Source organism: Streptomyces noursei, from assembly GCF_016917755.1.
Lineage (GTDB): Bacteria > Actinomycetota > Actinomycetes > Streptomycetales > Streptomycetaceae > Streptomyces > Streptomyces yunnanensis.
In genome coordinates this window covers 5,415,434-5,473,104 of sequence record NZ_CP070326.1, presented here as the reverse complement: position 1 = coordinate 5,473,104, position 57,671 = coordinate 5,415,434, and the positions used below count along the sequence as shown (strand labels likewise).

Here is a 57,671-nt window from a genome sequence, read left to right as displayed (position 1 = left end):
TGTCGTACCAGTGCCAGAAGCGCGACCCCTTGGCGAGGAAGCCGTGCAGCAGATAGCCGTAGAGGGTGCCCGCGCCCAGCGCCGTGAACCACATCCGGCGGCTCGGCACCCAGGCGAAGAAGCAGGCCACCAGCACCAGGGAGCAGCCGAACATCGCCAGCGTCATCACCGGCCCGCTCCACCAGGGGGCGCCCAGCTCCTGGGCGCTGTCGCGGTGGTAGAACCACGCGGCGTTCATCCGCGGCGCGGCCCAGTAGGCGAAGACCAGCGCGCCGGCGACGACCGGCAGCGCGGCGAGCCGCACCGACCGGCTGCGCAGGAGCGGGAAGTGCTCGGGCCGCAGGGCGAGCCCCAGCACGAAGAACGGCAGGAACTGCAGCACGCGTTGGAGGTTGAGATCGTCGCCGATCTCCGGCGAGCAGGAGGCCAGGACCGCGATCGTCAGCGCGAGCGGCAGCGGCCAGCGCACGATCTTCCACAGCGGGGTGGTCAGCCGCCAGATGAAGAGGGCGACCAGGAACCACGTCAGGTACCAGGGCTGCAGGAGGGTGATCGGGTAGCCCGGATCGTCGTCCGCCCAGCGCTTGAAGAAGGTGTAGGCGACCTCGAAGAGGACGTAGGGGACGGCGACCCCGGTGATCAGCCGCTGCAGCCGGTCCTTGCGCATGTCGAAACTGCGCGAGAAATAGCCGGAGATGATGATGAAGGCCGGCATGTGGAAGGCGTAGACGGTGAGGTAGAGCGCCGCCGCCGACCGGCTGCCGGAGCGCAGCGGCTCCCAGGAGTGGCCCATCGCCACCAACACGATCGCCAGGTACTTGGCGTTGTCGAAGAACGCGTCGCGGGCCGCGCTCCGCGCACCGCCGCGCGCCGCCCGGCCGGTGCTGGCGTGCGCCCGGCCGGCGCGCCCCTTGGCGTGCCGTCTGCTCCCACTTCCGCCCTCGCCCGCCACCGGCCCGGGGGGCGGGACCGGGGGGATCGTGGCCGTCGACACACGTGCCCCGTCCACCCGCCCGGCCGCACCCGCCGTGTGCAGCGGGTCCTGCGGCATCTGCCGCGGCGCGGGCAGTGGCACCCGCCGCTGGCCGTACGCCGGAAACTCGTTCGTCAACGGCCCTCCCGGAACGCGCCTGCGGGAGGATCCGGACGCACCGAATCAACCGGCTCCACAACGGAACCCACAGGCCGGATCCAGCGTCTTAGTTGGTTTACGGGGAGTGTGGCGTCGAACATCCCTGGCACCTTAGCCGCGCCGATGGAATCCCGTAAATCCCGCCCGGGCGGGATCGCCCACCGGGTTCACACCCTCACCGCAGCCGGGCGAATCGCCGCAAAACGTGGGCGGGAGACTACACCCGTAGAGGGCGGACGAGCGGTCGCAACTCCGGCAGACACGAAAAACCCACCCGCTCCAGAACAACTCAGCACGTTCGGGAACGTCCCGCGGCCCCTTCCGCACGTCGCGGGTCCGCGCCGGGCCCGCCGCGCATCCCGCACGGAACGGGTGATCAGTCGATAACGCCTTCTACGCCCTGTGCCCGTACGGCCCGCACGCTCGCCTCCGCGCCGACGCCCCACGCGTAGATCTCCAGCGGCCGGCCGTGCGGCCCGCTCAGCCGGTGCACGGCCCGGGTCCACCGCGAACCGACCTCGGACATCCGCGGATTGATCTGATCGGCGAAGCGCGCATAGCGCCGCAGTTTGCTGATCGGGGGCCGCCCCAGAATCCCCGTCCGCACCTGCGGCATCAGCTTGTGCACCCGCTTCACACAGCGCACGCAGAAGCTTTGGATCACCAGCCGGTTACGGAGGTGCGCACGATCCAGCCAGCCCAGCTCCCGCAGTTCGCGGAGGGCCTGCGCCTCGACTCCCGGATACAGCTCGGGCTGCTTCAGCTCCAGCAGCAGCCCCTGCTGATTGCGGTCCAGCCTGTGCAGATAGTCGGCGAGCGTGGGCACCCGCTCACCGGCGAACCGTTTCCCGAACCAGCTCCCGGCATCCAGCCGCGCGATCTCCGCCGCGGTGAAGTCCCGCACCCGCCACGGCGCCCGGTGCGGGAACACCCGCGCGGCGTCGGTGGTCCGGTTGAGCGTGTCGTCGTGCATCACGATCAGCCGGCCGTCCTTGGTGCGCTGCACATCGTTCTCGACCCACACCAGCCCCCGGCTGTGCGCCGCGTCGATCGCCGCGAGGGTGTTCTCCGGTGCGTACCGGGACGCGCCCCGGTGCGCGATCACGAACGGTTCGCGCTGCCCCACCCGGAGGCTCACCAGCGTCCCGCCCCGGGTGGCCAGCTGCTGCCGCTCGTCCGGGCCGGAGGCCAGCGCGGACGACGCCATGGTCGCCGTGATGACGAACGCGAGGGCACCGGACGCGCCCCGCAACGGCTGCCGGATCCGCACCGTTCTCCGAAGCATGCGGAGCCTCCAGGTCACTCGCGCAGACCGTGCCGTCTGCGTCAGGTACGCCCCCTAGGGCTCCGGATCCGCCCTGCCTACCGACCCTGCCCCCATCCCGGCACCGCCGCCACGCGGGGGCTCCCGCCGGCGCTCCCCCGCGACTCCTCTCCCCCATCCTTTTCGCAGGTCAGCGACGTCCCGCGGCGGCTGCGCCCGGAGGCCCCCATCCGTGCGGGGCCCGCCGGGCGCAGCCCCGCACGAAGGGCGGGCCTACCGGGGAGTCACCGGGTCAGGGCGGCGCAGAGGGCCGCGGCGCAGGCGGCGTACTGGGTGACCATGAAGGCCCGGTAGGGCAGGCGGCTGCGGCCGCGGGGCTCGCTGGAGGACGTGGTGGCGGTCAGCACCGCGATCGCCAGCGCGCCGCCCAGGAGGAGCAGCGCGGAGGGGAGCAGGACCGGGGTGGCCGTCGCGGCGACCGCGGTGTAGGCCGCGCCCAGCACGAGGGGATTGATCGCGCAGATCAGCCGGGCCCGCCGGGCGCAGCCCCGGATGAGCGCGGTGCGCCGGCCGGCCGCGGCGTCGCCGCGCAGGTCGGACAGGTCCTTCACCGGGGCGCCGACCGCGCCCATCCACAGCGTCAGCACGGTGCCGAGGACCAGCACCGGCAAGGCGTCGCGGCGGTCGGCGCCGGCACAGAGCCAGCCCGCGGCGAAGGTCAGTCCGCCCAGCGCCAGGATGCACGGCACGGCGGTGGCGGTGCGGCGCTTCAGGGCGATCGCGGCGCCGAGTAGGCGTATCCGCACAGCAGCTGGGCGGCGACGAGCGGGGTGAGCAGGGGCACCGGGCCGAGCGCCGCCAGCAGCAGGGCGAGGAGCGCCAGCACCCAGGCGATCGCCCTGGCCCGCTCCGGGGCGAGGCGACCGCCGGAGATCGGGCGGCCGTTGGCGTTCAGCCGGTCCTCGGGCGCGTCGTGCACGCCGTTGACGAGGTAGACGTAGGTCGTCGCGCAGGTCCAGGCGGCCGCGCCGCAGGCGAACGCGGCCGGGCGGACCGGGGCCACCGACCCCGCCAGCAGGAACGCCGTCGAGGAGCGCAGCAGGAAGACGATGCCGTCCGGCCAGATCGGCTCGCCGCGCGGCCCCCGCGGTATCGGTACGGCGGGAATGCCCAGCTGCGCCAGCGCGGTGCGGGCGCAGCTGCGTACGGTGCGGAATTTGGCGCGCCGGGCCGCCACCGTCGAGGCGACCGACGCGGCCTCTTCGGGGAAGAGTTCGCCGAGGGGCGCGTCGCCGAAGTGTTCGGCGGAGGCGACGGGCGGGGGCAGGAGTTCCTCGATCACGTGCCGGCCAGGGATTCGGGCGTGGAATGCGCGCGGTGGGATGTCGGCGGGAATGCGCGCGGGGCCGTCAGGCGGCCCGGCCGAGGATCTGGCACCGGATGCGGCGCACTTCCATCGAGGGTTCCAGGCCCAGTTCGCTTTCGAGCAGGGCGCACAGCTTCTGGTACGCGCCGAGCGCCTCGGCGCGCCGGCCGGAACACCGCAGCGCGTCGATCAGGCGGGTGTGCAGCCATTCGTTGAACGGGTTCGCGGCCACCAACGTGCGCAGCTCACAGATGATTTCGCGGTGCCGGCCAAGCTGGGCGTCCGCCTCCAGGCGCTTTTCCAGGGCGCGCTGACGCTGTTCTTCGAGGCGGGCCACATAGCCGTCCAGGACCGGCCCGCACGCCACGCCTTCGAGCGCCGGCCCGCGCCACAGCGCCAGGGCCGCGCGCAGCGCGTCCGCAGCCTCCGCCACCCGGCCCTGGTGCAGGAGTTCGCCCCCGAGCCGGGCCTGCTGGGCGAAGACGGCGGAATCCAGGGCACCGTCGGAAAGGCGCAGCAGATAGCCGTTCGGCCGGCTCTCGATGACCGGTTGCTGCGCCATTCCCGCGAATTCCTCGGCGGCCAGCTGTTTGCGCAGGTGGTAGACGTGGGTGCGAACGGTCATCACGGCGCTGTCGGGTCGTCGGCCCGCCCACAGTTCGTCCATCAACAGGTCGATCGGGACGAAGTGGCCGGCCCGGGACAGCAGTAGGGCGAGGACCTTCCGCAGTTTCGGCCCGCGCAGGGTCCGTACGCCGTGTGCGGTGTGCAGTTCCAGCGGTCCCAGGACGCCGAAGCCCGTCATGTGCGGCTCTCCCCCTCGGCCTCGCGGCGGCTCTTCCGTCGTGCGCGGTCATGCGCGGTGACTGGTGCATGAATGGTGCACGGAGGTCACACGCTATGCGAAGGGGTGCCGCCGGTGCCATCGCGGTGTTCCATACGGGACACGCGGCTGTGTCGAAGGGGGCAGGAAAGCGGCGGGGCCCCACCCTCCACGGACAGGACCCCTGCTCGGCTCCTTCGGGTTGCACGCCGCCGCCGTACGGAATCGCTGTACGGCGCCGTCGTGCGTCGTCGCGGTATGCGCCGTCGCGCCCGTCACGCGTCCGTGCGGGCCCGCTTGCCGATCCGGGTGAGGGCGATGCATAGCGCTCCCAGCGCGGACAGTCCGGCGCAGACCACGAGGGCGCGGTCCATCCCCGCGCCGGCGTCCACCGCGGCGTCGCCGGAGGGCATGACGGAGGTGGAGGCCACCACGGTCAGGGCGACGCCGATCGCCGCGCCCACATAGCGGGCAGTGTTGTTGGCGCCGGCGCCCATCCCCGCACGGTGGGCGGGGACGCTCTCCACCGCCATACGGGCCAGGCCCGCGTTGAGCAGTCCGCTGCCGACGCCGCTGACCACCAGGCCGGGGACGAAGCGCGCCCAGTGGGCGTCCGGGGCGATGCCGAGGATCGCCACGTCGCCGACGATGCTCAGGCCCATCCCGATCACCAGCCGGTGCCAGCCCCGCACCCGGTCGGAGAGCCGGCGGGTCAGCAGCGACACCACGAAGGAGGTGCCGGCCCAGATGCCGAGCATGGCGCCGCCGGCCAGGGCGGTCATGCCCATCGACTTCTGCATCACCGTGGGCAGATAGCTCAGCACGCCCAGGATGGACAGCCCGGTGAACAGCGAGCCCAGGGTGGCCGCGTTGAAGTCCGGGTCGCGGAACAGGCGGAGGTCGACCATCGGCGCGGCGGAGCGCAGTTCGACGATCACGAAGGCCACCGCGAGCACCACCGCCACCACGAAGAGCACCAGCGCCTCGGGGGCCAGCCAGCCGCTGCGGCCCTGGACCAGCGCGGCCAGCAGGGCGGTCACCGCGACGCCGAGCAGCACCGCACCGGCCCAGTCGGTGCGCTCGGGCCGGTCGCCGCGGTACTCGTCGACGAGGGTGCGGACCGCGATCGCCAGCAGCACCGCGCCCACCGCGAACGCCCAGTAGCCCAGCCGCCAGTCGTCCACCATCGCCAGCGCCGCGGAGATCGCCGGGCCCAGGGTGATCCCGCCGCCGACCATGGCGCCCCACATGCCGGTGGCCCGCACCCGCTTGGGCCCGGCCGGGAAGGCGTAGCCGATGATGCCGAGGCTGGCCGTCATGATGGCGGCGCTGCCGATGCCCTGGACGATACGGGCGCCGACGAACACCCCGTTGTCGCCGGCCGTGGCGCACACCACGGTGCTCGCCGCCAGCAGCAGGGCGCCGTAGAAGAAGACCCGCCGCTGGCCGTGCGCGTCGCCCAGGCCGCCGGTGATCAGCAGCAGCGCGGCGATGCCCAGCATGACGCTGCTGAGCATCCAGGTCTGGCCGGACAGGCCCGCGCCGAGGTCGGCGGCGGTGGCCGAGAGGGTGGACATGGGTGCCGTGTAGTTCATCAGCACCAGCAGGGTGCCGAAGCAGCAGACGGCGAGGGTGAGCCGGCGCGGCGGGGCGGCGGCGGTGTCGGGGCCGGTCGTCGGGGACGCCGCGGGGGCCGGTCGTTCGGCCGTGGAGATCGGACCGGCGGCGCCGGTCGCGTGATCGCGTGTCAAGGATTCGCTCCAGAGAGAGGGGCCGGGCCGGCCGTTCAGATGCCCATGCCGATGCCGCCGCCGACGGGGAGCACCGCACCGGTGATGTAGCCCGCGGACTCGCCGGCCAGGAACCGTACGGCCGCGGCGACTTCCTCGGGGGTGCCGGGGCGGTTCAGCGACGTCATCCGCATCACGTCCCGCATGCGGCGGTCGCTGAGTTCCTGGGTCATGGCGGTGTCGATGATCCCGGGGGCGACGAGGTTGATCGTGACGCCGCGGGAGCCCAACTCCCAGGCGAGGGAACGGGCGAAGCCGACCATCGCGGTCTTCGTCGCCGCGTAATTGGTCTGCCCGGGAGAACCCAGGAAGCCCAGTGCGGACGACAGCAGCACAATGCGGCCGCGGCGGGCGGCGAGCATGCCGCTCGCGGCCTTTCGCACCGTCCGGAACACCCCCTTCAGATTGGTCTCCAGTACGTCGTCGAATGCCTCGTCGCTCATGCGCAGCAGCAGTGTGTCGCGGGTTATTCCGGCGTTTGCCACCAGCACTTCGACCGGGCCCTGTTCGGCCTCGACGGTTTCGTACGCGGCGTCCACCGACGCCGGGTCGGTCACCTCGCACCGGACGCCGAACAGACCCTCCGGCGGCTCTCCGGAGCGATATCCGACGGCGACCCGGTCACCGTCGGCCGCCATGGCCCGGGCGATGGCCAGGCCGATACCGCGATTTCCCCCGGTGATGAATACCGAACGTGACATGGATTCCTCGTTGTTCCGGTTGTTTCCGTTGTTCCTGTGGCTCATTCGCTGGTTTCTCGTGGGCCGGCGCGCGCGGGGACGTCCGCATCTACGCCGCTGGAGCCTGGACGACCAGGCACGACCAGGTGAAGCCGGCCCCCGCGCTGAGCACGAGCGCCGCCTCGCCGGGCGCCAGCACCGCGCCGTCGATCAGGTCGGCCAGGCCCGCCGCGGCGCCCCCCGCGCCCAGGTGCCGGTGTCCCGGCCGTAGTCCACCGGGGGCGCGGCCACGCACGCGGCGAGTAGCAGGGCGGTGCCGCCGTCGCCGTAGGCCACGCCGTAGTCCCCGGCCCAGCGGTCGAAGCCCGACCCGGCGAACCGGTCACCGGTGGTGACGAGCCCCCAGGAGGCCCCGTCCGCCGCTCCGTCCACGGCGCCGTCCACCGCCCCCGCCCGGCGGTCGCGGAGCCAGGAGGCGGCCAGGTCCAGGGCCGTGGCCCCGCCGTTGCACACCTGCTGGACGCCGACCGGCAGGGCGCGCGCGGCACCGAGCCGCGCGGCGATGTAGTGCGGCGGCGACCACAGGTCGTGCCCCTGGTAGTACATCCACGCGTGACAGAGCACGTCGAGCCGGCCGGGGTCGGTCCCGGTGGCGTCCAGTACCGCACGCGCGGCGTGCACGGCCATGTCGGGGGCCGGGGTGTCCGCCGCGGCCGGCAGCGCCGCATGGCCCAATTCCCGTGCCGTACGGGCCTTCAGCCGCCCGCTGTCCACTGCCGAACCGACCTGGGAACTGCCGTCGGGCAGCCAGCGCGCGGCGGCCGCGATACCGACCGTCGCCCTGGGCGTCGCCGGACCGAATTCTCTCATCCGGGCATGGTGCACCACCCCGATAGACCTGAAGTGAAAGGCGCCTAGAGGGCAGTGCGAAGGAATATGGAAACGGCATGGAAGGCACATAAAAGCTGCATGGAAGGAGCGGTGGAGGAAACCCACTCGCTACCCCGACCAAGGCTCTGGAAAAGGGGAGTTGAGCGGATCCGGGGTCCTGGCTGTAGGTACCGGGACACATCCCATGTCACTTTCGGAGTGTTGCCGGGAATTGTGGCCACGGGTTTCATGATCTGCGGCAGCAACGCCTGAACCGCAAGGGGTGGAAGATGAGTGACGCCGTTCTCTCCGAGGAACTGCGCAACAAGGTGCGGGACATCGTCGCGAACGTCCGGGCCCACAGCGCCCCCCGAAGCCCTGACGCCACCCCGACACCGCGCCGCCCGAACCCAGGAATCCGCAGGTCACACCCGCTCCCCGGACAGCACGGCGGACCGCCCGACCGGGCCGCGGACCGCCCGCAGGCACCCGCCCGACGCCCCCTCGGGCGACCGCCGTTCCCCTACCATGCGACGATGATCAACTCTCTGACCACGCCGTTCGGCCGATTCGAAGCAGCCTGGCGAGCCGTCGACCATCCGGAACTGGTGGCGGACCCCACCGCCGCGGCGCTGCGCACCTGGGCCGGAGCCGAGCCGGTGGAGTCGGTGCTGGTCGTCGACACCGACCCGGAGAAGGCCGACACCTCCGTCTTCTGCGAGAGCTACGACGTCCCGCCGGAGCTCTCCGCGAACTGCGTGATCGTCAGCGCCAAGCGCGGCGAGAACGTCACCTTCGCCGCCTGCGTCGCGCTGGCGACCACCCGGGTCGACGTCAACAGGACCGTCCGCAAGCACCTCGGCGCCCGCAAGGCCAGCTTCGCCCCCATGGAGACCGCCGTCGCGGAAACCGGCATGGAATACGGCGGCATCTCCCCGCTCGGCCTGCCGGCGGACTGGCCCGTCCTGATCGACGAGGCGGTCGCCACCACCCCCCACGTCCTCATCGGCAGCGGCCGCCGCCGCGGCAAGATCATCCTTCCCGGCCGCTTCCTGACCCAACTCCCCGGCGCCGAGGTCCTCCCCCAACTGGCCACCTGAAGCCCGCCGACCCCAAAACCCCAGCCCGGACAGGGTCCGAGTCGGGGTTTCTCCTGTGGGGCGTCCTGCTCAGAACAGCAGCGGCAGTTCCCGGACCCCGGTCATGCTCAGGCTGGGAAGGAACCGCGGCGGCCGGTCCGGATCGCTCCGCAGGTTGGGGAAGCGGTCCAGCAGGATGTTCAGCGCCACCCTGCCTTCCAGCCTTGCCAGTGGCGCGCCGATGCAGAAGTGTGCCCCACGGCCGAACGCCAGATGCGGGTTCGGGTCCCGCGTCGGGTCGAAGGTGTCCGGATCGGTGAACTGCTTCGGATCCCGGTTCGCCACGCCGAGAAAAGTCACCACCAAGGAATCGGCGGGGATGCGCTCGCCGCCGAGTTCGACCTCGGTCGTGGTGGCCCGCGCCGTCCCCGCGAACGGGCTGTAATACCGCAGTGCTTCCTCGATCGCCGCGGGGATCAGGCTCCGGTCCGCGCGAACCCTGGCGAGCCACTCCGGATGGGTGTCCAGGCACAGGATCGAGTTGCCCAGCAGCATCGTGGTGGTGATGTGCCCGGCGATCAGCAGCACGTTGGAGAAGTTCACCACCTCGTTGTCGCTGAGGCGTTCACCGTCCACCTCGGCCTGGACCAGCTTGGAGATCAGGTCCTCGCGGGGATTCCTCCTGCGGTCCTCCACGTGTTCGCGCAGGTAGTCGCCGAGTTTCGCAACCTGCTGCATCGCGTCCTGAAGCCGCTTCCGCTGTGTTTCGCTCCGCTCGACGAAGGAGAACTCCTGGGTGCTCTCCATCAGCGCGGTCCCCCATTCCCGGAACTTGTCCCGGTCCGAGGCCGGCACTCCGAGCAGTTCGGCGATGACGATGACCGGAAGCGGATACGCCAGGTCGTTGACCAATTCCATCCGGTCACCGTCGGCCACAGCGTCGAGTAGCTCGTGGGTCAGCTCGGCGATGCGTGGCTCCATATCGGCCACCACCTTCGGGGTGAAGGCATGGCTGATCAGCCCGCGGAGCTTCTTGTGCTCCAACGCATCCATCTGAATGAGGTTGCCCTCGCTGAACTCGTCCATGCCGTCCAACATGTCCTGGGGTACGACGCGCTGGGTGTTCGAGGAGAACGTCGCGGGGTTGGCCAGGACATGCTGGACCTCCCGATAGCCGTAGACGCACCAGATCCCGGCCTGCGCGTCGTAGCGCACCGGGGCTTCCGGCGCCTGGCCACGTAGCCAGAACTGCGCCTTGTGAATTCCCCAGGTGTCGGCCACGGAAGTCATGTTTCGCCATCCTTTGCTAGATCATGGGTATGGATCCGCTTGTGGAAGCTCGGAAGTAAATCCGCGAATATCGCGCTGATCTCCTGCGAAGCCACCCGCGGGGCGCTGGCCGAGGGCTTCGTCTTGGCCTCAAAGGAGATTGTTTGACGAGGTGCGCCGAGGAATCGGCCTTCCGACCGCTGGCCAACTCGGCGCCCGCCGTGTCACATCGGTCGCGGATGAGGAATCCGAGCATCGACGCATTCATCGTGTACACCGGGTTCGAGATGCCGTTCCGCAGCAGGCCGCGTTTGTTCATTGCCTGGTAGAGCCGATCGCGCGCGAGCACATCCTCGCTGCTGCGCAGTTCTGCGGAAGGCTCGGTGTACGGCGCGAAGTTGCCGGTGAAATCCCCGAGCACGGCCACCCGGCCAGGGTGTCCAACCGGATCGTCGGCGGCCCGTCAGGTCGGCGGTCGAGCAGCGCGAAGACCGGAATGCGGCATGCGGCGCAGGGAGATCCTGACGCCCGTCAACCACACGGAGCGCCGCGCGGCGGCTATGCCTCGGGCTTGCGTGCGGCGACCCGCTCGACGACCCCCAACTTGCGCCGCTCCTGGTGCTCGATGATGAATCCGGCCTGCTTGACCAGTGGAAACGGCCTACGGGTCTGATGGTCCCCACACTGTCGCAGCATGGACTTCTCCAGCAGGCGTTGCCAGAGAAGGATCAACCGATGGTGGCTGCCCACATGGTCGAGCAACAGCAACCGTCCCCCGGGACGGAGCACCCGGTACATCTCGGCGATCACCGCCCGGTGATCGGGCACGCTGCACAGCCCGAGCGTGCAGACGACCGTGTCGAACGAGCCGTCCGGAAACGGCATCGCGTGGGCCTCACCTTCCCGCAACTCGACCTCCCGGCCCAATGCGGCGGCATGCTTCCGAGCCAGGTCCAGCATTTCCGGGCTCAGGTCGAGCCCGGTCACCGATATCCCGGCCGGATAGAATTCCAGATTCCGGCCGCTGCCGATGGCGACTTCGAGGACTTCCCCTTTGACCTGGCCGCAAACCCAGGCACGCCCGTCATCGAGCAGCATGCGTTCGAGACGCACCATGTCACGGTCATAGCGGGGCGCGTATTGCTTCCACAGTGTGCGGAGCCGCTCGTTCTCTACGGTCACGTCGGTCACGTAGTTCTCCCCCTGTCATTCCGCCCCACGCCCACTCGGGCTGGAACCTATCCGCCGCGGCGGGCTCCGCGCACCGGTACGCAGCATGAAGGGCATGCGAACCAGCCAGATTCGGTTCGTGCCAGCAGACTGTGCCAGAAAGTGTCGTGATCGGCTAGGTTCGCACTTCCCTATCCTCGACGACTCCGCCACGCGCGGCCCCATTCGACCGCCCTCTCACCTGTAGCGGTTCGGCCGCGGGTTCCCGATCCGCGGACCGGATATCGGGCTGCACATCGCCTTCCACGACCAGCGCAATGGCACCACCACACCCGCAGGTCACGCACTTCCGCCATGCGATGACACACCAGCTCGTCGCCCTGAGAAAAAGCGTGCTAACCAGCAAGAATGACAGTATGTAACTGAGATGATCGATCGTTAGCGGACTCCTTGACAGCCCGGGCCGCTTCGGTAACGATCAGCCCACGGCGGTCAGCCGTCGGTGTCTGGGATTCTCAACGGGGGAGAGCCTGTGGACGTCAGTAAGCATGAGTTAAAGCAAATAGCTTCTCTGGTCTCTCCGTACGGTCTCGTATCCCGCACCACGGCTCTGCCGGTGGCCGACGGCGATCCGGACTTCGCCGTCCGCGTTTCCAGCATCGGAAATCCCTCGAAGGTCCTGCACAGCATGCAGGGCTGGAGCAACGACGGTGACACGGGGAACCTCAACGGTGCCGGCAGCGCGCTGGCCGGCGAGCGGGCCAGGCTGATCTCGATCGCCGAGGCCCTCGAACGGTACTCGATCTGCTCCTGGCACGACGACGACATCACTGTCGCCGCCGAGGCCGAACTCACCGAGGACTTCGTTTCGCCCACCCGGTGGCCCCGGTGTTCCGCGCACGAGTTCGCTCGTGACGACTGCGGTCTGGTCCCGTACGACCCGGCCGTCCCGATCAGGTGGGTTCGGGCCTGGTCGCTCACCCGAGGGTGCCCCGTCCTCGTGCCGGCCATCGCGGTCTACCTGCACATGGCACCGCACTCACCGTCGGAACGCTTCACCCGGGGCATCACCACGGGAGCGGCCGTTCACTCCGACATCCGCAGCGCGGTACTCGGCGGGCTGCTCGAGGTCGTGGAGCGCGATGCGCTCTCGCTCGCGTGGCTGCACCGCCTGCGGTTGCCGCAACTGTCGGTCGATCCGGAGCTCCTGGAGCCGTCCGTGCGCGCCCACCACACGACCGGGACCGGACGTCACCTTGAGGTCCGGCTCTTCGACGCGACGACCGACTTCGGTATCCCCGTGGTGTATGCCGTGCAGCTTTCACCCCACGAGGAGCAGCTGGCGCAGATCGTCTGCGCGACGTGCGACGTCGATCCACAGCGCGCCGTGAGCAAGATCTACCGCGAGCTCGCCTCCATACGTGTGGCGCTGCGCGGCAGCATGGGTCGTCGGCCGGCGCGACGCCCCGAGGACGGGACCGTCAGCGTGGTCGGCTCGGCGGCGTACAACGCCTCGGCCGAGCGGCGGCACGTCTTTCGGCACCTGCTGGAAGGAGAGCGGGACGTACGACGTCTCGAAGAGCTCCCCGACCTGTCCGCCGCGGCAGACCCGCTGGCCACCGCGGTCTCCCAACTGGCCGCGCGGGGTGCCGAAACGCTCGTCGTCGACATCACCACCGACGAGGCGCGGCAGGTAGGCATGCACGCCGTCAAGGTGCTGGTGCCCGAGGCCGTGCCCCTGTCGTTCATCCACAGCGAGCGCTACCTCGGCACGCCCCGGCTCTACACCGCACCGACGGCGATGGGCCACCAGAGCCACGGCGAAGAGTCGCTGAATCCGGAACCGCAGCCGGCCGCGTAGCCGGTGGACAGGAGACACAGCCCGTGTTGTCCGAACAGTTGGTGGATTGCCTTTACCTGGTGCGGGACGCCTTCGGGGAGCAGTACGCCGACGCGTACCGGCCGGCAGCCTGGAGCCGGGTGTCCGGCAGTGAACTCCCCGACGACGCCCGGCTGTCGAGCGCCGCGATGGTCGTGGCCGTGTACTCCGGGCGGGACGAGGAACTGCGGGACGCGCTCGACCGGTTCGGGTTCGAGCGGGGCGTCCCGACGGTCGGGGTCGAACTGCTTCCCACCAGGATCGTGTGCGGACCGGCCGTGATCCCCGGAGCCACCGCCTGCTACTCCTGCCACCTGCGACGCGCCGAGCAGCACCAGGATCCCGCGCGGACCGATCGGGTGGCCGAGGCGACCCGGGACCTGCCCGAGGGCTTCGGCCGGATGCACCTCGCGATCACACACGGTCTGCTGGCGCTGGCCACGGCCGAGCTGCGCGGCGGCCCGGCCGGACTCGGCGCCACGGTACGGAAGTTCGACCTGGTCACGGGAGTGACGTCGACGGCGTCGACGGTGGCCGTGGACCGCTGTCCGCGGTGCAGCGCCCGATGGGCCGATCGGCGCACGGGCGTCGACGCGCTGGCGGGTCTTGTCTGAGTGGTCACGACCTCTTCGTCATGGGGAAAGGAGCGCAATCGATGGGTGTTGAGCTGAAGGCCGAGACCCTTGGACGGGCCGCCGGCCGGGACAAGCAGATCGCCGTCCCGGAACGCCCCGCCCTCCGCAGGGGCGTTCGGCTCCGCCAGGTCGACGACGCCCTGATGCTCGACGGCGCGGACAAGCGGCAGGTCTTCACCGGGAAGTTCGCGCGCGAGGACCTCGGCCGACTGGTCGCCGCCTGCGACGGCAGCACCACGCATGCCGGCATCGCCGCCGCGGTCGATCTCGACGAGGCGGTCGTCCTCAAGTCCTTGGCCCTGCTCTGGGCGTCGGGTGCCTTGGAGGAGGGCGCCCGGCCCGGCGACACTCCGGCGGTGGCGCCCGAGCTCGCCTGCCTCCTGTCCCGACTCGGCAACTCCACCGGGGTGAACCCGTCCTGGGCCGACGCCGCGGCGCGGCTCGATCGCGCCACCGTTCATCTAGCGGGGGACAGCGTCCTGGTACAGGCCACGGCACGCTCTGTGGACGGCGTGTGCGAGGTGGTCGAAGACCTCGACGAACTGCCGCTCACCGACGACGCCCTCGTCGTCTTCTTCGAGACCCGGCGGTCCCGGCCCCAGCTCGCCGAACTGCGGAACCGATGTTGGCTGGAGCGACGGTCCCTGTTGCGCGTGCGTGCCGACGGCACCTCGATGACCCTGGGCCCGTACGTGGACCCCGCGTTCACCCCGTGCCTGGAGTGCGGCGTCGCCGACGAGGGGGACGATCTGCCGGACACCCCGCCGCAGCAGGCGCACGACCTCATCGCAGGCATCGTCGCCCACCACCTCCTCGCGCTCTCCTCGCGTGCGATCCGGACCTACCTGCCGCTCGACGCCGGCGTCATCGACCTGACCACGCTGTCGACGCGCTACCGGCCGAGTGCCACCCGCCCCGGGTGTCCCACCTGCTCCTTCAGCAAGGGCACCACGGCGTCCGCACCGCCGCCCAGTGCGGTCTACGAAGCGTCGATCGCCCTGCCGGTACGCAAGTTCCTGGACACCAACGGGCATCTGGCCCACTTCCAGTCGAAGAACATGAACCTGCAGTGGCAGTTCCGCGACTGGCCCAGTTGCCCGCGGGTGACGCTGCCCGGAGCGGACGTGTCGAGGCTGGCAGGAGCGCCGTCGCCCACGGCGGATCGCGCCGACGTCGGCCGACCCGAGGTCGCCCTGATGCTCGCGGTCGCCTTCGGCATCCGCAAGCGGGCCGACGGCTGGGTGCAGCGGTGGACCGCGGCCGGCGGCAACATCGGCTCCGCGACGGCCTACCTGGTCAGTCGCGACGAGTCCGTACTGCCCGTGGGCGGGTACGCGTACCGCGAACGGGACCACGACCTCGCCCAGCTCACCGGCAAGGCACTACCGGGCGAACGGCCACTGCTGCTGGTCGTCACCGCCAACCTCAAGAAGATGGGTGCCAAGTACGGCACGTTCGGACTTCGGATTTCCTTCTGTGACGGCGGCGTCGCCCTGTCCGCCGCCCGGAAGGTCGCCGACCGGCTGAACCTGGCCTACTCACTGGTCACGGACTGGGACGACCACGCCCTGAGCGCGTACCTGGGCCTCTCCACTGCCGAAGAACCCATCACAGCCGTCATGGAGGTGGGCTGAACCATGCGAACCGACTCCTCCATGATGGAGCCGCTGCTCGACGCCTTCGCCGAGCGGACCCCCACGAGCGACGGCCTCGCGGCAAACCGGTCGCCGATGCCGTTCGCGGAGGCCATGCCCGTCGACATCGACGAGCGGGCAACCGGTTCCGGTCACCCCCTCGATCTGCACGACACCCTGCAGGCGCGCCGGTCCTCCCTGCAGTACGGGGACGCACCCGTGCGCACGGACCTGATCCTGAGGTGGGTGCGCGAGGCGTTGTCACGCGATGCCGGCGACTGGGCGCTCGACGACGACATGGGCCCGCTGGAGGCATTCGTCTTCGCGCTGCGCAGCGCGGGCAAGCCGGCCGGGGTGTACCGGGTCACCGCGCAGGAGGCGTCGTTCATCGCCCCGGCCTCGGCCATCGGAGATCCCGAACTGCTCGGTGTGCAGCGTGAGTTCGCCGAAGCGGCCGGGATCGTCACCGTCTGCGGGAATCTCGACGCCGCGGACTCGTGGGCGGGAGCGCACGGATTCCGCCTGTGCGCGGTACGCGCCTCCATGGCTCTCTACGACTTCCATCTCCGCTGCCAGTCCCACCGGCTCGCCGGCACCGTCTTCGGTGGCTTCATCGGCGCCGCCGTCCGGAACCTGATCCAGAGCGACGGTGTGACAAGGCACCCGCTGCTTGCCGCCACCTATGCCCACCCGGCGTCTTGATCGCTGCGCCACGAAAGTGAGTGATTCGATGTCCTCTGGGGGTCCGGCATCGGCTACGGGCGTCTTTCTCGCCCGGCCCGATGTCTCGACGCTGCGGACGAAGCAGGGTGCATGGATCGGAGTCGGCGCCTCTTCGTTCACCGTGCGGGGTGCGTCCGCCTTCCAGGTCGTCTCGACGCTGCTCGGCCGGTCGGACGGCAGTCGTACCGGGCGTGAACTGGTGGACGAGTTCCCGGCGGGGTCGCGCCCAGCGGTGTCGCGTGTGCTCGACGCGTTGGTGGCGCGTCGGTGCGTGACCGTCCTGGACGCGCCGATGTCGCAACAGGCCGCGGCCAAAGGGCCGGCCTCGGAGTGGCTGATCCCGTACCTCTCGCAGCTGACGGACGAACCGGTGCGCGCACTGGATCGCCTCCTCGCCACCACCCTCCACCTCTACGGTCGCCCCGACTGGCTCGACCGGCTGCGCCAACTCCTGGACGCAGCACCCCTGTTCGGCCTGCGCACCGAGTTCCACGCGGTCGCGGCGGAGGAGCCGGTGCCACAGCGGGAGAACGCCGGACTGGTCGTCGTCGACGCGGACGGTCTCTCGTACGAGCGCACCGTGCGGCTGCAGGACGCATTGCTCGAACGCGGCGTTCCGCACGGCGTCGTGGGCGAGGTCCGCGGGCGCCGTTGGATCCTGTGGTCCGACGACACGGCGACCGGCTGCTGGGAGTGCCTGTGCCGATACGGCCGCACGGCACCGCCGGCCGCTCCGGACGCCACCGCGTCCACGGCATCGGACGACGCCATCGCGGCGGCACTGGTCCACGCGATCTACCTGCGCAGCGCCGGACTCGGCGCGCACGCGGCAGCGGCGGCGTCCATGCCTCTCGACATGAAACCGCCGACGGTGCAGACCCATCCGGCGTGGTCGGCGGCGGGTTGCCGGTGCCACCGGGCGGTGGTGCCTTCGGTCACCGGTGGTGCACGCGACGACGCGGCCGAGGTGCTGATCCGCAGAAACCTCGTCAGCCCCGAGGACGACAGCCGGCTGGACGACGTCCACGAGCGGATCGTCGACACCCTGCGCAGCTGGACCGACGAACTCGTCGGCCCCTTCCGCTACGTGGACGGCGGCGAGCTGTCGCAGGTCCCCTTCGGACAGGCCAGGGCCACGGCACTCGTCGGGCTTGCCGACGAGTGCCGGGTCCATGAGCTCACCACCGCCACCTTGTCGCCCCGGGAAGCGATCTATCAGGCGGCGCTCAACGCACTGGAGATGTTCGCGCCACCCGCGGTGGGCGCCGGATGGTCGCTGGACGAGGCGGTCTACCGCGCCCTGCTGAAGTGGTCGATGGCACAGACCTTGGACCCTTCCGCCTGGGTGCACCTGTCCGATGACGACCTGGGGCACGGCGAGTGCGCCGGATTCAGCCGGTACATCCGGCAGACGGTCGTCCGCAGCCGTGGTGAGGGGCCATGGGAGTGGACCGGTACCCGGCTGCCGAACGGCATCCACCGGGTCACCGGTCGTACCGCCGGCAAGCCGGTCGTGCAGGGCGCGGGCGTCTGTTACGCGGAAGCGGTCTCCATGGCGCTGCTCGGGCTGGTCAACGACGCCGGCGCCCTGGTTCCGCTCAACCCGCACTTCCTCACCTGGCCGGAGGTGTGGCGGCACATCGCCCGACCGGAGTGCGCCGAGGTCACCACGCGAGCGGTTCCCTTCGCGCGCGGCAAGGTCCGACTGGTGGAGGTCATATGAGTGCCCAGCAGCAGGCCGCCCCACCGGCCGCCGACCTGATCTCCGCCCTGTCGGCCAATGCCGGCGCACCGGAGCCGGCGGAGGTGCTCCTGGGGCCGCTGACCGCCCCCACCCGGGTACACGCCGACGGCAGCAGGTCGGGGCGCGGCCTGGCGGTGTTGTTCTGGTGCGGCAGCGTCCACATCCTGGTCTACGACCTGGCACACGAGCGCGACGGCGGCTGCCCGCGGTGCCTGGCTTGGTTCCTCAGCAGGAATGTGGACTCCGCCGAGCTGCCGTTCGAGGAGGTGTCCGGGAACGATTCCGCGGGGGCCGCGCGCAGCCACGCGCTCTGGCAGCAGCTCGGTCCGGCCTTGCGCGCGACCGTCACCCGACTCGCGGCCCTGCTCCTCCGGGCGCCCTCCGCCGGCGGCACGCTCGCCACGGTCGACCGGGCCGGCGGCACGGTGCGACAAGGACACGTACCTCCGAGAACGGGCTGCCCGGCACGTCGGCCCGCGACGGCCACGACCACGATCGCCTTCGGCTCCGCACCCGAGCTGCTGGAGAAGTCCGACGGGGCGCTCCGGGCCCGACGTCCGCTGCCGCCGACGCTCACGACCGACTACCTGGGACCGCACTCGTTGTTCCGGGAGCCACTCGTCGATCTGGACGGCCCGCTGCCCCAGGCGCAGGTCGGCCTGCCACTGGGCAACGGCATGCTGGAGCCCGGGGTCGGGCGCACCCGGAGCTTCGCCAAGAGCAGGACGACCGCGGTGCTGGAGGGCCTGGAGCGGCACACCGGCTTCTGTCATCAGCCGGCCGACGGCATCGTGCAGGCCACGCTCGCGGAGCTGGGGACACAGGGCATCGATCCCCGCACCCTCGGATACCACTCCGCCGACCAGTACGCCCGGGACGGCTTTCTCTGGTCGCCCTTGGACGCGGCCGAAACGGTGGAATGGGTCCCGGTCACGCCGCTCGGCGACGGCCCTGCCCGGTACCTGCCGGAAGTGGCGCTCTCGTGGGTGCGCCGCACCGGAGCACGGAAGCCGTTCTTCTACGACACGTCGAACGGTTTCGCACTGGGCCAGAGTCACGAGGAAGCGACTCTGCACGGACTGTTCGAGATCGTGGAACGGGACGCTTTCCTGCTCACCTGGTACCGCAAACTGCTCCTGCCCGAACTCGTGTTGGGGCCGGCCGACGGCGCCATCAGGGAGCTGATGGACCGCGTCGAGGTGGTGACCGGGTTCCGCGTCCGCCTCTTCTGGGCGACGCTGGACATCGACATCCCGGTCGTGCTGGCACTCGCCCAGCGCGACGCGGACTCGGGTCCCTGCACCCTCGTGTCGACCGCGGCCAGCCTGTACCCGCGGGCGGCGGCCGAGTCGGCCATCTTCGAGGTGTCCGCGCGCGTGGCGTCCTTGCGGCATGCGTTCGACAACGACCCGGCGCACCGGCAGCGGCTCGCGGAGGACTTCGACTCGCTGGTCGAGATGGACGACCACAGTCTGCTCGGCGCCCTGCCCACGTCCCGGGAGTGGTTCGCGTTCCTGACCGCACCGGACAGGCCCGCATTCCCTCTCGCGGCAGCGGTCGCGGCAGCCCCGGAGTTCGACTCCCTCGACAAGGATCTCGACTACGTGCGGGCCCAGATCGAGGCCACCGGCACGCACGCATACGCGGCCGATGTCACCACGCCGGAGCTGCGCTGGCGCGGACTGGTCTGTACGCGCAGCTTCGTACCCGGATGCGTGCCGATGACGTTCGGGCAGGCCACTCGCCGTCTTGAGGGGCTGCCGCGGCTCCACAGTGGATCGCTCCCGCATGCCTCCCAGTTGCCCGACGACATGACCCCGGCGGACGTTCCGCCCCACCCCTTTGCCTAGCCCGCTGGTAAGACGAGGAGTACCTTTCGTGCGATCGGATGAGCCTTCAGCGTCCCCGGCCGAGTCCGCCGTGAGGGTCAGCCCCTACGTCGTGTTCCGGCGTAGTCGGTTGCCCGTGGCCGGACTTGAGGACCTCCGGTTCGACGAGCCCTGGGCCCGGATCGAGGAGAGCCGCCTCCTTGGGGAGGACTGTGCGCGGCGAGCGGGCGAAGTGTCCGACCGGCTGGCCGGATGCGTACCGCAGGTGGAGGCGTCCGTACGTGCCGAGCTCGTCCGGCTGCGCCGTGACATCTACAACCAGCGTGCCGAGCCGGCGGCTCGACGGGTCGGGCTCGTGGAGCCGCACCTCGACGCGGAGACGCTCGCCGGGGTGCGGGAGTGGTTCGACCTCGTGCGGCGGACGCGACGGTGCGAGGACGAGGCGCGGACGCTGTTCGAGGACAGGATGCGATCGGCGCGCGCGAGTTTCGCCCGCATCCTCGAACACGACTCGATGGCGAGGAGCATCCAGCTCTCCGGTGACCAGCTCTACGAGAGCCTGCGCCGGTACACCTCGGGCGAAATGGGCTCGGTCAAGCCGAGCCGATCCCGGGTTCTGGAGTCCTCGCTGGTGAACTTCGCCTACCGCGCGGCGCTGAAGCCGTCTCCCTTCGGCCGGTTCACCGAAGTCGGAGCCTTCCCGCCCGACCTGCCCGCGGTGGTCGGTGACGCCGTGCCGGAGTCCCGCACGTACTCGACGTCGACGCTGAACCGGGTGCTGGTGAACTGGCTGGCCGCCGGATTGCGCCGGGTCGACGGCGGCATCGACCTCTGCAAGGTGCTGCTGAACTCGTCCCTGCGCGTGGACGACAAGAAGATCGAATTCATCGGCCTCGTCCCCGACTCCTCCGAGTACGGCCTCTCGGAGTCGATCGTCCGGCTCAAGCGCGACAAGGTCGTCGACTGCCTCCTGGCCGTCCTGGCCACAGGCACGGCGTCGGTGCCGGAGGTGCTCCGTGCGCTGACCACGCTGACCGGCAGCGATGCGACCAGCAGGAAGGCCCTGCGGGCCATGATGCGGATCGAGTTGCTGTACGTCAGCCCCGGCTTCGACGAGCAGCACCCGGAGTACTCCGAGAAGGTCGCCGGCGTCCTGCGCGCCGGGACGACCCGGCCCGTGTCCGTCCTGAGTGGTCATCTCGACACCCTCCGGGAAGTGGAGACGAAGCTCTCCGACGCGCCTGCGGAGAAGCGCGGGCTGCTGTTGAAGGCCGCGGAGCATGCGCTCGCCGACGTCGCCGAGGTCTGCGAGATGGAGCCGCCCCCTGCGGAGATCTCCCGGGCACCGGTGTACGAGGACCTCTGGACGCCCGATCGGCCCGCGACCTGGAGCCGGGACGCCGTGGCCGCGAGCGTCCCCGCTTTGGAGAGTCTGTGGCGGTTGTCGTCGCTGCTCGACTACGGCCACACGAAGCGGTTGGGGATGTACCACTTCGCGGCCACCACGTACGGCGACCGCGAGACCGTGCCGTTCCTGACGTTCTTCGACAAGCTCGTATCGCTGTCCGAGAGCGAGCAGGACGCGGTGTTCTGGGGACATGAATCCGCCGCGGCCGAGACCTTCGTCGCACAGCGCGCCCAGGCCCTGCGCGACATCGGCGCACAGCTCGTGCCCGAGGACGGCGTCGCCCGGATGACACCCGAAGCGCTCAAGGCCGCGTGCGCGGGGGTGGAGGACTGCGTCGACCCGGACTCGATCACCTTCCGCGTCCAGTTCGCGGGCGGCACACCGTCGCCCGACATCGTGGTGAACGGGGTCCTGACCGGATACGGCGTCTACTTCTCACGCTTCAGCTCGTTCGTCCAGGGATCCGCCGCCGACGACTGGACGCTTCGGACCGCCGTCCGGGAACACCTCCGGAAGGCATTCCCGGGGCAGGTGGACCTGAACATGGTCGCCGGCCTCAACTTCAACCTGCACCCGCCGCTCACCGACCGGGTGCTGAACTACCCCGGCACCTGGCCCACCGCACCGGAGATGAGGGCCTACAGCCTCGACAGGCTCGCGATCCGGATCGACCACGCCAACCGCGGTGTGCTCCTCTGGGACCCCGAACTCGACGAGCGCGTTCACCTGGCCCCCATGAACTTCATGCTCCCCATCGTGGTCCCGGTCCTCTACAACCTGTTGGAAGTCCTGAGTCCGACGATCCGGTACAACTACGCGCCGATGGACGACATCGGCCGGGCGATGGGGCATCGCGGATACCCCGGATCCTCGCCGCGGCTGATGGTCGGTGACGTCGTCGCCAGCCGGCGAACCTGGACGGTGCCCGCACGCGACATCCCCGAGCTGGTCGAGCTGAGCAAGGACTCCTACCCGGCGCTGCTGCGTTTCGACCAGTGGCGCCGCGAACAGGGCCTGCCCCAGCACGCGTTCGTGCTGACGCAGCGCCTGGACGAGTACAACCTGCTGTCCGGGCTGGTGGAGGAGATCCCGAGGGACTGGTCCGATTTCCGGCATCTGACGCGGGCGAGCGTCCACAAGCCCATGTACGTCGACTTCCGCAACCCGTACCTGGTGCGGAGCTTCGCGAAGTCCGCGCTCACACGGGACGACGTCTACGCGTCCATTCGAGAGTGCGTACCGGCCCCCGACGAATACGGCGGCTCCGGGCCGGCGGCAGCAGAGGAGTTTTTCGTTGAGCTCTACCGAGACTGAGCGGACCGGTGAGTGGTCGCCGCTCCACATCCACCTGCCGATGTCGCTGCAGCCCGGCTTCCTGCGGGATGTGCTCCACCCCGTCATGCGCGAGGCCGGGATGCGGAACCGCTTCTGGTACTTGCGGTACTGGCAGGGCGGTCCGCACATCAGATTGCGGCTCCACGAGGCTTCGGAGGAGACCGTCGAGTCGGTGCGCAGCAGACTGGCCGCGGCGATGCCGGCACTCGACGCCGAGCGAACCGCCGAGTACGCACAGCAGTCCTCCCACCAACCCGGCCTGGCCGCACTCGAAGGGGCGGAGCCCGTAGCGGTCAGGGCAGCGGGCACCGTCGAAGCAGCCGTCTACGCACCCGAGTACGCGAAGTACGGCGGCACCACGGGGCTCCGTATTGCCGAAGAGCTCTTCCGCTCGACGTCGACCGCGGTCCTTGACCTCCTCGCCGGCCTGACGGATCGCCAGCTCGCGGCCTCGCCGGCGGGGCCCGCCATGCGCGTCATGGCCATGTCCCTCAAAGGCTCCGGGCTGGACCCGGAGCAGAGCCAGGACTTCCTCAGCCATTACGAGGAGGACTGGCGCAGATGGGTGCCGCCCGGCTACGACGAGAAGTGGGCCGGGATGTACGAGAAAACGCGAAGCAGGGTGACGAGCCTGTGCAGTGCGGTCTGGCGAGACGGGATCACCGACGTTTTCCACGACACCTATGCCAAAGCTTTAAAGTCCACCCAGGCGGCACAGGTCACCTCGCCAGGCGGTGATGTCGCGGAACTCGCACTCGAAGAAACGCCGTATGCCCACTGCCTGGCCAACTACATTCACACCACCAACAACCGCCTCGGGATCCTTCCGGTTGCCGAGGCGTTTCTGGCCTACGTCATCCGCCGTTCCCTGGCAGAAATGGCGGCGGCGTGAATGAAAGCAATTTTTTTCCTCAAAGGGTCTTCCCATACGACCGGCCTATTCTGGTACGGTGAAAATCTAGTCGCGGAGGGGGGTGATTCCAAGTGGATTCCACGCAGGAGCTCGACCTGAACGCGCTGGAGATCTCGGATCTGATTGAGGATTCGAACTACAGTGATGAGACGCTGTCGCAGGCCATGGCAGCATCGACCACGACCACCGGCTGCACGACCAGTTCGTGTTCGTCTTCGTCGTCCTGACCGGGCACCTAGACGGGTCGCTGCCACCGGGCAATGAATGCGCGCCCACCGGCAGTCGCCTTTCCGAATAAAGGAAAGGAGGTGATTTCGAATGGATTCCACGCAGGAGCTGGACCTGAACGCGCTGGAGATCTCGGATCTGATTGAGGATTCGAACTACAGTGATGAGACGCTGTCGCAGGCCATGGCAGCGTCGACCACGACCACCGGCTGCACGACCAGTTCGTGTTCGTCTTCGTCGTCCTGACCGGGCGCCTAGACGGGTCGCTGCCGCCGGGCGCCATTCGACGAATGCGCGCCCGTCGGCAGCGATGCACCGGGGGCTTTGATTCTCCTCGGCAAGGTGCATCGTTACTGTGGAGGTTCGTGTGCACGTCTTTGTGACGATCCCCCTCGACGAGGGTGGCGCGACGGTGACGCGGAGCATCCGCGGTTTCCTCACCGACCTGTTCGGGCCGGAGCAGCCGGCCTGGCCCGGTGACTACTACTTCGTGCGCACCTGGGACCGGGCGAGTGGGCGCGACTGCCTCCACGTCAGCCTCCAGTCGGACACGGCCACGACCGACGAGGCGCGTGACCGGCTCCAACGCGCGGCGGACGCCCACGGCTTGCGGCCGACCGTGGCGGAGCTCCCCTTTGAGGAGATCCCTTCACCGTTGTGGAACTCCGGGATCGGTGGGGACGGGTTCGACGCCGCGGCCAAGAGCCTCTACCGCGCCGTGGCACCCATCCTCTCCCGCAGCGTGGCGGCGATCGGCGACGACAAGACCAAGGCGTACCTGCTGGCGCTGGACCTGATGGTCACGAACGCGGGAGCCACCGTGCTGGAGTCCGAACAGCTTCGGCTTTCCTCGCGCGGCTTCGACGAGCTGCTCAGTCTGCGCATGCTCAGCTATCGCTCGCACTACGAGGGCGCCAAGAACGCGCTGGCCAAGGACCCCGATTCCTTCGAGCGTCGCTGCGCGGCGTACTACGACAAACTCGGCACACATGTCCGGGAATTCATCCGTAGCCGTGCGGCGTCACCGATACCCGCCCTCGATGACGAGCCGGCGCGCGCCTGGGTGGATGTCGTACGGCAACACTTCGGAGTATTGCGCGAAGAGTGCCGCGCGGGTCGCATCACCCATTTCGGCCCCACTCTCGACGACTTCCACGAGCACCCCGACGATCACCTGCCGCCCAGCAGCTTCCACGCGAAAAAGCTGTCCACGGAGATGTCGGATCTGCTGCATCGGAGCCCGGATTTCCTGGCGTACCGAATTCAGGCGAGCCTGCTGTACAGCTGTCTCCACACGATGGGGTTCAGTCTGGCCGAACGGTTCCTGTTCTGCTATCTCCTCGCGCGCGCCAACGAGGAAGTTTCGGGAAAGTCCACCGAGGAGTTGGCGCAAGGACTCGACGCCGTCGCCCGGGAACTCGCGGAACGGCAGCCCCTCACCACGAGCCGCCGGGATGAGGCGCACCACGGATCCGGTGAAGAAATTGTCAAGCAGATCTAGGAATTAGCGGGGGGAGAATCATGCGCATTACGCTCGTCAATGTACCGTGGAGTCCGATCGGGTTTCCTTCGGTGGCTCTCGGCCTGCTCAAGAGCCTCACCCTCAAGGAGTTTCCCGACGCCCAGGTCGACGTGGTGTACGGAAACCTCGACTTCGTCGACTGGATCACCTCTCGTCGTCCCGACTTCAATTACGAGGACTACCGCTACTACGACCTCGAAAGCTGCTACATCGGGACCGGGGACTGGGTGTTCTCCTCGGCCCTCTATCACGATCCGAAGTGGAGGGTCCCGGAGTTCCTGGAGCAGTTCGGCCCCCGGTCGGAGACCGTGCACGGCCAGGAGCTGGCGCACGGCACGACCGAGGAAGAGCAGATGCAGACCACGCTCTGGCTGCACGAGCACGTCGAGGAGTTCACGAACGAACTCGCCGAGCGCATCGTGGCCGGCGAACCCGATGTCGTCGGCTTCACGACCACGTTCCAGACTCTCACCGCATCGATGGCGGTCGCCCGGCGGGTCAAGGAACTCTCGCCCCGGACGGTGACCGTGTTCGGCGGCGCCAACTGCGAAGGATCGATGGGCGAGGCGCTGCACCGCAACTTCGACTTCGTCGACTACGTGGTCCGCGGCGAGGGCGAGCTGGCCTGGCCGGGGCTGCTGCACTCGCTGACCGCGGACGAGGCGGCCTTCGAGACCGTGCCGGGGCTGTGCTGGCGGGACGAGAGCGGCTCCTCGGTGCACAACGCGGTGAGCACCAAGCCACTGCCACCCGCCGCGATGGTGCTGCCTCACTACGACGAATACGTCGAGCAGTTCACGAAGTCACACGCCCGGTTCTGGCTGGAGCCCAGGCTGATCCTCGAAAGTTCCCGCGGCTGCTGGTGGGGCGAGAAGCACCACTGCACCTTCTGCGGCCTGAACGGCGCCAGCATGATGTTCCGCAGCAAGCGCCCTGACCAGTTCATCGACGACCTCGTGACGCTCGCCAAGCGCCACAGGATCCTCGACGTGATGCTCGTGGACAACATCCTGGACATGGCCTACCTGGACTCGATGCTTCCCGCGCTTGCCAAGGCCGAGATCGACCTACGGCTGATGTACGAGATCAAGGCCAATCTGCGCTACGAGCAACTCGAGGTCATCTCGAAGGCCGGCGTGGTCTGCGTCCAGCCCGGGATCGAGAGCCTGAACAGCAAGGTGCTGAAGCTCATGGACAAGGGCGTCTCCGGCTGCCTGAACGTGCGCGTGCTCCGGGACGCCGAGTCGCTGGGCCTGACCGTCGCATGGGCCTACCTCTACGGCTTCCCCGGGGAGACCGACGAGGACTACGCGAAGGTCATCGAGCAGTTCCCCGCGCTGCACCACCTGGAGCCGGCCGGCGGCGACGACCGGCTCGCGGTCCAGCGCTTCGCTCCGTACTTCGAGAACCCCTCGCTCGGCTTCCACGAGCGGTGGGCGGCTCCTCAGTACGGACTCACCTATGACCTTCCCGAGAAGGAACTGTTCGACATCGCGTACATCTTCAAAGCGACGCACCAAGGCATCGGGAACGACATGGCGTGGAAACTGCGCGCCGCCATGGACACATGGCGCGACGCGCACTGGCACAGTCAACTGTCGTACTTCGAGACCGAGGAGAGCATCACGCTCACCAACACCCGGCCGGGCTTCGACTGGGACGTCATCCAGCTCACCACCGACGTCGAGATCGCGCTCTTCCAGCTGCTCGACCAGCCGAGGTCGCTCCAGTACCTGGAGCGCGAGTGCGCGAAGCGGTTCGGGCAGACGGACATCGGCGCCGTGATCGACCGATGGATGGAGCTGGGTCTGCTCTTCACGGACGACGGCCGCCTGATCCACGTCGTCACGAAGGACCGCAACCAGAGGTTCATGCAGATCCGGGTGGGCCAGGGACTGGCGGCGCGGTCGGAGGCCGACCGTCCGTCCTCCGAGTCCGTAGCAGTGTGAGAGGCGAGGCTGCCATGCCGACGATGAACGATGCCGCGACCATTCCCGACAACGGGTTCGACGTCCGGTTCAGCATGTGGCGCCACGGTGCGGCGGCGGTACGCGCGTTGCCGAACATGCACCTCGGCGACCGCGTGCTCGGCGGGGACGTCGCGGACGAGGCGCGCCGGATCTACGAGTCCGGCGCGCGGTTCGTGTCGATCGAGCCCGTCGTCGATCTCGGTGGACGAGCCGGGACGGAGCACGTCATCCCCGCGCTCTCCTTCATCCGCGATCTCACCAGTTACGGCGTGGAAGTGGACTGGCGGGCACAGCTGACGGCGCCCGACGGTCCCGAGTGGTGGGTGTTCAGCCACCTCTTTCCCCCGTCGGACCTGGAGGGGCCGCGCGGTGCCGAGGCACTGAACATCTGGCGGGCGAGGTACCACGTGGGCAGGTGCTTCTTCCGTCGCGGTCCCGGGTTCCTGCAGATCCGGGACCGGCGCCACACCGGTCTGCGCCGGCTCACGGTCTCGGACCCTGCCTATGTCTCCGCGGTCGAGTCGCTGGCGGCCGACCGCGCAGCGGACTCCGTGCCGGCCGCGGCGATGTCGGCGTTCGAGAAGCATCACCTGGCCATCCGGATCGGCGGCAGCGTCTGGTGGGCGCCATACCGTCTGCGGCGCTGGGCTTCGCCGTCCTGGGAGGTATGAGCGTGTACATCAGCATCGTCCTCTGGAACCTGAAGAACTCGAAAGCCACGGTCGAGGACCTTCGCGAGTACCTGCGCGACTACGCGGTGGACGCGTTCTCCACGCTCAAGGGGATGCGGATGAAGACCTGGTTCGCGGACGCCGAGAAGGGCTACTGGGGGGCGGTGTACCTCTGGGACGGCGTCAACATGCAGAACCCGCTGTCGGTCAGCCGGGCGATCGACATCATCGGCTACCCGCCGACGTCCACGAGCGTCTTCGCGGTCGAGGCGATCGCGGAAGGCGACAGCGTGATCGAGTCGTTCGCGGGCATCGGCCGCGCCTTCGAGGAAGTGCCCGCCGCGGACCCTGACGGTGAATCGGCGTAAGCGGTCGTGACACCGTCGGGTGCGACTTTGCGGAAAAACCCTCGACCTCGATGCGTCGCTGATGATCACTGCTGTGTGAGGTGATCACCACCGGCGCATCGAGGTCGAGGAACCGGGTCTCTGAGGAACCTATGCGCTCATCGCTGGGCCGCGAGATTCCTGTTGATCCTCTCGTGCAGCGCGATACCGAGCGAGACGGACACATTGAGGGACTCGGTCTCGCTGATCATGGGGATCGAAACCGAGGCGGAAGCTGCTTTCTCGAACAGCTCGGAAGGCCCTTCCTTTTCGCTGCCGAACAACAAGGCCAGCCGATCGGGAATGTCCCCGAGGTCCTTCACGGAAAGCTTGCCGCGTGCGGTGAGCGTCGCCATCCGCATACCGCTGTCCCGAATGAAGGCGATGGCCTCCTCGCGACCGGAGAGGACGACGGGAAGCGAGAAGACGTAGCCCCGGCTGGCCCTTTGCAGACGCCGGTCCGCGATGCTGGTGATATCGCTGTCGACCAGGATGATCCCCGACGCTCCGAGCGCGAGCGACGTGCGCACTATCGCGCCGATGTTCCCGACGATCTTCACCCCGTCGAGAACGACGACGTCCCCACTGAGGTTTGCGATATCACTGAACTTGGCCGGGCGAGGGACGCGGGCGATGCCGAACGTCTTGGGCTTCCGGTCCCCCTTGAACAACTGGTTGACGATCGACGAGTCGATGAGGCGGACCGCTATGTTCTGCCGCCTGCACAGAGCCAGCAACTCGGCTGAGAAAGGACTGCTGTCGCTACCGTAGACCTCGATGAACTGCACTCCGGCCGAGATGGACTGCATGAGGGTCTCGGTGTCCTCGATCAACGTTGTCTTTATGTTGGATCGCGAGGACTTGGTGACATCGATGATCCGCTGCACCGCGGGATCTGATGCATTTGTGATGGTGTCCAACTCAGTCATGGTCGTCCTACCGGCTGCTGTGTTCAGTGAGGCGATTCCTGGGGTGCGACGCCCTCGTGACGATGGCCCGCGGATGGCTGCGCTGACTGGGCATCACAAACGCGAGGGGAAATCGTCGCGATCTGGCAAAAATCCCCGCTCTCCCCCATCCGAGGCTCGCGCGGTCTATCCCCGCACACGAAGTATTCGCCCAGGTCATACATTCCTGGGCTGCATCGAGCCAGTTCTTTTTATGCTAGCAAGGTCTCGTTCGCCCCGCGAGCGGCTGGGCTGCCGCGGTCGCTCCGCCACCGAACGCGAGGCCGAGCAGGCGGCAGCCTCGGAAGAGGCGACTGTCCGGCGTGGCCGGTGACGCGCCCCGCGCCTGATCACGTCCGACCCGGCCGCGACAACGAGTTCGCCGCCGTCGCCCCCCAGGGACCACACCGGTAAGCGCCGGGGCGAAATCGCCGTCCTGGCAACGGAGTTCATCCGACCTGGCGCGTTCCGCGTCGAGTGGCGGCGCTACGAGCGGAACACCGGCGCCGCCCGTTCCCCAGGACCCCCTAAGAACCCCTCAACCACGCGCCTTTGATGCCCCGTGGACGCGCTCCGGGGATTGCCCGCTCACCAACCCAACGGCAATCACCCGCTCGCCCACCGCTCCGCACGCCCGCCACACACTCGCTGCACGCTCGCTGCACACCTGTTCACCGGGTGCCCACCGGCGGCGATCATGACGCCCCAGAAGGCACCCCAGAAGGGGTACCCCATCCCCACAGAGTGCTCCCGGAAGCACAAAACCCCAGATCACGGGTTACATGACCTGGGGTTTCCCTGAGCCGCCTTCGGGATTCGAACCCGAGACCTACGCATTACGAGTGCGTTGCTCTGGCCAACTGAGCTAAGGCGGCGTGGTGCGCGGCCCAGTCTACACAGGAGCGAGGGGTGCTCTGTACTCGGTTCGGGCGAGGGTCAGGCGGGTGTGGGGCGGGTCACGTGCAGCGTTTGTTCTTGGCGGGCGGGGTGCCTTCGAGGAGGTAGGTGTTGATGGCGGTGTCGACGCAGTCGCTGCCGCGGCCGTAGGCGGTGTGGCCGTCGCCGACGTAGGTGAGGAGGGTGGCGCTGGAGAGCTGGGCGGACAGGCCCTTGGCCCAGGTGTACGGGGTGGCCGGGTCGCGGGTGGTGCCGACGACGACGATCGGGGCGGCGCCCTTGGCCTCGATGCGGTGGGTCTGGCCGCTGGACTTGACCGGCCAGTACGCGCAGCTCAGGGCGGACCAGGCGAAGTTGTCGCCGAAGACCGGGGATGCCTTGCGGAAGGCGGGCAGGGCGGCGCGGACCTGGTCGGGGCCGGTGAAGGCCGGCGGGAGGTCGAGGCAGTTGACGGCCGGGTTGGCGTACATCTGGTTGGCGTAGTGGCCCGAGGAGTTGCGCTCGTAGTAGCTGTCGGAGAGGGCCAGCAGTCCGCGGCCGTCGCCGGCCTTGGCCTGGGCGAGGGACTCGCGCAGCAGCGGCCAGGTCCCCTGGTCGTACATCGCGGCGATCACGCCCGTGGTGGCGAGGGATTCGGTGAGCTTGCGTTCCTGGCCGGTCTCCGCCGGGTGGGCGTCCAGCTTCTTGAAGAGGGCGGAGAGCTGCCGGCCGGCGTCCTCGGCGCTCTTGGTGCCGAGCGGGCAGTCCTTCTTCTTGACGCACTCGGCGGCGAACGCGGTGAAGGCGGTGTTGAAGCCGGCGGTCTGGTCGAGGTTGATGGTGCGGGAGTCCAGCGACGGGTTCATCGCCCCGTCGAGGACCAGGCGGCCGGCGCGGGTCGGGTAGAGGCCGGCGTAGGTCGCGCCGAGGAAGGTGCCGTAGGAGGCGCCCATGTAGGTCAGCTTCTTGTCGCCCAGCACGGCGCGCAGGACGTCCATGTCGCGGGCCGCCTCGACGGTGGAGACGTGCGGCAGCAGCTTGCCGGACCGGGCCTCGCAGCCCTTGGCGAAGTTGCGGTCGGCGGTGACGAGCTGGGAGACCTCGGCGGGAGTGTCGGGGGTGGTGTCGGTCTGGGTGAAGCGGTCCATCTGCGGGTCGGTGAGGCATTCGACCGGCTCGCTGCGGGCGACGCCGCGCGGGTCCATGGCGACCATGTCGTAGCGCGCCCGGACCGCGGCCGGCTGGGGCGCGTACTGCTGGAGGTAGTCGATCGCCGAGCCGCCGGGGCCGCCCGGATTGACCATGAGGGAGCCGAGCCGGTCACCGGGGCCGGTGGCCTGCTTGCGGGCCACCGCCAGCTTCAGGTCGGTGGCCGCGCTGGGCTTGGCGTAGTCCACGGGCGCCTTCATCGTCGCGCACTGGAAGCCCGCCACTCCGCAGTCGTGCCAGCTCAGCTTCTGGTCGTAGTACGGGCGGAGGTTGTTCGGGATGGCCGTGGGGAGCGGTTGGAGCGGGGAGGCGGCGGACCCCGGGCGGTCGGCGCCGGCCTCCGTCGAACGGTCCGGGGATGCGGCGGAACCGGGGGACGGCGACGTCCCCGACGAACAGCCGGAGAGCAGCAGGGCGAGGGCCGCGGCGGCAGCGGCCGCGGTGGTGGCGGTGGAGCGGAACAGGCGGCTGGGCGGCATGGCGGTCCCTTGGTGTCGGTCCCAGGTGGCGGGGTTCCCGGTGGTGGCCTGTGTGGCGTTCCTGGTGGTGGTGGCTCCTCGACGGTGGCGGTCTGGCGCTCGGCACCCGTCCCGGTTCCCGGTACCGGTTCGTCGGTCCCGGTCTCCCGGTCCCCGGTTCTCCGGTGGTGGATGCGCAGTTGCGGATGCGCGGCCCCGGCTCCCGGTCGTCGGCTCGCGACGTCAGGTCACCTACGGAGCGTATCCATAGATGAACGATGTGTGCGCGGCGATCGTGCGACCGGTGGACCGGCGGGCGGCTCAGCCCGCTCGCAGCGCGACCGTCATGGCCTCGACGGCGAGCAGCGGGGCGACATTGCGCTCCAGGGCCTCCCGGCAGGCGATCACCGCTTCTATACGGCGCAGGGTGCGCTCGGCGGTGGAAGTGGTGGCGATACGTCGGATGCTGTCGCCGACGTCGTCGTTGGAGAGCGGGACGGATGCCCCCATCTGGACGGCGAGGACATCGCGGTAGAAGGCGGTGAGGTCGACCAGGGCGAGGTCGAGGCTGTCGCGCTGGGTGCGGGTCGAGCGGCGCTTCTGCTTGTCCTGGAGCTCCTTCATGGCGCCCGCGGTGCCCCGGGGCAGCCGACCGCCGGTACCGGCCGCGGCACCGAGGGCGGCGCGCAGCTCCTCGGTCTCCTTGGCGTCGACCTCCTCGGCGACCTGCTTGGCGTCCTCGCCGGCGGCGTCGATCAGCTCCTGGGCGGCCTTGAGGCAGCCGCCGATGTCGTCGATGCGGAGCGGGAGCTTCAGGACGGCTGCCCGGCGGGCCCGGGCCCGCTCGTCGGTGGCGAGCCGGCGGGCCCGGTCGATGTGCCCCTGGGTGGCGCGGGCGGAGCGGGCGGCGGTCTCCGGGTCGATGCCGTCGCGCCGCGCCAGGAGCTCGGCGACCGCGCCGACGGACGGCGTACGCAGCGAGAGGTGGCGGCAGCGCGAGCGGATCGTGGGGAGGACGTCCTCGATGGAGGGCGCGCACAGCAGCCAGACCGTACGGGGCGCGGGCTCCTCGACGGCCTTCAGGAGGACGTTGCCCGCGCCCTCGGTGAGGCGGTCGGCGTCCTCCAGGACGATCACCTGCCAGCGACCTCCGGCCGGGGAGAGCGAGGCCCTGCGGACCAGGTCGCGGGTCTCCTTGACGCCGATGGAGAGCAGGTCCGTGCGGACGATCTCGACGTCGGCGTGGGTGCCGACCAGGCTGGTGTGGCAGCCGTCGCAGAAGCCGCAGCCGGGGCCGCCCCCGAGGGCGCGGTCCGGGCTCACGCACTGGAGGGCCGCCGCGAAGGCGCGGGCGGCGGTGGCCCGGCCGGAACCGGGCGGGCCCGTGAACAGCCAGGCGTGCGTCATCTGGGAGGCGCCGGTCCGCGCCGGCGCGGACTGCGCCGGCGCGCCGGCCGCGGCCCGCCGTGCCGCGCTCTCGGCGGTCACGATGGCGTCCGCATCGCGTGCGGCGGCGTCGAGCTGCGCCGTCACCCGGTCCTGGCCGACCACGTCGTCCCATACCGCCATCGCTGCTGCCGTCCTGTCCGTTCCGCGTGTGTGCTGCTCGGGTCGCCGCAGGGCCGCACCGACCCGACCGTGCCGCGGGAAGGCCGCGCGAGCGCCGCCACCGCGGGCCCGTCGCCGCGCCCCGCGCCGGTGCTCCCCCCGCCGGGACCCGTCCGTCACGACCCGTTCCCTACCCATTGTGGTGCACCCCACTGACAACCGGTCCCCCGCCCGGTCCGGCCCCGCGCCCGGCACGAGGAACGGCCGTGGCCGCAGCGCGAATGCTGCGGCCACGGCCGTTCCTGCGTCGCCCAGGGGCTCCCGGCCCCCGTCCGGTCAGCCGCGCCGGCCCCGGCGGCGGCCGTTGCCGCCCGTGCCGTGGTCGGCGTCATCGTCCGCGCGCGGGCCGAGGAGCTCGTCGGCGAGGGTCGGCAGGTCGTCCAGCGGCGTCTCCTCCGCCCACTCGGGGCGGGGCCGTCCGCGCCGCGGGGACTCCGCGGGACGGCCGGTCTCCGGATCGACCTGCGGCAGCTCCCGGGTCCGCTCGGCGCCCCGCTCGGCCGCGCCGGCGTCCCGGCCCGCGCCGTTCTCCTGGGCGAACATCCACGGCGGCACCCGGTCCGCCGGGTCGCCCTCCCGGACCGGCGGCAGCACGGCGGTCTCCTCGGAGTCCGCGCCACCTCCCTGGTGAGCGCGCCGGGCGTCGTCCCGTACGGGCGGCAGGACCGCGGTCTCGTCCGCCTGGCCGTACGCCTCCCGCGGCTCGGGCCGCGGCAGCGCCGCCGTCCGCTCGCCGTCCGGGGCGGCGCCGGAACCGGAGCCGGCGCCCGCATCGGAGCGGCTCTCGGCCACGGCCCCGGAAGCACCCGCAGAGCCCGCGGAACCGGCAGAACCGTCGGAACCCGCAGAACCGGAGGCCCCGGAGGAAGACCCACCGCGTCCGGCACCCGTCCCCGGGTCGCCCTCCGCCGCGATCCGCTTCCGCAGCTGCGTCACGTCCGTCTCCGCGGTCGGCGCCTCGGCCGCCTTGGCCGCCTCCGCCTTGGCCTTCGCCTCGGCCGCCTTGGCCGCCTCCGCCGCCGCGATCCGGGCCTGCTCGGCGCGCAGCAGCGCCTCCTCGGCCTTGCGCTGCTTCTCCAGGCGGCGCTCCTCGGCCTCCTGGCGCAGCCGCGCCTGCTCCTCGTGCTCCTTGCGCAGCCGCTCCCGCTCGGCCTGGCGGGCCTTCTCCTCGGCCTCGCGCCGCTTGCGCTCCTCCTCCGCCGCCTGGCGGGCCTCCTCGGCGCGCTTGCGGGCCTCCTCGGCCTGGCGGGCGGCCTCCCGGGCCTTGGCCTCCTCGGCCTCCCGCCGCTTGCGCTCCTCCTCTTCGGCGCGCAGCTTGGCGAGCTGCTCCTGGCGCTCCCGCTCCCGGCGCTCCTCCTCCGCCTTGCGCGCGGCCTCCTCCTCGGCCTTGCGGCGGGCCTCCTCCTCGGCCGCCTTACGGGCCTCTTCCCGGGCCTCGATCTCGGCCTCGGACAGCGGGAGGACCTGGTCGAGCCGGTGCCGGAGGACGGTGGTGATGGCCTCCGGCTCCTGGGCTGCGTCGACGACCAGATAGCGCGCGGGGTCGGCGGCGGCCAGGGTGAGGAAGCCGCTGCGCACCCGCTCGTGGAACGCGGCCGGCTCGGACTCCATGCGGTCCGGCGCCTCGGTGAAGCGCTCGCGGGCCGCGTCCGGGGCGATGTCCAGCAGGACGGTCAGGTGCGGGACCAGGCCGCCGGTCGCCCAACGGTTGATCCGGGCGATCTCCGTGGGCGCGAGGTTGCGGCCGGCGCCCTGGTAGGCCACCGAGGAGTCGATGTAGCGGTCGGTGATCACCACCGCGCCGCGCTCCAGCGCGGGCCGGACGACGCTGTCGACGTGCTCGGCCCGGTCCGCGGCGAACATCAGCGCCTCGGCGCGGTCGGAGAGACCGGACGTGGACACGTCCAGGATGATCGCGCGCAGCCGCTTGCCGATGGCGGTGGCGCCCGGCTCCCGGGTCACCACGACCTCGTGGCCCTTGCCACGGATCCACTCCGCCAGCGCCTCGACCTGGGTGGACTTCCCGGCCCCGTCGCCGCCCTCCAGGGCGATGAAGAAGCCGGTGGCCGCAGTGGCCTGCGCCGGGTCGCCGCCGCGCACCGCCTCCCGCAGGTCGTGCCGGAGCGGAACGCCCTGCCGGTCGTCGGTCTTGCCCAGCACCCAGGCGGCGACCGGCAGCAGCAGCGCGCCGACCAGCATCAGCGTGTACGCGGCGCCGCCGTGCGCGAAGACGAAGGCTCCGCTGCCGATCTGGTGCCGGCCGATGAGCCCGGCCAGCAGGGGCGCGACGATCGCGGCCAGCCCGATGGCGAGCCGGACGACGGCCTGCAGGTGCTCGGTCGTCCGGGCGGTGCGGAACGCCTCGGTCTCCTGGTCCAGCAGGGCGTGGCCCGTATTGGCGGCGACGCCGGCGCCGAGCCCGGCCAGCAGCGCGAGCAGCAGCACCGTCGTGGTGTCCGGGACCAGCCCCATGGCCAACAGCAGCAGACCGGTGGCGGCGATCGCCAGGGCGAGCAGCCGGCGCCGGGAGAACCCGGGCAGCACCTTGCGGGCGCCGCGGATACCGAGGGCCGTACCGCCGGTCAGCGCGAGCACCAGCAGCGCGTAGCCGGCCGGCCCGGCGCCCAGGTCGGCGGCGTGCAGCACGGCGAGCGCGGCGGCCGCGGCGATCGCGGCGGCCACCGCGGCGCATGCCAGCACCAGCAGCGGGATGGCGCCGGTGCGGCCCCGCTCCGAGCCGGAGCCGGTCGTGGCCGCGGCCGAGGTGCCCTTCGGACGGCGCAGCCCCTCCAGCGGGGAGCGCGGCCGCGGCGTCTGCCCGTCGGGCAGCTCGATGAAGTAGAGGATCGACACGGACGCGGCGAACAGTCCGGCCGCGAGGTACGAGCCGAGCGCCGCCTGGTGCAGGTGGAACCACTCCACGCCGGTCCCCAGCAGCCTCCCGACCAGCGCGCAGACCACCAGGGCGGCGGCCGCGATCGGCATGGCGGCGAAGCTGGTGCGCAGCGACAGCCGGCGCAGTGCGTCCATGTTGTCGGGCAGCGGCCGGACGGCGGCGCCCTCCAGGGGCGGCGCGGGCAGCAGGGCCGGCGCGGCGCTCTCCCGGGCGACCGTCCAGAAGCGCTCGGCGACGCCGCTGACGAAGACCGTCACCAGCAGCCAGGCCAGGGCGCTGGTGGGCGTCCAGTCGATCCACAGGGGGGCGATGACCAGCAGCGCGAGCCGCAGCCCGTCCGCGGCGATCATCGTCCAGCGGCGGTCCAGCGGCCCGTCGGGCGCAGCGAGCGCGGACAGCGGCCCCAGCAGGACCGCCCCGAAGAGCAACGTCGCCAGCATCCGTACGCCGAAGACGGCGGTGACCGCGAGGGCGGCGCCGCGGTAGCCGCCGCCGAACACGGCCTGGCCGCCCAGCGGTACGTACAGCGCCGCCTGAAGGGCGAGGAGTACCAGGACAAGCAAGGACAGGGCATCGCCGATACCCCCGACGAACTGGGCGCTCCACAGCCGCTTCAGTGGGGGGAAGCGGAGCAGGGCTCGTACGGCGCGCTCGCGGGAATCGGCTGCGAGGGCGTCTGCGGTGGGGGTCACGACCGTTGGCTGCTCGGCACGCGTCATCTCGCCAGCCTATCGGGACGGAACACTCCACCGGGCGCCTGCCCGAACAAACGGGCGGCTGAGCGGGAGCGCGCAAGGGCGGGCCGGCGGAGGGTGTCCGCCGGCCCGCCCTTGTCCCGCGCCGGACCACGCCGGGCAGGCGCGGCCCCGGGCGGGGCTCAGTCCTCGGCCGGAGCGGCGGTCTTCTTCGCCGCCGTCTTGGCCGCCGTCTTCGTGGCGGCCTTCTTGGCGGTGGTCTTCTTGGCCGCCGTCTTCTTCGCCGTGGTCTTCTTGGCGGCGGTCTTCTTCGCCGTCGTCTTCTTCGCCGCGGTCTTCTTGGCGGCGGTCTTCTTCGCCGGGCCCTTGGCGCGCTTCTCCGCCAGGAGCTCGTAGCCGCGCTCGGGGGTGATCGTCTCGACGTCGTCGTCCCGCCGCAGCGTCGCGTTGGTCTCGCCGTCGGTGACGTACGCGCCGAACCGGCCGTCCTTGACCACCACCGGCTTGCCGCTCACCGGGTCCGTGCCCAGCTCCTTCAGCGGCGGCTTGGCGGCGGCCCGGCCGCGCTGCTTGGGCTGGGCGTAGATCGCCAGCGCCTCGTCGAGGGTGATCGTGAAGAGCTGCTCCTCGCGCTCCAGGGAACGCGAGTCGGTGCCCTTCTTGAGGTACGGGCCGTAGCGGCCGTTCTGCGCGGTGATCTCCACGCCCTCGGCGTCGGTGCCGACCACGCGCGGCAGCGACATCAGCTTGAGCGCGTCCGCCAGCGTCACGGTGTCCAGGGACATCGACTTGAAGAGCGAGGCGGTGCGCGGCTTGACCGCGTTCTTGCCGGTCTTCGGGGTGCCCTCGGGGAGCACCTCGGTGACGTACGGGCCGTAGCGGCCGTCCTTCGCCACGATCTGGTGGCCGGACTCGGGGTCCATGCCCAGCTCGTAGTCGCCGCTCGGCTTCGCCAGCAGCTCCTCGGCGTACTCCACGGTCAGCTCGTCGGGCGCCAGGTCGTCGGGGACGTCGGCCCGCTGGTGGCCCTCCTCGTCCTTCTCGCCGCGCTCGACGTACGGGCCGTAGCGGCCGACCCGCAGCGTGACGCCGTTGCCCACCGGGAACGACGAGATCTCCCGGGCGTCGATCGCGCCGAGGTCGGTGACCAGCTCCTTCAGGCCGCCGAGGTGGTCGCCGTCGCCGTTGCCGGCGTCCGCCGCACCGCTCTCGCCGGCACCAGCGCCCTCGCCGAAGTAGAAGCGCCGCAGCCACGGCACGGCCTGCGCCTCGCCGCGGGCGATGCGGTCGAGGTCGTCCTCCATCTTGGCGGTGAAGTCGTAGTCGACGAGCCGGCCGAAGTGCTTCTCCAGGAGGTTGACCACGGCGAAGGAGAGGAACGACGGGACGAGCGCGGTGCCCTTCTTGAAGACATAGCCGCGGTCCAGGATCGTGCCGATGATCGACGCGTACGTCGACGGACGGCCGATCTCCCGCTCCTCCAGCTCCTTGACCAGGGTGGCCTCGGTGTAGCGGGCGGGCGGCTTGGTGGCGTGGCCGTCGGCGGTGATCTCCTGGGCGGTGAGCGCGTCGCCCTCGGCGACCTGCGGCAGCCGCCGCTCGCGGTCGTCCAGCTCGGCGTTCGGGTCGTCGGCGCCCTCCACGTATGCCTTGAGGAAGCCGTGGAAGGTGATGGTCTTGCCGGACGCGCTGAACTCGGTGTCCCGCCCGTCCGCGGCCCGGCCGCCGATCTTGACGGTGACGGAGTTGCCGGTCGCGTCCTTCATCTGGGAGGCGACGGTCCGCTTCCAGATCAGCTCGTAGAGCCTGAACTGGTCGCCGGTCAGCCCGGTCTCGGCGGGCGTGCGGAAGCGGTCGCCGGAGGGGCGGATCGCCTCGTGCGCCTCCTGCGCGTTCTTGACCTTGCCGGCGTACGTCCGCGGCTTGTCGGGGAGGTACCCGGCGCCGTACAGCTGCGTCACCTGCGCCCGGGCCGCGGCGACCGCGGTGTCCGAGAGCGTGGTGGAGTCCGTACGCATATAGGTGATGAAGCCGTTCTCGTACAGCTTCTGCGCGACCTGCATGGTGGCCTTGGCGCCGAAGCCGAGCTTGCGGCTGGCCTCCTGCTGGAGGGTGGTCGTCCGGAACGGCGCGTACGGCGAACGGCGGTAGGGCTTGGACTCGACCGAGCGGACCGCGAACGCGGTGTCCGCCAGGGCGGCGGCGAGCGCCCGGGCGTTCGCCTCGTCCAGATGCAGCACATCGGCGTTCTTCAGCTGCCCGTTGGCGCCGAAGTCGCGGCCCTGCGCGACGCGGCGGCCGTCGACGCTGTTCAGTCGGGCGGTCAGCGTCGACGGGTCGCTGGCGTCGCCGGCCCGCCCGGTGGAGAAGGTGCCGGTCAGGTCCCAGTACTCGGCGGAGCGGAAGGCGATGCGCTCGCGCTCCCGCTCGACGACGAGCCGGGTCGCCACCGACTGCACCCGGCCGGCCGACAGCCGGGGCATGACCTTCTTCCACAGCACCGGGGAGACCTCGTAGCCGTAGAGGCGGTCGAGGATCCGGCGGGTCTCCTGGGCGTCGACCAGCTTCTGGTTGAGGTCGCGGGGGTTGGCGACGGCCTCGCGGATGGCGTCCTTGGTGATCTCGTGGAAGACCATCCGGTGGACCGGGACCTTCGGCTTGAGGATCTCCTGGAGGTGCCACGCGATGGCCTCGCCCTCGCGGTCCTCATCGGTGGCGAGGAAGAGTTCGTCGGACTCGGCCAGCAGCGCCTTGAGCTTCTTGACCTGGTCCTTCTTATCCGTGTTGACCACGTAGATCGGCTGGAAGTCGGCGTCGACGTTCACGCCGAGGCGGGCCCAGGGCTCGCCCTTGTACTTCGCCGGGACCTCGGCCGCGCCGTTCGGGAGGTCGCGGATGTGCCCGACGCTGGCCTCGACCACGTAGCCAGGGCCGAGGTAGCCCTTGATCGTCTTCGCCTTGGCAGGCGACTCGACGATGACGAGTCGGCGGCCGCCGCCCTCTGCGGTCTCGCTGGTCGGGGACAACTTCGCTCTTCTCTCCGGTCGACGCTGGGGATGCTCCTGGGCCGGACGCCCGGGGCGCACTGCGGTGACGCTTGACGCTGCGGAGTGTGACGGTACCTCCCGCCCCCGTGTCAAACGGAAAAACCCCGCAACGCCACTCGAACGGTAACCCGACTACATGCCTTCGCGCCGCCCCGACCGCTCCGGGCGCTCCCCGACGGCCCTACGACGCCCCCTCGTGGAGCACCCCGGCCCCGCTCCGCCCCGCCGTTCGACGCCGGCCGACCACCGCCCCCGGCCTGCCACTGATCTCGCAGAGTAATCACCCGCTCCCCGGCCCCGTCCACCGGTCGGACACGCGCCGTGCGGCGACTGTCACAGGGCGGCCGCGATTGCCGTCCTCACCTTGCTACGGCGGGTGAGCCGGCTGGCAGGATGGATGCGGCACGGCTCACCGGGTGGGCCGGGAGCCGTCGACGTCACGCACTCGGGGGGAAACGACACCCATGGCGCACCAGTACCCCGGACCGCCACCGGAGCAGCCGCCCGGCCAACCGGGCCAGAACCCGTACGCGGCCCCGGGCGGCGGCCGGCCCGCCGAGGCCGGCTACGGCTACCCGCAGGGCGGTCGCCCCGGCGAGCCCGGATACGGCTACCCGCAGGCCGCCCCGCCGCCGCCCGTCGGCCTGCCGGTCCAGCCGCCGCAGGCCATGGGCCTGGCACTGGCCCTCGGCGACATCGCGGTCCACGGCGACACGATCGTCACGCCGGCCGGTCCGATGCCCCTCAAGGGCGCGGTCTGGACGGCCACGGACATGTCGCGCACGGAGGAGCGGATGCCCACGCACGCGGTCGTGCTCGCCATCGTCTTTTTCTTCTTCTGCCTCCTCGGGCTGCTCTTCCTCCTGATGAAGGAGCGCATCACGACCGGCTTCGTGCAGGTCACGGTGAACAGCGGGGGCCGGCACCACGCCACGATGGTCCCGGTGCAGTCGCGCGAGCAGGTGATGTTCGTCCTGAACCAGGTCAACTACGCCAGGTCGCTGAGCGTGTGAGCACCGACGAGCCCCGGGAGGCCGCCGATCCGGCGACCGTGCGCCGGCGCACCCTCCGCCAGGCCGCCCTCGCGCTCGGCACCGGCGCGCTGGCCGCCGGCTACCTCTGGCACACCGATCCGCACCAGCCCGGTCAGCTGCTGATCCCCTGCCCCTTCCGCATGCTGACCGGACTGCTCTGCCCGTTCTGCGGCGGGACGCGGATGGCGTACGACCTGATGCACGGCGATGTCGCGACGGCCTTCCAGGACAACGCCGTCCTCCTCGCGCTCGGCGTCCCCGCCCTCGCCTACGTCCTGGTGCGCTGGCTGGTCGAGGGGCTGCGCGGGCGGCGCCGCTCGCTGAAGCTGACGGCCCGCGGCAATGCCGTGGTCCTCGGCATCGCCGCGGTCTGGATGGTCGGCCGCAACCTCGTCCACCTCATCGGTTGACGGCCGGGCCCCCAGGCGTCAGCGGACGGTGACCTTCACGACCGGGGAGAGGGTGCTCCCGGACGCGATCCGCAGCTGGTTGACGCCCTTGATGCCGAGCTTGACGCGTATCGCGTAGCTGCCGTTGGCGTGGACCGGCGCCTGCGCCGGCAGCGACACCCACTTCGCGCCCTGCTTCTGCTGGACCGTGACCTTGGCGCCCGATGTGAGGCCCTTGCCGGCGCCGGTGATCCGGAACTCCTGCCAGGCGCGGACCGTCGTCGCGCTGGCCTTGGCGGTCAGCGTCGCCTTCGCGGGCGCGGTGGCCACGACCGCGGCGGGCGTGTGGACCTGCTGCGGCGTGGCGAAGGCGGCGGCCGAACCGCCGGCGAGCAGGGCGGCGGCGACCATCCCGACGGTGGCGTAACGCAGTGCACGGTTCATGTCGGATTCCTCACTGAGGGGCCAATGGGTTGGTTGGTGACCTTCCCTCAGGAATACGGGCATCGGCACACGGAGGTTCCCCCTCCGCTGCACAATCCGCCCAACTCGCCGAAACTGGCCGGAACTGAACGTCCGCTCCGGGAAGGGCCGTTGGCCCCTGGGAACGCACCCGGCGGCCGGTGCCCCCGCACCGACCGCCCGCCATCCGCCGCCGCGCCCCCGACTCAGCCGACCGGCTCCAGGAAGCCCTGCTCGACCAGCATCCGGATCGAGGCCGGCGTGCGGTCCCGCAGCAGCACCGGGTCCTCGCCGACGAGCTGGGCGATGGCGTCCAGGATCCGCCCGGCGGGCAGCGACCCGTCGCAGACGCCCGCGAAACCGGCGCCGACCGTGTCCACCTTCGTGGCCCGCCGCATGCCGCGGTTCTGACGGAGCACCACGTGCTCAGGGTCCTCCGCACCGGGCAGTCCGACCTGCTCCTGCACCACCTCGTCGGCCAACCGGAAGCGGCTGGCCAGCAGCGCCGCGTCATCGGTGGCCCGCAGGTAGTCCTGCCGGTCGAAGTGGCGCAGCACCGCCTCGCCCAGGGGTTGTTCGACCGGATGCGGCCATTCCTCGACCGTGACGGACGGGTCCTCGGCGCCGGACTTGCGCAGCGTGATCCAGCCGAAGCCGACGGCCTTGGTCCTGCGCGCCTCGAACTCGTCGAGCCAGGCGTCGTACCGCGCGGCGTACTCCTCCTGACCAGCGCGGTGGTCGCCGCCGTCGCGCAGCCACAGCTCGGCGTACTGGGTGACGTCCTGCACCTCGCGCTGGACGATCCAGGCGTCGCATCCGCGCGGCACCCACGAGCGCACCCGGTCCTGCCACTCCTCGCCGGCCACGTGCTGCCAGTTGGCCAGCAGCTGGCAGTACCCGCCGTCGTTGAGGTGCGCGGCGGCCTGCTGGACGAGGGTGCGGCACAGGTCGTCGCCGCCCATCCCGCCGTCCCGGTAGGTGAGCCGGGCCCCCGGCGAGATCACGAACGGCGGGTTGGAGACGATCAGGTCGTAGGTCTCCTCCCCCACCGGCTCGAAGAGCGAGCCCTCGCGCAGATCGGCCGGGCCGGCCCCGGAGAGCGCCAGGGTCAGCGCGGTGATCCGCAGCGCGCGGGGGTTGAGGTCGGTGGCGGTGACCCGGGTGGCGTGCTGCGCTGCGTGCAGCGCCTGGATGCCGGAGCCCGTGCCGAGGTCGAGCGCCCTGGCCACCGGGCGGCGCGCGGTGATCCCGGCGAGGGTCGTGGACGCCCCGCCGACACCGAGCACCAGCTCGGCGCGGTCCGCCTCGGCGGCGCCCCGGATGCCGCCGGCGCCGCCGACCGCGCAGCCGAGGTCGGAGACGATCCACCAGTCCTGCCCCTCGGGGCCGCCGTAGGGCCGTACGTCCACCGTGGCGCGCAGTTCGCCGCCGTCCCGCACCAGCCAGCCGTCGGCGAGGCAGTCCGCCACCGGCAGCGCCGCGGCCACCCGCGCCTCGGGCACCGGGCACTGCAGCAGGAACAGCCGCACCAGGGTCTCCAGAGGCCCGTCGCCCCGGGTGGCGCGCAGCGCGGGGACGGTCTCGCTGCGGGCCAGCGCGGCGTACGCGGGCGCGCCGAGCAGGTCCAGCAGCCCGTCGGCGGTGAAGGCGGCGGCCAGCAGCGCGTCGCGCAGCCGGCTCGTGCGGGCGTTGCTCTCGGGGTCCTGGGCATCTGCGGTGGGGAGCTGCGTTGTCACCCCTCCATTGTCGGCCCTGCCACCGACAATCGGCGACGGCCCGGCACCCCGCCCGTCCTCGGGCGCGTCGCCGGGCCGTCGCCCCTCGCGCGGGAGGCGCTACGCGCTCTTGGACGGCGCCGCGGACGGCCCGTTCGACCCGCCCTGGTTCTGACAGCCCTTCTGCCCCGCCATCGCCTTGCCCACGTCGCCGGCCTCCAGCTTCTTGAAGGCCTGCTCGCTCTTGGCGTTGAGCTTGTTGATCCCGTTGGAGAGGTTGCGCAGCCCGTCCGCGAACTTCAGCTTGTCACCGGTGTCCAGGCCGTCCACCTGCTTCTTGAGGTCCTGGTATCCCGCGGAGAGGGAGTTGAGCTCCTTGACCGCGTTCTTCTGGGCGTCCGCGCCGCCCTCGGTGGGCGGCGCGCCCGCCTTGTCCAGGGACTTGGCCAGCTGACCGTACGCGTCGGAGATCTTCTGGAAGGCCGCCGAGTCCGTCTGCTGGACCTTCTTGGAGTCCGTGTTGCCGCTGTCGGCCGTCTGCATGGCCGCGTTGGCGTCCTGGATCTGCTTGAACGGAGCCTGCGCGGGGTCGCAGAACGACTTCGCCCAGTTGTCGAGCTTCTGAGTGTTGTCGCTGCTGCAACCGGTCAGCGCGAGCAGGAGTGCGGCACCGCCGGACAGGGCAGCCACAAGCTTCTTGTTCACCGGATTGGTCCCTTCCATGGCTCTCGGCCCCGGAACATACACGTCCAAACGGCCTCGCCCATGAGTCGGGCATCGGCCCCGGCCCGCATTGCAGCCATTTGCACCAAGGACCACGGCCCCCGCCGGGCACGCCGCGGGCGGGTGTCCGGCGCGCGCAATAAGCGCCGTACACCCGCCCGTTGAGCGGTCAGCAGGCCGACCTGACGGCCCGTCCGGTCAGGACGCCACGGCGGTCCTGGTCGACTTGGCGACGCCTTCGGGATCCTCGGAGTTGTTGTCTTCATCACCCACGGCGATCCCCCGCCGCTTGGAGACGTAGACCGCGCCGACGATGATGACGAGCGCCAACACGGCGACCCCGGCGCGCACGCCGAGGCTCTTGTCGTGGCCGTACGAGAACTTCACCACGGCCGGCGCGATCAGCAGTGCGACCAGGTTCATCACCTTCAGCAGCGGGTTGATCGCCGGGCCGGCGGTGTCCTTGAACGGGTCGCCGACGGTGTCGCCGATGACCGTCGCGGCATGCGCCTCGCTGCCCTTGCCACCGTGGTGGCCGTCCTCGACCAGCTTCTTGGCGTTGTCCCACGCGCCACCGGAGTTGGCGAGGAAGACCGCCATCAGGGTGCCGGTGCCGATCGCGCCGGCCAGGAACGAGCCGAGCGCCCCGACGCCGAGCGCGAAGCCGACCACGATGGGCGTGAGCACCGCCAGCAGCCCCGGCGTGGCCAGTTCGCGCAGCGCGTCCTTGGTGCAGATGTCGACCACCCGCCCGTACTCGGGCTTCTCGGTGTAGTCCATGATCCCCGGGCGCTCGCGGAACTGCCGGCGCACCTCGAAGACCACCGCTCCGGCCGACCGCGAGACCGCGTTGATCGCCAGCCCCGAGAACAGGAAGACGACCGAGGCCCCCAGGATCAGCCCCACCAGGTTGTTCGGCTGCGAGATGTCCAGGCTCAGGCTCAGCCCGCCGGCCGCGTGGCCGATCTCCCGTACGGCGTTGGCGATCGCGTCCCGGTACGAGCCGAACAGCGCGGAGGCCGCGAGCACCGCGGTCGCGATGGCGATGCCCTTGGTGATGGCCTTGGTGGTGTTGCCCACCGCGTCCAGGTCGGTCAGCACCTGCGCGCCGTCCCCGGTGACGTCGCCGGACATCTCGGCGATGCCCTGCGCGTTGTCGGAGACCGGTCCGAAGGTGTCCATCGCCACGATCACCCCGACGGTGGTCAGCAGGCCGGTCCCGGCCAGCGCCACCGCGAACAGCGCCAGCGTGATCGAGGCGCCGCCCAGCAGGAACGCCCCGTAGACCGCCAACCCGATCAGCACCGCCGAGTAGACGGCCGACTCCAGGCCGATCGAGATGCCGGCGAGCACGACGGTGGCCGGTCCGGTCAGCGAGGTCTTGCCGATGTCCCGGACGGGCCGCCGGCTGGTCTCGGTGAAGTAGCCGGTCAGCTGCTGGATCAGGGCGGCCAGCACGATGCCGACGGCGACCGCGACCAGCGCCAGCACCCGCGGGTCGCCGCTGCGGCCCAGGATCTCCGGGTCGCTGACGCCGCTGAGGTCCTTGTAGCTCGACGGCAGGTAGACGAAGACCGCGGCGGCAACCAGGACCAGCGAGATGCCCGCGGAGACGAAGAAGCCGCGGTTGATGGCGGTCATCCCGCTGCGGTCCCGGCGCCGGGGCGACACGACGAAGATGCCGACCATCGCGGTGAGCACACCGATCGCCGGCACCAGAAGCGGGAAGGCCAGTCCGGCGTCGCCGAAGGCCGCGGTGCCCAGGATGAGCGCGGCGACCAGCGTCACCGCGTACGACTCGAAGAGGTCGGCCGCCATGCCGGCGCAGTCGCCCACGTTGTCGCCGACGTTGTCCGCGATGGTGGCGGCGTTGCGCGGGTCGTCCTCCGGGATGCCCTGCTCGACCTTGCCGACGAGATCGGCGCCGACGTCCGCGGCCTTGGTGAAGATGCCGCCGCCGACCCGCATGAACATCGCGATCAGCGCGGCGCCGAGCCCGAAACCCTCCAGCACCTTGGGCGCGTCGACCGCGTACACGAGCACCACGCATGATGCACCGAGCAGGCCGAGGCCCACGGTGAACATGCCCACGACGCCTCCGGTACGGAAAGCGATCTTCATCGCTTTGTGGGAGACCGCCGTAAGATCCTTTTGCTCTGCCGCACCGTCATCCGGAGTGGCTTCCCGGGCGGCCGCCGCCACTCGCACATTGCTGCGCACCGCGAGCCACATGCCGATATAGCCGGTGGCCGCCGAGAATGCCGCGCCGATCAAGAAGAACGCACTGCGTCCGGCCCGCTGCGTCCAATTGTCCGCGGGCAGCAACATGAGCAGGAAGAACACGACGACGGCGAATACGCCGAGGGTCCGCAACTGCCGCGCCAGGTAGGCATTCGCGCCCTCCTGCACCGCCGCCGCGATCTTCTTCATACTGTCGGTCCCCTCACCGGCCGCGAGCACTTGGCGGACCAGCACCGCCGCGACCGCCAGCGCGGCCAGGGCGACGACGGCGATCACCAGCACGATGCCGCGGTTGTCCGCGGTGAGTGACGGGACGGCCAGAAAAGTGGGGGTGTCCATCGACTGAGGGGTGTAAGGCCCCGCCATTCGTCCTCCTTGACGTTATGGCACATGGGCGCGCGGAAGCACGCTCAGGCGTCCTGAGCAAGATGTGGACGGATTGTAGGGAGCGACGGTTGATCAAAACAGGGCGCCTCAAAGGGAATTCGCCTGTTCCCGGCGAAGATCAAAAGGCCGATGGTCCGCCAAATTCGTCCGGACGAAGGAAACCCCGCAATTCACTGACCCCGGACAGATGATCTACCCGTGCTATTGATCTACTTGTGATCGCCGCTGCTCAACGACCTTGCGCGGCGCCCCGCTTCGACTGTGACCGCCGTTAAACGGGAGGGAATTGAGCCGACCGGTGCCCTCCCCGGGCCACCGCAAGACCCCCTCACCGGCCTTCCGCACCCTCCCCCGCCGCGATGACGGACCATCAGATCCCGACCGGATCGCATCGCCCGCACCAGGACGCAGCACCCCTGAGGAAGCCACCGCGGGGTCGGGGTGGACGGGGTGGCGGAGCCGAGGACACGAGCATCGGAACCCCAGGATCGCGGCCCGCCCACGGGACACGCGCCACGGCCGCAGCCCGCGGCCGACAACCCCCGGCACACCGCCACCCGCCCGGCCCACCGGACCGGCACCGTACGGAATTCCCCGCGCGACCGGACCGCACCGGCCGGCTACAGCGCCGCACCGGTCTGGCACTACACAGGAAGCCGGGCGCGCGAACACGCAGAAACAGGCGCGCGACACGGTGAACACAGGGGAACACGGCAAACGCCCACGCCCGCACCCCTACGCATCACGACAGGTGCCCCACCCACCATGGAACAGCACCGGCCGACCGACCGGCGCCGAGCCCTCCGCTCGACGGCCCTACGGCAGGACCGGAGCCGGGTGTGCGGGCCAGCTCATCCGGATTCGCCCGCCGGTCTCGCCGGAGGTCACCTCGACGTCGTCGACGAGCCCACTGATGACCGCGAGGCCCATCTCGTCCTCGCCCTCGGCGTCGTTCTCCCCGACGCCCTCGGCATCGGCACCGCCCGCGGCGGCCCCGCCGGGGCCGGGAACCTCGTCGCCGACCTCGATCGAGAACTGCTTCTCGTCCTCGACCAGCACCACCCGCACCGGCGCCGTGATGCCGTGGATCTCGTGCAGCCCCACGGCCCGGCTGCACGCCTCGCCCACGGCGAGCCGCACCTCGTCCAGCACGGCCTCGTCCACCCCCGCACGCCGTGCCACGGCAGCCGCGACCAGACGCGCGGTCCGGACGTGCTCAGGAAGGGCGCTGAAGCGAAGTTCGACGGTGGCCATGCCATCCCCCTCGTGATGCGGGCGTGCAACGCAGGGGGCCGGACGGGTGCGTCCGGTACCCCCCACTGCTTCCACCCCCGCGCCCGGGGCGCGGGGGACCGGCAAACCGTCAGTCAGTGGCTGCGACGGCTTCGTCGACCGAGGTGTGGATCGGGAACACCTTGGTCAGACCGGTGATTCGGAAGATCTTGAGAATGCGCTCCTGATTACAGACCAGGCGCAGCGAGCCCTCATGGGCACGCACCCGCTTCAGTCCGCCCACCAGGACGCCGAGCCCTGTGGAGTCCAGGAAGTCGACACGCTCCATGTCCACCACGAGGTGGTAGCTTCCGTCGTTCACAAGCTCGACCAGCTGCTCCCGCAGCTTGGGCGCGGTGTATACATCAATCTCGCCACCGACCTCGACGACCGTACGGTCGCCAACGGTCCGGGTCGACAGGGACAGGTCCACGGATCCTCCAGCACCTTGCTATCGAGCGGTCGCCCCCCTGGGGCCTCCCCACCGAGGTAGGGGCGGATCGGCAGCCGCCATGGCATTCAATCACTTACCAGCAGGCGTGCACGACGCCTTGTGAGCATTGTCCGTCACACCGGTGACACACTCGGTGCCGATGGCCTCCAATCGACTCCCGCCGGATCCTGGCGCGCGCACGTCCCCAGGCATGATTCTCGACCGTCTGGCCCGGGGCGCGACCCGCGCTGCGCGCATCACTCATACGGAGCACTTGCCCCCGCGCATCGGCACCCATGCCGACTGGCCGGCACAGATCCGGCCGGAAGTGATCGACGCCATCCGTTCGGCCGGAATCGATCGCCCCTGGGCCCACCAGGCACGCACGTCCGAACACGCACTGCGCGGCGAATCGGTCGTGGTCGCCACCGGCACCGCCTCCGGCAAGTCGCTGTCCTATCTGGCGCCCGTGCTCTCCACCCTCCTGGACGGCTCCGAGGCGCCCAACGGCCGGGGGGCCACGGCCCTGTACCTGGCGCCCACCAAGGCCCTGGCGGCCGACCAGCGGCGGGCCGTGCGCGAGCTGGCCGCTCCGCTCGGCACGGCCGTCCGGCCCGCCGTCTACGACGGTGACACCCCGGTCGAGGAGCGCGAGTGGGTCCGCCAGTACGCCAACTACGTGCTGACCAACCCGGACATGCTGCACCGCGGCATCCTCCCGGCCCACCCCCGCTGGTCCTCCTTCCTGCGCGCACTGCGCTACGTCGTCATCGACGAATGCCACACCTACCGCGGCGTCTTCGGCTCCCATGTCGCACAGGTCGTCCGCCGGCTGCGCCGGGTCTGCGCCCGCTACGGCGCCGAGCCGGTCTTCCTGCTGGCCTCCGCGACCGCCGCGGAGCCGGCGCAGGCCGCGTCCCGGCTCACCGGGCTGCCCGTGGCCGAGATCACCCAGGACACCTCGCCGCGCGGCGAGTTGGTCTTCGCGCTGTGGGAGCCGCCGCTGACCGAACTCCACGGCGAGCAGGGCGCCCCGGTCCGCCGCACCGCGACCGCCGAGTCCGCGGACCTGCTCACCGACCTCGCCGTCCAGGGCGTGCGGACGGTCGCCTTCGTCCGCTCCCGGCGCGGCGCCGAACTGATCGCCCTGATCGCGCAGGAGCGGCTCGCGGAGGTGGACCGCTCGCTGCCCGCGCGGATCGCCGCGTACCGGGGCGGCTATCTGCCCGAGGAGCGCCGGGCCCTCGAACGCGCCCTGCACAGCGGTGAACTCCTCGGGCTGGCCGCCACCACCGCGCTGGAGCTGGGCGTGGACGTCTCCGGCCTGGACGCCGTGGTCATCGCGGGCTATCCCGGCACGCGCGCCTCCCTGTGGCAGCAGGCCGGCCGGGCGGGCCGGGCCGGACAGGGCGCGCTGGCCGTCCTGGTGGCCCGCGACGACCCGCTGGACACCTATCTCGTCCACCACCCCGAGGCGCTCTTCGACCAGCCCGTCGAGTCGACCGTGCTCGACCCGGACAACCCCTACGTCCTCGCCCCGCACCTCTGCGCGGCCGCCTCCGAACTGCCGCTCACCGAAGCCGACTTCCCGCTCTTCGGCCCGGCCGCCCCCGGGCTGATGCCCCAGCTGGAGGCCGCGAACCTGCTGCGCCGGCGGGCCACCGCCTGGTACTGGACGCGCCGCGAGCGGGCCGCCGACCTCACCGACATCCGCGGCCAGGGCGGCTCGCCGGTGCAGGTCGTGGAGGCCGGCACCGGGCGGCTGCTGGGCACCGTCGACGCCGCGGCGGCGCACACCACCGTCCACGACGGGGCGGTCCACCTCCACCAGGGCCGCAGCTATCTCGTCCGGCACCTGGACCTGGAGGACAACGTCGCCCTCGTGGAGGAGGCCAATCCGCCGTACTCCACCACCGCCCGCGACACCACCGCGATCTCGATCCTGGAGACCGAAACCGAGGTCCCCTGGGGCGACGCCCGGCTGTGCTTCGGCTCCGTGGAGGTCACCAATCAGGTCGTCTCCTTCCTGCGCCGCAAACTGATCACCGGGGAGGTCCTGGGCGAGACCAAGCTCGACCTGCCGCCCCGTACGCTGCGCACCCGCGCGGTGTGGTGGACGGTCACCGAGGACCAGCTCGACGCCGCCCGGGTCAACCCCGAGCAGCTGGGCGGTGCCCTGCACGCCGCCGAGCACGCCTCCATCGGCATGCTGCCGCTCTTCGCCACCTGCGACCGCTGGGACATCGGCGGTGTCTCCGTCCCCCTGCACCCGGACACCCTGCTCCCGACGGTCTTCGTCTACGACGGCCACCCCGGTGGTGCGGGCTTCGCCGAACGCGCCTTCCACACGGCCGCCGACTGGCTCGCCGCCACCCGCAGTGCCATCGCCGCCTGCGAGTGCGAGGCCGGTTGCCCGTCCTGCATCCAGTCCCCCAAGTGCGGCAACGGGAACGACCCGCTCCACAAACGGGGCGCCATCCGACTGCTCGGGGAGCTGTTGCGCGGGGTGCCCGGCGACTGAGCCGGGACGGCCCGTCGCCCGGGCGGGGCCGGCCCGGGACCGTACCCGCGCCGTGAACGGGCCGCCGCCGGCCTCGGCCGTGACGTCGGCGATCAGCGCGTCCACGGCGCAGCGCACCAGACGGGTGTGCTGCGCGGCGGCCACCCGACGTGCCGTGGCGCACGCCGCCACCGGGCCGCGGAGCGCCTGGTCCGCGGCTGCCAGCGCCGCCAGGTCCGCCGCGCCGCCCGCCCGGTGCCGGGCGGTGACCGCCTGCCCGACGGCCACCAGCGCGGCGAAGACCGCGCACAGGGCCGCCGCCGCGAAGACCGTCCACACCGTGGCGGAGCCCTCGTCACCGCACCGTTTCCTCCGCAAGGGCCACCGCCTCTCCACCGACCCGCACCGGCAGCCGGGCCCCTCCGGGCAACGCGGCCTCGACCCGTACGCGCACCAGGTCGCCCTCGCGCGCCACCGTGATCCGCGCGCCCAGGGGAGCCGCCCCACGAGCCGCGGCGAGCACCTGCGCCGCCGGCTCCTGACGCGCCGCCGCACGGGCGGCGGCCCGTGCGGCGTCCACGCAGGCGATCCGGGCGCAGGCGGCCAGCAGCCCCCAGATCAGCGCCGCCGCGACCGCCACCAGCACCGGCAGCACCACCGCCGCCTCCGCCGTCACGAATCCGGCGTCCCGTGCGCCGCGCCCGCCGGGCGGGCCCGCACCGGCACACGCGGCCCGGGCCCGCCCGCTGCCCTCAGAACGGCACATCGAGCGCCCTCTGGAGCACGGACCGCAGCGCGGCGGCCACCGGTCCGCTCGTCACGAGCTTGTAGAGCACCGCCGCGAACGCGCACGCCGCCAGCGTGCCCACGGCGTACTCCGCGGTGCTCATCCCGCGGTCCGCCCCGGCCGCGCGCACCCGCGCCCACCATCGACCGAACATCTGCTGCCTCCTTGGCATCTCGCGAATCCCGAACTCCCGGGGAGTCCGCGATTCCGTGCATGTGAATCCGTCATTCCGTGGATCCGTGGATCCGTGCGGCGGTGAAGCCGTGAGGCCCATGAGGCCCATGGGGCCCGGTGAAGTCCCTTTCGCGGTCGGGCCTCGGCCTCGGTCTCGGTCTCGTCCGACGCGTCTGATCCCTCTTCCGTACGCCGGACCGCCGGGCCACCCGACCGCCGGGCCACCGCATCACCGCATCGCCGTGTCGGCTCAGCCGTCACCTCCCAGCAGTCCGCCCGCCAGTCCGAGCAGCACCGGTGCCACCCCGAGCACCAGGAAGGCCGGCAGGAAGCACCCGGACAGCGGGAGGGTGACCAGCACCCCCGCCCGCCGGGCCCGTGCGGTCGCGGCCCGGCCCCACTCGGCACGCAGCTCGGCCGCGATCCGGGAGGCCGGCTCCACGGCCGGGGCCCCCGATATCCCGGCGCGCTCCATGCAGCGCGCCAGTGCCCCGGCTCCCGGGAGTTCCGCCAACCGCGGCCATACCGCGGTCGGTTCACCGCCCAGCCGTAGTTCCGCCGCGACGTAGCGCAAGCGCTCGGCGACCGTCCCGTCCAGCGACCGGCCCACCGCTTCGGCCGCCTCCCGCGGACCGGCCCCGGCCGCCAGACAGGCCGCCAGGAGATCCCCGGCCGGGGCCAGTTCGGCGGCCACCCGCGTAGCCGCGCCCCGGTCGGCCGCCGCGGCCCGTTGCCGTCGCAGCCAGTGGTACGCGCCCCAACCGGCGACAGGCCCCACCAGCAGCCCGGTGACGCCGCCCAGAAGGACGGCCACGCATCCGGCCACCCCCAGAGGCCCGGCCCACTCCTTCAGCCGATCGCCCCGTGGGCCGCCCCATGAGCCGCCTCCTCGGGCCGCTGCCCGCCTCCGCCGCCGGCCTCGGACGACCCACCGCCTCCGTGCGCGCAGGCCCTCCTCACCGCCGTACAGCCCGCTGGCGGCACCTTCCAGGACCATCGGCACCCGCCGCCGCACGGCACGCTCGCCATGCAGCAGCCGCCCCAGCGCCGCCGCACACAGCACGGCCGCCGCGGCCAGCACCGCCATCCCCACCCTGTGGACAACTTCCGGACTCACCACACCCACCTCCCCCTCACTTCCGCTCCGCCGACGCCTCGGCGACGATCCGGGCCGTCCAAGCCACCCCGCCCCACTCCAGTAGCCCGCCGGCAGCCAGGCACCCCCAGCCGGCCGGGGTGTGCAGCAGCACCCCGAGGGGATCGGCACCGAGCGCACCGCCCATCAGGAGCCCGCCCGCCGGCAGCAGGGCGAGCATCAGAGCGGTGGCCCGCGGCCCGGCCAACTGGGCCCGTAACTCCTCCCGTTGGTCGCGCTGCGCGGCGAGCCCGGACGCGATCCGCTCCAGCCCGCGGGCCAGCCCCGCACCGCCCTCCAGGGCCACCTGCCAGCACGCCGCCGCTCCGGCGAGCCCCTCGGCGCCGGGCTGCCGCGCCGCCGCCCGCAGCGCCCCGGGGACGTCCCCGCCGTACCGCGCCGCCGCCAGCACCGCAGGCCCCGCCTCCCCCAGACCCGACGCCCCGGCCACGACCAGGGCCCGATCCGGCTGCCGGCCGGCCCGCAGTTCCGCCGCCACCGCCCCGCAGAACCCGATCACCGCCGCCGCCCGCCGGTCCGCCGCCCGCTGCCGCGCCCGCGCCGCCAGCCACCGTCGTACGACGACCAGCGCCACCACGGAACCCAGCACCGGCAGCACCGACCGCCCCAGCACCCCCAGCGCGACCCCGGCCGGCACGCACCAGATCTCCGTGCCGACCTCGCGCCGGCGCCCCAGCCGCCACCGCCGGCCGCCACCGCCGTCGACCGCCCGCCCGGCACACCACTCCCGCAACACCGCACCGCGCCCGCGGTCCGGCCGTCCCGCCGCGACGGACACCGCCCCGGCGTCCCCCAGGAGCGCAGCCATCCGCCGCCGCAGGGCGCGCCCACGCCGCAGCCGCCGCGCCAGCACCGCCGCACATCCCACCGCGGCCGGCAGCACCACCGGCCCCACCGCGTCCCTCAGCACCCCTGGCCACCCCTCTCGCACAGCCGCGCCAACCGCCCCCAGCCACGCGCCTCCTGGAACCCCTCCGGGCTCCAGATCGCCGCCGGAACGGTCACCACGAAGCCGTCCCGGTCCCGCTCCAGGACGTGGATCTCGGAGATCCGACGCCGCCCGGCCCGGTCGCGCACGAGGTGCAGCACGACGGACAGCCCGGCCGCCAACTGGCTGTGCAGGGCCGCGCGATCCAGCCCCGCGGTGCACCCCAGCGCCTCCAGACGAGCCGGCACATCGCACGCGGCATTGGCATGGACCGTGCAACAGCCGCCCTCATGGCCCGTATTGAGGGCCGCCAGCAGATCGGTGACCTCGGTGCCGCGCACCTCACCGACCACCAACCGGTCCGGCCGCATCCGCAGCGCCTGCCGCACCAGGTCCCGCAGGGTCACCCGGCCGACGCCCTCCTGATTGGCGGGGCGGGTCTCCAGCCGCACCACATGGGGGTGGTCCGGCCGCAGCTCCGCCGAGTCCTCGGCCAGCACGATCCGCTCGGCCGGGCCGACCAGCCCGAGCAGCGTGCTGAGCAACGTGGTCTTGCCGGAGCCCGTACCCCCGCTGACCAGGAACGACAGTCGCGCGTCCAACAGCGCCCGGAGCAGCCGGTCACCACCCGGCGGAACCGTCCCGGCCGCCAGCAGCTCCGGAAGGGCGAAGGCCCGGGGCCGCAGCACCCGTAAGGACAGGCACGTCCCGGCGACCGCCACCGGGGGCAGCACGGCGTGCAGCCGCGTGCCGTCCGGGAGCCGGGCGTCCACCCACGGCCGGGCGTCGTCCAGCCGCCGCCCGGCGACCGCCGCCAGCCGCTGGGCCAGTCTGCGGACCTCGGCCGCGTCCCGGAAGCGGACGTCGGTGCGCTCCAGTCCGCCACCCCGGTCCACCCACACCGCGTCCGGGGCGGTCACCAGCACGTCCGTCACGTCGGGCGCGGCCAACAGCGGCTCCAGCGGGCCGCTGCCCACCATTTCCGAGCGCAACGCGCCTACTACGCCCAGCACTTCGGAGTCCCCGAGGAGGCGCCCCTCCTCGCGCAGCGCCACCGCGACCCGGGCCGGCGTCGGTTCCGCCCCGGCCTCGGCGAGCCGTCGGCGCACCACATCCAGTAGTTCCCGGCTCATCCCGCGCCACCGCCCCCGGCGGTCGCCGCCGACCACGCGGCCCCGAAGGGCCCGACGGCACCCCCGCTCCTACGGGACCACCACCCCGCCCCACACAGCAGCCCGTCCCACCACCAGTTCCCGAACCGCGGACCGCACCGCCCGCCGGCCGCCCGGCCCCGGGTCCGCACCGCTCCCCTCTTCCGCCACCTCATTCCGGCGCACCCCCCGGCCCCGGCTCGGCCCCGCGGCCCGCGTCCACGGCGGTCACCGCGCCGGCCCCTCCTCCTCTTCCCCCTCCGCCGCCCCTGGCCCGCCCCCAGAACCCCGCGCAGAACCGCGCCAGCGGCCCCCGCGCCCGTGCACCGGGCACCCGCCCCCGCGCCAAGTCCTCCGACAGCCCCGCCTCCCACGGCAGTTCACCCGCCAACGGCAGCCCCACCAGGCGCGCGATCTCCTCGGCCGTCGGCCCGCCGCCGCACCCCGGTCCGGGATGCCCGCAGGCCACCACCCGGACGTCGCGGAGCACCGCCCGCACCCCGTCGGCCACCCGGCGGGCCGCCGCCACCGCGCGCAGCTCCGCGGGGACGAGCAGCAGCCCGACGTCCACCTGCGCCAGCGCCTCGGCCACCGTCCCGTCGACCCTGCGCGGCAGGTCGACGACCACCACCCCGCCACGCCGCCGGGCCGCGGCCAGTACCGCCCGCACGGCCGGCGGCGGGATCGCCACCTCCGCGCCCCGGTCCCAGCTCAGGACCCGTAAGGAGTGCAGCCTGGGCAGCGACTCGGCGAGCGCGCCACCCGCCACCCGGCCGCGCGACTCGGCGAAGGCGGGCCACCGCAGCCCCTTCTCCTGCTCGCCGCCCAGCAGGACGTCGAGCCCACCGCCCAGGGGGTCGCCGTCCACGAGCAGGGTGCGCTCCCCCGTGCGGGCGGCGGTGACGGCCAGCGCGGCCGCCAGGGTGCTCGCCCCGGCGCCGCCGCGCCCGCCGATGACCCCGACCGTCAGGGCCGGCGGCCCGGCCCCCTCGACCGCGTCGGCGATCCGGTCCACCAGCCAGCGCTCGCCGTCGGGGAGGGCCAGCACCCGCTCGGCCCCGATCGCCACCGCCTGGCGCAGCACGGCGACATCGTCGGCGTGGTCGGCGTCGCGACCGGCGATGATGACGCCCGCCCGGCGGCCGGTGGCGGACAACCGACCGGCGACGTCCGCCCCGACGACCACCAGCGGCGCCGATTCCCACTCCTCTTTCCGCGGCGGCGGCCGGTGCGCCACGTGGGGCAGCGCGCCGGCCGCCGCGCACAGCCGCAGAAGGTCGTCGAGGAGCTCTTCGTCTTCGGTGATCAGCAGCGGACCGTCCCGCTCTTCACCGCTTCGCACCAGCTGGTCGGAAGTAGATGATCCGGACACGTTCTGTCCCCCTATCGCTACGCAACTCGCGCTTCCGCGAACTTCGCGGACTTTCACGGTGCAGCGATCGGGAAATCTCTGTGGATCTTGACCCAAATCTGTGGACAACTCCGCGGCTGTGAATATCCCCGTCACCTATTCCAGCGACGAAGGGACACTTCTGAGGCGTATGGGAAGCCTCCGCAGAGCAGCGCGACGACTACCCTGAGTGATGGCATATGCATGACAGAAGCGCACGCCGACAACGCGCGAAGAGCGGCTACATCAGGGGCTCACGGCAGAAAAAGCATCCGGACATGCGACGACCCCCGCCGGGGGGGAGAGCGGGGGTCGTCCCCACGGCCGACTCGGGGGGGGAGGAGCCGGACCGGGTTAGCACGGTCGCGAACGATCCGTGACTTCCATGGTGTACCCGAGAGCCTTCTCAGGCAAACCCACGCGCCACACCTTACGCCGAATGGTGGGCGCCTATGCTCGCCCCGTGGAAAACCACTCCGTGCCTCACTCGACTCCCCGTACTGCCGCGTTCTTCGACTTGGACAAGACCGTCATTGCAAAGTCGAGCACGCTGACCTTCAGCAAGTCCTTCTACCAAGGCGGCCTGATCAATCGGCGGGCCGTACTGCGCACCGCGTACGCCCAGTTCGTGTTCCTCGCGGGCGGCGCCGATCACGACCAGATGGAGCGGATGCGGGAATATCTCTCGTCGCTGTGCCGCGGCTGGGACGTGGCCCAGGTCCGGGAGATCGTCGCCGAAACCCTGCACGATCTCATCGACCCGATCATTTACGACGAAGCCGCCTCGCTCATCGAGGAACACCACGCGGCCGGACGGGACGTCGTGATCGTCTCCACCTCCGGCGCCGAGGTCGTCGGGCCGATCGGTGAACT

Annotated in this window: 46 protein-coding genes, 1 tRNA gene and 1 pseudogene (2 of these 48 running past the window's edge); 19 read left to right on the top strand and 29 right to left on the bottom strand. The window is 71.3% G+C overall.

Annotation, left to right across the window (positions count from 1 at the left end):
- From JNO44_RS24205 to JNO44_RS24170, 8 genes are all read right to left on the bottom strand, one after another.
- A protein-coding gene (locus JNO44_RS24205) for an acyltransferase family protein (protein ID WP_240167649.1) crosses the window boundary here: on the bottom strand, positions 1 to 1,111 show its 5' portion. Its footprint begins 173 nt before the window's first position; 1,111 of the gene's 1,284 nt are visible here — the first part of the coding sequence; its start codon is at positions 1,109 to 1,111; its stop codon lies beyond the left edge, outside the window.
- Positions 1,112 to 1,508: 397 nt separating this feature from the next.
- The gene (locus JNO44_RS24200) at positions 1,509 to 2,417 is read right to left on the bottom strand and encodes a glycerophosphodiester phosphodiesterase (RefSeq protein WP_205366065.1); all 909 of its coding nucleotides are present in this window, start codon (positions 2,415 to 2,417) and stop codon (positions 1,509 to 1,511) included.
- 263 nt (positions 2,418 to 2,680) lie between these two features.
- Positions 2,681 to 3,202 (bottom strand): UbiA family prenyltransferase, encoded by a 522-nt coding sequence (locus tag JNO44_RS24195; protein WP_205366064.1) that lies wholly within the window; start codon positions 3,200 to 3,202, stop codon positions 2,681 to 2,683.
- Complete coding sequence (locus JNO44_RS44520) at positions 3,166 to 3,738, bottom strand: UbiA family prenyltransferase (protein ID WP_275695768.1); 573 nt, start codon at positions 3,736 to 3,738, stop codon at positions 3,166 to 3,168. The genes JNO44_RS24195 and JNO44_RS44520 overlap by 37 nt, the downstream gene beginning before the upstream one ends.
- A gap of 67 nt (positions 3,739 to 3,805) precedes the next feature.
- Entirely contained in the window at positions 3,806 to 4,567 is a 762-nt protein-coding gene (locus JNO44_RS24185) for an AfsR/SARP family transcriptional regulator (RefSeq protein WP_205366063.1), read from the bottom strand.
- Between the two features lie 293 nt (positions 4,568 to 4,860).
- Positions 4,861 to 6,336 carry an MFS transporter gene (locus JNO44_RS24180; protein WP_205366062.1) on the bottom strand — a complete coding sequence of 492 codons (1,476 nt, stop codon included), beginning with the start codon at positions 6,334 to 6,336 and terminating at the stop codon, positions 4,861 to 4,863.
- Between the two features lie 35 nt (positions 6,337 to 6,371).
- A complete protein-coding gene (locus JNO44_RS24175) occupies positions 6,372 to 7,076 on the bottom strand; it encodes an SDR family oxidoreductase (protein WP_205366061.1) in 705 nt (234 codons plus the stop codon).
- A 189-nt stretch (positions 7,077 to 7,265) separates the two neighbouring features.
- Positions 7,266 to 7,925 (bottom strand): beta-ketoacyl-[acyl-carrier-protein] synthase family protein, encoded by a 660-nt coding sequence (locus tag JNO44_RS24170; protein ID WP_205366060.1) that lies wholly within the window; start codon positions 7,923 to 7,925, stop codon positions 7,266 to 7,268.
- Positions 7,926 to 8,461: 536 nt separating this feature from the next.
- On the opposite strand from JNO44_RS24170, the gene JNO44_RS24165 reads away from it, so the two are divergent.
- Positions 8,462 to 9,025, top strand: coding sequence for a YbaK/EbsC family protein (locus tag JNO44_RS24165; RefSeq protein ID WP_205370381.1), 564 nt, complete (start codon positions 8,462 to 8,464; stop codon positions 9,023 to 9,025).
- Between the two features lie 69 nt (positions 9,026 to 9,094).
- Here JNO44_RS24165 and JNO44_RS24160 read toward each other — a convergent pair whose 3' ends face one another.
- Entirely contained in the window at positions 9,095 to 10,294 is a 1,200-nt protein-coding gene (locus tag JNO44_RS24160; RefSeq protein WP_205366059.1) for a cytochrome P450, read from the bottom strand.
- Between the two features lie 537 nt (positions 10,295 to 10,831).
- Complete coding sequence (locus JNO44_RS24155) at positions 10,832 to 11,464, bottom strand: class I SAM-dependent methyltransferase (RefSeq protein WP_205366058.1); 633 nt, start codon at positions 11,462 to 11,464, stop codon at positions 10,832 to 10,834.
- 511 nt (positions 11,465 to 11,975) lie between these two features.
- On the opposite strand from JNO44_RS24155, the gene JNO44_RS24150 reads away from it, so the two are divergent.
- The 14 genes from JNO44_RS24150 to JNO44_RS24085 all read left to right on the top strand — a co-directional run bounded on the left by JNO44_RS24150 (position 11,976) and on the right by JNO44_RS24085 (position 28,302).
- On the top strand, positions 11,976 to 13,304 hold the full coding sequence (locus tag JNO44_RS24150; RefSeq protein ID WP_235093977.1) for a YcaO-like family protein: 1,329 nt from the start codon (positions 11,976 to 11,978) through the stop codon (positions 13,302 to 13,304).
- A 23-nt stretch (positions 13,305 to 13,327) separates the two neighbouring features.
- Positions 13,328 to 13,936 carry a cyclodehydratase gene (locus tag JNO44_RS24145; RefSeq protein ID WP_205366057.1) on the top strand — a complete coding sequence of 203 codons (609 nt, stop codon included), beginning with the start codon at positions 13,328 to 13,330 and terminating at the stop codon, positions 13,934 to 13,936.
- A gap of 41 nt (positions 13,937 to 13,977) precedes the next feature.
- Entirely contained in the window at positions 13,978 to 15,591 is a 1,614-nt protein-coding gene (locus JNO44_RS24140; RefSeq protein ID WP_205366056.1) for a tpaE, read from the top strand.
- A gap of 3 nt (positions 15,592 to 15,594) precedes the next feature.
- Positions 15,595 to 16,293, top strand: a complete 699-nt coding sequence (locus JNO44_RS24135; protein ID WP_205366055.1) for a tpaF — start codon at positions 15,595 to 15,597, stop codon at positions 16,291 to 16,293.
- A gap of 28 nt (positions 16,294 to 16,321) precedes the next feature.
- The gene (locus tag JNO44_RS24130; protein ID WP_205366054.1) at positions 16,322 to 18,037 is read left to right on the top strand and encodes a hypothetical protein; all 1,716 of its coding nucleotides are present in this window, start codon (positions 16,322 to 16,324) and stop codon (positions 18,035 to 18,037) included.
- Positions 18,034 to 19,908, top strand: a complete 1,875-nt coding sequence (locus JNO44_RS24125; protein WP_205366053.1) for a YcaO-like family protein — start codon at positions 18,034 to 18,036, stop codon at positions 19,906 to 19,908. Before JNO44_RS24130 ends, JNO44_RS24125 begins: the two co-directional genes overlap by 4 nt.
- 115 nt (positions 19,909 to 20,023) lie before the next feature.
- The gene (locus JNO44_RS24120) at positions 20,024 to 22,609 is read left to right on the top strand and encodes a lantibiotic dehydratase (protein WP_240167648.1); all 2,586 of its coding nucleotides are present in this window, start codon (positions 20,024 to 20,026) and stop codon (positions 22,607 to 22,609) included.
- Positions 22,590 to 23,522, top strand: coding sequence for a thiopeptide-type bacteriocin biosynthesis protein (locus JNO44_RS24115; protein WP_240167647.1), 933 nt, complete (start codon positions 22,590 to 22,592; stop codon positions 23,520 to 23,522). The genes JNO44_RS24120 and JNO44_RS24115 overlap by 20 nt, the downstream gene beginning before the upstream one ends.
- 92 nt (positions 23,523 to 23,614) lie before the next feature.
- Positions 23,615 to 23,770, top strand: a complete 156-nt coding sequence (locus JNO44_RS24110) for a thiocillin/thiostrepton family thiazolyl peptide (RefSeq protein WP_073444393.1) — start codon at positions 23,615 to 23,617, stop codon at positions 23,768 to 23,770.
- A gap of 91 nt (positions 23,771 to 23,861) precedes the next feature.
- Entirely contained in the window at positions 23,862 to 24,017 is a 156-nt protein-coding gene (locus tag JNO44_RS24105) for a thiocillin/thiostrepton family thiazolyl peptide (RefSeq protein ID WP_073444393.1), read from the top strand.
- 121 nt (positions 24,018 to 24,138) lie between these two features.
- Positions 24,139 to 25,272, top strand: coding sequence for a hypothetical protein (locus JNO44_RS24100; protein ID WP_205366051.1), 1,134 nt, complete (start codon positions 24,139 to 24,141; stop codon positions 25,270 to 25,272).
- Positions 25,273 to 25,292: 20 nt separating this feature from the next.
- Positions 25,293 to 27,242 carry a RiPP maturation radical SAM C-methyltransferase gene (locus JNO44_RS24095; RefSeq protein ID WP_205366050.1) on the top strand — a complete coding sequence of 650 codons (1,950 nt, stop codon included), beginning with the start codon at positions 25,293 to 25,295 and terminating at the stop codon, positions 27,240 to 27,242.
- 23 nt (positions 27,243 to 27,265) lie between these two features.
- A complete protein-coding gene (locus tag JNO44_RS24090) occupies positions 27,266 to 27,934 on the top strand; it encodes a DUF5825 family protein (RefSeq protein WP_205366049.1) in 669 nt (222 codons plus the stop codon).
- The gene (locus JNO44_RS24085; RefSeq protein WP_240167645.1) at positions 27,931 to 28,302 is read left to right on the top strand and encodes a hypothetical protein; all 372 of its coding nucleotides are present in this window, start codon (positions 27,931 to 27,933) and stop codon (positions 28,300 to 28,302) included. The genes JNO44_RS24090 and JNO44_RS24085 overlap by 4 nt, the downstream gene beginning before the upstream one ends.
- Before the next feature lie 137 nt (positions 28,303 to 28,439).
- Here the strand turns inward: JNO44_RS24085 and nshR are convergent, their stop codons facing one another.
- The 6 genes from nshR to topA form a co-directional block, all read right to left on the bottom strand.
- Positions 28,440 to 29,249: an NshR/TsnR family 23S rRNA methyltransferase gene (nshR, locus tag JNO44_RS24080; RefSeq protein ID WP_205366048.1), complete on the bottom strand. Its 810-nt coding sequence runs from the start codon at positions 29,247 to 29,249 to the stop codon at positions 28,440 to 28,442.
- 819 nt (positions 29,250 to 30,068) lie between these two features.
- A tRNA-Thr gene (locus tag JNO44_RS24075) sits at positions 30,069 to 30,142 on the bottom strand.
- An 81-nt stretch (positions 30,143 to 30,223) separates the two neighbouring features.
- Positions 30,224 to 31,831: an alpha/beta hydrolase gene (locus tag JNO44_RS24070; protein WP_205366047.1), complete on the bottom strand. Its 1,608-nt coding sequence runs from the start codon at positions 31,829 to 31,831 to the stop codon at positions 30,224 to 30,226.
- Between the two features lie 300 nt (positions 31,832 to 32,131).
- Positions 32,132 to 33,379: a DNA polymerase III subunit delta' gene (locus tag JNO44_RS24065; RefSeq protein ID WP_205366046.1), complete on the bottom strand. Its 1,248-nt coding sequence runs from the start codon at positions 33,377 to 33,379 to the stop codon at positions 32,132 to 32,134.
- Positions 33,380 to 33,694: 315 nt separating this feature from the next.
- Positions 33,695 to 37,033, bottom strand: a complete 3,339-nt coding sequence (gene tmk / locus JNO44_RS24060; protein WP_205366045.1) for a dTMP kinase — start codon at positions 37,031 to 37,033, stop codon at positions 33,695 to 33,697.
- A gap of 158 nt (positions 37,034 to 37,191) precedes the next feature.
- A complete protein-coding gene (gene topA, locus JNO44_RS24055; protein ID WP_205366044.1) occupies positions 37,192 to 40,035 on the bottom strand; it encodes a type I DNA topoisomerase in 2,844 nt (947 codons plus the stop codon).
- Positions 40,036 to 40,520: 485 nt separating this feature from the next.
- Here topA and JNO44_RS24050 point away from each other — a divergent pair, with 485 nt between their 5' ends.
- Together JNO44_RS24050 and JNO44_RS24045 are read left to right on the top strand one after the other, a co-directional pair.
- Positions 40,521 to 41,069, top strand: a complete 549-nt coding sequence (locus JNO44_RS24050; protein WP_205366043.1) for a hypothetical protein — start codon at positions 40,521 to 40,523, stop codon at positions 41,067 to 41,069.
- A complete protein-coding gene (locus JNO44_RS24045; RefSeq protein WP_205366042.1) occupies positions 41,066 to 41,500 on the top strand; it encodes a DUF2752 domain-containing protein in 435 nt (144 codons plus the stop codon). The genes JNO44_RS24050 and JNO44_RS24045 overlap by 4 nt, the downstream gene beginning before the upstream one ends.
- An 18-nt stretch (positions 41,501 to 41,518) precedes the next feature.
- Here the strand turns inward: JNO44_RS24045 and JNO44_RS24040 are convergent, their stop codons facing one another.
- From JNO44_RS24040 to bldG, 6 genes are all read right to left on the bottom strand, one after another.
- Positions 41,519 to 41,923 (bottom strand): hypothetical protein, encoded by a 405-nt coding sequence (locus JNO44_RS24040; RefSeq protein WP_205366041.1) that lies wholly within the window; start codon positions 41,921 to 41,923, stop codon positions 41,519 to 41,521.
- 224 nt (positions 41,924 to 42,147) lie between these two features.
- Entirely contained in the window at positions 42,148 to 43,677 is a 1,530-nt protein-coding gene (locus JNO44_RS24035) for a N5-glutamine methyltransferase family protein (RefSeq protein WP_205366040.1), read from the bottom strand.
- A gap of 99 nt (positions 43,678 to 43,776) precedes the next feature.
- Positions 43,777 to 44,361 (bottom strand): small secreted protein, encoded by a 585-nt coding sequence (locus JNO44_RS24030; RefSeq protein WP_205366039.1) that lies wholly within the window; start codon positions 44,359 to 44,361, stop codon positions 43,777 to 43,779.
- 216 nt (positions 44,362 to 44,577) lie between these two features.
- On the bottom strand, positions 44,578 to 46,986 hold the full coding sequence (locus tag JNO44_RS24025) for a sodium-translocating pyrophosphatase (protein ID WP_205366038.1): 2,409 nt from the start codon (positions 46,984 to 46,986) through the stop codon (positions 44,578 to 44,580).
- Between the two features lie 837 nt (positions 46,987 to 47,823).
- Positions 47,824 to 48,261 (bottom strand): ATP-binding protein, encoded by a 438-nt coding sequence (locus tag JNO44_RS24020; RefSeq protein WP_073444379.1) that lies wholly within the window; start codon positions 48,259 to 48,261, stop codon positions 47,824 to 47,826.
- Positions 48,262 to 48,370: 109 nt separating this feature from the next.
- Positions 48,371 to 48,712, bottom strand: a complete 342-nt coding sequence (bldG, locus tag JNO44_RS24015) for an anti-sigma factor antagonist BldG (protein ID WP_004571875.1) — start codon at positions 48,710 to 48,712, stop codon at positions 48,371 to 48,373.
- Positions 48,713 to 48,872: 160 nt separating this feature from the next.
- Here bldG and JNO44_RS24010 point away from each other — a divergent pair, with 160 nt between their 5' ends.
- Positions 48,873 to 51,233, top strand: coding sequence for a DEAD/DEAH box helicase (locus tag JNO44_RS24010; RefSeq protein ID WP_205366037.1), 2,361 nt, complete (start codon positions 48,873 to 48,875; stop codon positions 51,231 to 51,233).
- A gap of 84 nt (positions 51,234 to 51,317) precedes the next feature.
- Here JNO44_RS24010 and JNO44_RS24005 read toward each other — a convergent pair.
- The 7 genes and pseudogenes from JNO44_RS24005 to ssd all read right to left on the bottom strand — a co-directional run.
- Positions 51,318 to 51,551, bottom strand: a pseudogene (locus JNO44_RS24005) (Rv3654c family TadE-like protein); the annotation flags it as partial.
- Between the two features lie 16 nt (positions 51,552 to 51,567).
- Positions 51,568 to 51,978: a TadE family type IV pilus minor pilin gene (locus tag JNO44_RS24000; protein ID WP_235093960.1), complete on the bottom strand. Its 411-nt coding sequence runs from the start codon at positions 51,976 to 51,978 to the stop codon at positions 51,568 to 51,570.
- Positions 51,965 to 52,153: a DUF4244 domain-containing protein gene (locus tag JNO44_RS23995; protein WP_099055706.1), complete on the bottom strand. Its 189-nt coding sequence runs from the start codon at positions 52,151 to 52,153 to the stop codon at positions 51,965 to 51,967. Before JNO44_RS23995 ends, JNO44_RS24000 begins: the two co-directional genes overlap by 14 nt.
- Positions 52,154 to 52,423: 270 nt before the next feature.
- A complete protein-coding gene (locus JNO44_RS23990; protein WP_420882674.1) occupies positions 52,424 to 53,290 on the bottom strand; it encodes a type II secretion system F family protein in 867 nt (288 codons plus the stop codon).
- A gap of 16 nt (positions 53,291 to 53,306) precedes the next feature.
- Positions 53,307 to 54,239 (bottom strand): type II secretion system F family protein, encoded by a 933-nt coding sequence (locus tag JNO44_RS23985; RefSeq protein ID WP_240167644.1) that lies wholly within the window; start codon positions 54,237 to 54,239, stop codon positions 53,307 to 53,309.
- Positions 54,233 to 55,390: a TadA family conjugal transfer-associated ATPase gene (locus JNO44_RS23980; protein WP_205366036.1), complete on the bottom strand. Its 1,158-nt coding sequence runs from the start codon at positions 55,388 to 55,390 to the stop codon at positions 54,233 to 54,235. The genes JNO44_RS23985 and JNO44_RS23980 overlap by 7 nt, the downstream gene beginning before the upstream one ends.
- A 190-nt stretch (positions 55,391 to 55,580) precedes the next feature.
- Positions 55,581 to 56,780 (bottom strand): septum site-determining protein Ssd, encoded by a 1,200-nt coding sequence (gene ssd, locus JNO44_RS23975; protein ID WP_240167643.1) that lies wholly within the window; start codon positions 56,778 to 56,780, stop codon positions 55,581 to 55,583.
- Positions 56,781 to 57,237: 457 nt separating this feature from the next.
- On the opposite strand from ssd, the gene JNO44_RS23970 reads away from it, so the two are divergent.
- Positions 57,238 to 57,671 carry the 5' portion of an HAD family hydrolase gene (locus JNO44_RS23970; protein ID WP_205370350.1) on the top strand. Its footprint extends 499 nt past the window's final position, so 434 of the gene's 933 nt are visible here — the first part of the coding sequence; the start codon lies at positions 57,238 to 57,240; its stop codon lies beyond the right edge, outside the window.

What these genes read in the sequence shown, in the direction of transcription:
- JNO44_RS24020 (WP_073444379.1), bottom strand. Translation starts at nt 48,261, where the DNA reads ATGGCCACCGTCGAACTTCGCTTCAGCGCCCTTCCTGAGCACGTCCGG.
- JNO44_RS24085 (WP_240167645.1), top strand. Translation starts at nt 27,931, where the DNA reads ATGAGCGTGTACATCAGCATCGTCCTCTGGAACCTGAAGAACTCGAAA.
- JNO44_RS24095 (WP_205366050.1), top strand. Translation starts at nt 25,293, where the DNA reads ATGCGCATTACGCTCGTCAATGTACCGTGGAGTCCGATCGGGTTTCCT.
- JNO44_RS24070 (WP_205366047.1), bottom strand. Translation starts at nt 31,831, where the DNA reads ATGCCGCCCAGCCGCCTGTTCCGCTCCACCGCCACCACCGCGGCCGCT.
- JNO44_RS23980 (WP_205366036.1), bottom strand. Translation starts at nt 55,390, where the DNA reads ATGAGCCGGGAACTACTGGATGTGGTGCGCCGACGGCTCGCCGAGGCC.
- JNO44_RS24165 (WP_205370381.1), top strand. Translation starts at nt 8,462, where the DNA reads ATGATCAACTCTCTGACCACGCCGTTCGGCCGATTCGAAGCAGCCTGG.
- JNO44_RS24135 (WP_205366055.1), top strand. Translation starts at nt 15,595, where the DNA reads ATGCGAACCGACTCCTCCATGATGGAGCCGCTGCTCGACGCCTTCGCC.
- JNO44_RS24065 (WP_205366046.1), bottom strand. Translation starts at nt 33,379, where the DNA reads ATGGCGGTATGGGACGACGTGGTCGGCCAGGACCGGGTGACGGCGCAG.
- JNO44_RS24040 (WP_205366041.1), bottom strand. Translation starts at nt 41,923, where the DNA reads ATGAACCGTGCACTGCGTTACGCCACCGTCGGGATGGTCGCCGCCGCC.
- JNO44_RS24130 (WP_205366054.1), top strand. Translation starts at nt 16,322, where the DNA reads ATGTCCTCTGGGGGTCCGGCATCGGCTACGGGCGTCTTTCTCGCCCGG.
- JNO44_RS24090 (WP_205366049.1), top strand. Translation starts at nt 27,266, where the DNA reads ATGAACGATGCCGCGACCATTCCCGACAACGGGTTCGACGTCCGGTTC.
- JNO44_RS24170 (WP_205366060.1), bottom strand. Translation starts at nt 7,925, where the DNA reads ATGAGAGAATTCGGTCCGGCGACGCCCAGGGCGACGGTCGGTATCGCG.
- nshR (WP_205366048.1), bottom strand. Translation starts at nt 29,249, where the DNA reads ATGACTGAGTTGGACACCATCACAAATGCATCAGATCCCGCGGTGCAG.
- JNO44_RS23995 (WP_099055706.1), bottom strand. Translation starts at nt 52,153, where the DNA reads ATGTTCGGTCGATGGTGGGCGCGGGTGCGCGCGGCCGGGGCGGACCGC.
- JNO44_RS24025 (WP_205366038.1), bottom strand. Translation starts at nt 46,986, where the DNA reads ATGGCGGGGCCTTACACCCCTCAGTCGATGGACACCCCCACTTTTCTG.
- JNO44_RS24160 (WP_205366059.1), bottom strand. Translation starts at nt 10,294, where the DNA reads ATGACTTCCGTGGCCGACACCTGGGGAATTCACAAGGCGCAGTTCTGG.
- JNO44_RS24050 (WP_205366043.1), top strand. Translation starts at nt 40,521, where the DNA reads ATGGCGCACCAGTACCCCGGACCGCCACCGGAGCAGCCGCCCGGCCAA.
- JNO44_RS24175 (WP_205366061.1), bottom strand. Translation starts at nt 7,076, where the DNA reads ATGTCACGTTCGGTATTCATCACCGGGGGAAATCGCGGTATCGGCCTG.
- JNO44_RS24105 (WP_073444393.1), top strand. Translation starts at nt 23,862, where the DNA reads ATGGATTCCACGCAGGAGCTGGACCTGAACGCGCTGGAGATCTCGGAT.
- JNO44_RS24200 (WP_205366065.1), bottom strand. Translation starts at nt 2,417, where the DNA reads ATGCTTCGGAGAACGGTGCGGATCCGGCAGCCGTTGCGGGGCGCGTCC.
- tmk (WP_205366045.1), bottom strand. Translation starts at nt 37,033, where the DNA reads ATGACGCGTGCCGAGCAGCCAACGGTCGTGACCCCCACCGCAGACGCC.
- JNO44_RS24000 (WP_235093960.1), bottom strand. Translation starts at nt 51,978, where the DNA reads ATGTGCCGTTCTGAGGGCAGCGGGCGGGCCCGGGCCGCGTGTGCCGGT.
- JNO44_RS24010 (WP_205366037.1), top strand. Translation starts at nt 48,873, where the DNA reads ATGGCCTCCAATCGACTCCCGCCGGATCCTGGCGCGCGCACGTCCCCA.
- JNO44_RS24140 (WP_205366056.1), top strand. Translation starts at nt 13,978, where the DNA reads ATGGGTGTTGAGCTGAAGGCCGAGACCCTTGGACGGGCCGCCGGCCGG.
- JNO44_RS24125 (WP_205366053.1), top strand. Translation starts at nt 18,034, where the DNA reads ATGAGTGCCCAGCAGCAGGCCGCCCCACCGGCCGCCGACCTGATCTCC.
- JNO44_RS24185 (WP_205366063.1), bottom strand. Translation starts at nt 4,567, where the DNA reads ATGACGGGCTTCGGCGTCCTGGGACCGCTGGAACTGCACACCGCACAC.